The organism is Algoriphagus mannitolivorans DSM 15301 (genome assembly GCF_000429425.1).
Lineage (GTDB): Bacteria > Bacteroidota > Bacteroidia > Cytophagales > Cyclobacteriaceae > Algoriphagus > Algoriphagus mannitolivorans.
On the sequence record NZ_AUBV01000001.1, the window covers coordinates 461371 to 519041 of the forward strand.

General features: G+C 44.9%; 44 protein-coding genes and 1 tRNA gene (2 of these 45 only partly in view). 19 read left to right on the forward strand and 26 right to left on the reverse strand.

The window, feature by feature from the left end:
• The 6 genes from G458_RS0102140 to lepA all read right to left on the reverse strand — a co-directional run.
• A protein-coding gene (locus tag G458_RS0102140; protein WP_026950449.1) for an amidophosphoribosyltransferase crosses the window boundary here: on the reverse strand, positions 1 to 1407 show its 5' portion. Its footprint begins 477 nt before the window's first position; 1407 of the gene's 1884 nt are visible here — the first part of the coding sequence; its start codon is at positions 1405 to 1407; its stop codon lies off the left edge, out of view.
• Positions 1408 to 1563: 156 nt separating this feature from the next.
• Positions 1564 to 2106, reverse strand: a complete 543-nt coding sequence (locus tag G458_RS0102150; RefSeq protein WP_026950450.1) for a DsrE family protein — start codon at positions 2104 to 2106, stop codon at positions 1564 to 1566.
• A 151-nt stretch (positions 2107 to 2257) separates the two neighbouring features.
• Positions 2258 to 2341, reverse strand: a tRNA-Leu gene (locus G458_RS0102155).
• A 79-nt stretch (positions 2342 to 2420) separates the two neighbouring features.
• Positions 2421 to 3302 carry a bifunctional methylenetetrahydrofolate dehydrogenase/methenyltetrahydrofolate cyclohydrolase FolD gene (gene folD, locus G458_RS0102160; RefSeq protein WP_035467561.1) on the reverse strand — a complete coding sequence of 294 codons (882 nt, stop codon included), beginning with the start codon at positions 3300 to 3302 and terminating at the stop codon, positions 2421 to 2423.
• A gap of 54 nt (positions 3303 to 3356) precedes the next feature.
• Positions 3357 to 3710 carry a four helix bundle protein gene (locus G458_RS0102165; RefSeq protein ID WP_026950452.1) on the reverse strand — a complete coding sequence of 118 codons (354 nt, stop codon included), beginning with the start codon at positions 3708 to 3710 and terminating at the stop codon, positions 3357 to 3359.
• A 63-nt stretch (positions 3711 to 3773) separates the two neighbouring features.
• Positions 3774 to 5561: a translation elongation factor 4 gene (lepA, locus tag G458_RS0102170; RefSeq protein ID WP_026950453.1), complete on the reverse strand. Its 1788-nt coding sequence runs from the start codon at positions 5559 to 5561 to the stop codon at positions 3774 to 3776.
• Between the two features lie 243 nt (positions 5562 to 5804).
• On the opposite strand from lepA, the gene G458_RS0102175 reads away from it, so the two are divergent.
• From G458_RS0102175 to G458_RS0102195, 5 genes are all read left to right on the forward strand, one after another.
• Positions 5805 to 6341 carry a DUF4924 family protein gene (locus G458_RS0102175; RefSeq protein WP_026950454.1) on the forward strand — a complete coding sequence of 179 codons (537 nt, stop codon included), beginning with the start codon at positions 5805 to 5807 and terminating at the stop codon, positions 6339 to 6341.
• Positions 6342 to 6518: 177 nt separating this feature from the next.
• The gene (locus G458_RS0102180) at positions 6519 to 9092 is read left to right on the forward strand and encodes a cation-translocating P-type ATPase (RefSeq protein WP_026950455.1); all 2574 of its coding nucleotides are present in this window, start codon (positions 6519 to 6521) and stop codon (positions 9090 to 9092) included.
• 21 nt (positions 9093 to 9113) lie between these two features.
• Complete coding sequence (locus tag G458_RS0102185; protein WP_026950456.1) at positions 9114 to 9953, forward strand: metallophosphoesterase; 840 nt, start codon at positions 9114 to 9116, stop codon at positions 9951 to 9953.
• A gap of 75 nt (positions 9954 to 10028) precedes the next feature.
• On the forward strand, positions 10029 to 11339 hold the full coding sequence (locus tag G458_RS0102190; RefSeq protein WP_026950457.1) for an APC family permease: 1311 nt from the start codon (positions 10029 to 10031) through the stop codon (positions 11337 to 11339).
• A gap of 425 nt (positions 11340 to 11764) precedes the next feature.
• Complete coding sequence (locus G458_RS0102195) at positions 11765 to 12631, forward strand: cation diffusion facilitator family transporter (protein ID WP_026950458.1); 867 nt, start codon at positions 11765 to 11767, stop codon at positions 12629 to 12631.
• A gap of 207 nt (positions 12632 to 12838) precedes the next feature.
• On the opposite strand, the gene G458_RS0102200 is transcribed toward G458_RS0102195, so the two are convergent.
• Positions 12839 to 14041 carry an acetate/propionate family kinase gene (locus tag G458_RS0102200; RefSeq protein ID WP_026950459.1) on the reverse strand — a complete coding sequence of 401 codons (1203 nt, stop codon included), beginning with the start codon at positions 14039 to 14041 and terminating at the stop codon, positions 12839 to 12841.
• A gap of 224 nt (positions 14042 to 14265) precedes the next feature.
• Positions 14266 to 16362, reverse strand: coding sequence for a phosphate acetyltransferase (pta, locus tag G458_RS0102210; protein WP_026950461.1), 2097 nt, complete (start codon positions 16360 to 16362; stop codon positions 14266 to 14268).
• A gap of 171 nt (positions 16363 to 16533) precedes the next feature.
• Between pta and G458_RS0102220 the strand changes: the two genes are divergently transcribed.
• From G458_RS0102220 to G458_RS0102240, 5 genes are all read left to right on the forward strand, one after another.
• Positions 16534 to 18009, forward strand: a complete 1476-nt coding sequence (locus tag G458_RS0102220) for an APC family permease (protein ID WP_026950462.1) — start codon at positions 16534 to 16536, stop codon at positions 18007 to 18009.
• A gap of 1 nt (position 18010) precedes the next feature.
• Positions 18011 to 19465, forward strand: a complete 1455-nt coding sequence (locus G458_RS0102225; protein ID WP_026950463.1) for an aldo/keto reductase — start codon at positions 18011 to 18013, stop codon at positions 19463 to 19465.
• Positions 19466 to 19528: 63 nt separating this feature from the next.
• Entirely contained in the window at positions 19529 to 20068 is a 540-nt protein-coding gene (locus G458_RS0102230; protein ID WP_026950464.1) for a methylated-DNA--[protein]-cysteine S-methyltransferase, read from the forward strand.
• Positions 20069 to 20158: 90 nt separating this feature from the next.
• Positions 20159 to 20596 (forward strand): hypothetical protein, encoded by a 438-nt coding sequence (locus tag G458_RS0102235; RefSeq protein ID WP_026950465.1) that lies wholly within the window; start codon positions 20159 to 20161, stop codon positions 20594 to 20596.
• Between the two features lie 33 nt (positions 20597 to 20629).
• On the forward strand, positions 20630 to 21058 hold the full coding sequence (locus tag G458_RS0102240; RefSeq protein WP_026950466.1) for a nuclear transport factor 2 family protein: 429 nt from the start codon (positions 20630 to 20632) through the stop codon (positions 21056 to 21058).
• Between the two features lie 43 nt (positions 21059 to 21101).
• Here G458_RS0102240 and G458_RS0102245 read toward each other — a convergent pair whose 3' ends face one another.
• The 6 genes from G458_RS0102245 to G458_RS0102275 form a co-directional block, all read right to left on the reverse strand.
• Entirely contained in the window at positions 21102 to 22199 is a 1098-nt protein-coding gene (locus G458_RS0102245) for an alkaline phosphatase family protein (RefSeq protein ID WP_035467563.1), read from the reverse strand.
• Positions 22200 to 22275: 76 nt separating this feature from the next.
• Complete coding sequence (locus G458_RS20045; protein ID WP_051286969.1) at positions 22276 to 23418, reverse strand: efflux RND transporter periplasmic adaptor subunit; 1143 nt, start codon at positions 23416 to 23418, stop codon at positions 22276 to 22278.
• Positions 23415 to 27740 carry a CusA/CzcA family heavy metal efflux RND transporter gene (locus G458_RS0102255; protein WP_026950468.1) on the reverse strand — a complete coding sequence of 1442 codons (4326 nt, stop codon included), beginning with the start codon at positions 27738 to 27740 and terminating at the stop codon, positions 23415 to 23417. Before G458_RS0102255 ends, G458_RS20045 begins: the two co-directional genes overlap by 4 nt.
• Positions 27741 to 27811: 71 nt before the next feature.
• Complete coding sequence (locus G458_RS0102260; RefSeq protein WP_026950469.1) at positions 27812 to 29203, reverse strand: sensor histidine kinase; 1392 nt, start codon at positions 29201 to 29203, stop codon at positions 27812 to 27814.
• Positions 29200 to 29865, reverse strand: a complete 666-nt coding sequence (locus G458_RS0102265) for a response regulator transcription factor (RefSeq protein ID WP_026950470.1) — start codon at positions 29863 to 29865, stop codon at positions 29200 to 29202. The genes G458_RS0102260 and G458_RS0102265 overlap by 4 nt, the downstream gene beginning before the upstream one ends.
• Before the next feature lie 99 nt (positions 29866 to 29964).
• Positions 29965 to 31197: a PepSY-associated TM helix domain-containing protein gene (locus G458_RS0102275; protein ID WP_026950471.1), complete on the reverse strand. Its 1233-nt coding sequence runs from the start codon at positions 31195 to 31197 to the stop codon at positions 29965 to 29967.
• 177 nt (positions 31198 to 31374) lie between these two features.
• Here G458_RS0102275 and G458_RS0102285 point away from each other — a divergent pair, with 177 nt between their 5' ends.
• A complete protein-coding gene (locus G458_RS0102285) occupies positions 31375 to 32148 on the forward strand; it encodes a DUF6503 family protein (RefSeq protein WP_026950472.1) in 774 nt (257 codons plus the stop codon).
• Between the two features lie 2 nt (positions 32149 to 32150).
• On the opposite strand, the gene G458_RS0102290 is transcribed toward G458_RS0102285, so the two are convergent.
• Genes G458_RS0102290 through G458_RS0102305 form a run of 4 tightly spaced genes read right to left on the reverse strand, consistent with a single transcriptional unit; the run spans position 32151 to position 36175 of the window.
• Positions 32151 to 33014: a transglutaminase family protein gene (locus G458_RS0102290; RefSeq protein ID WP_026950473.1), complete on the reverse strand. Its 864-nt coding sequence runs from the start codon at positions 33012 to 33014 to the stop codon at positions 32151 to 32153.
• 2 nt (positions 33015 to 33016) lie between these two features.
• Positions 33017 to 33760, reverse strand: coding sequence for a peptidase (locus tag G458_RS0102295; RefSeq protein WP_026950474.1), 744 nt, complete (start codon positions 33758 to 33760; stop codon positions 33017 to 33019).
• A gap of 8 nt (positions 33761 to 33768) precedes the next feature.
• A complete protein-coding gene (locus G458_RS0102300; protein ID WP_026950475.1) occupies positions 33769 to 34737 on the reverse strand; it encodes an alpha-E domain-containing protein in 969 nt (322 codons plus the stop codon).
• A 10-nt stretch (positions 34738 to 34747) separates the two neighbouring features.
• Entirely contained in the window at positions 34748 to 36175 is a 1428-nt protein-coding gene (locus G458_RS0102305; protein ID WP_026950476.1) for a circularly permuted type 2 ATP-grasp protein, read from the reverse strand.
• 219 nt (positions 36176 to 36394) lie between these two features.
• Between G458_RS0102305 and G458_RS0102310 the strand changes: the two genes are divergently transcribed.
• Positions 36395 to 37297 (forward strand): YitT family protein, encoded by a 903-nt coding sequence (locus tag G458_RS0102310; protein ID WP_026950477.1) that lies wholly within the window; start codon positions 36395 to 36397, stop codon positions 37295 to 37297.
• A gap of 174 nt (positions 37298 to 37471) precedes the next feature.
• On the opposite strand, the gene metG is transcribed toward G458_RS0102310, so the two are convergent.
• From metG to G458_RS20050, 3 genes are all read right to left on the reverse strand, one after another.
• A complete protein-coding gene (gene metG, locus G458_RS0102315) occupies positions 37472 to 39532 on the reverse strand; it encodes a methionine--tRNA ligase (RefSeq protein ID WP_026950478.1) in 2061 nt (686 codons plus the stop codon).
• Positions 39533 to 39632: 100 nt separating this feature from the next.
• On the reverse strand, positions 39633 to 40265 hold the full coding sequence (locus tag G458_RS0102325; RefSeq protein WP_026950479.1) for a TetR/AcrR family transcriptional regulator: 633 nt from the start codon (positions 40263 to 40265) through the stop codon (positions 39633 to 39635).
• Positions 40266 to 40332: 67 nt separating this feature from the next.
• Positions 40333 to 41013 carry a GNAT family N-acetyltransferase gene (locus G458_RS20050; RefSeq protein WP_051286971.1) on the reverse strand — a complete coding sequence of 227 codons (681 nt, stop codon included), beginning with the start codon at positions 41011 to 41013 and terminating at the stop codon, positions 40333 to 40335.
• A 224-nt stretch (positions 41014 to 41237) separates the two neighbouring features.
• Here G458_RS20050 and ligA point away from each other — a divergent pair, with 224 nt between their 5' ends.
• From ligA to G458_RS21290, 6 genes are all read left to right on the forward strand, one after another.
• The gene (ligA, locus tag G458_RS0102335; protein ID WP_026950480.1) at positions 41238 to 43691 is read left to right on the forward strand and encodes an NAD-dependent DNA ligase LigA; all 2454 of its coding nucleotides are present in this window, start codon (positions 41238 to 41240) and stop codon (positions 43689 to 43691) included.
• Positions 43692 to 43811: 120 nt separating this feature from the next.
• Complete coding sequence (dapA, locus tag G458_RS0102340; protein WP_026950481.1) at positions 43812 to 44681, forward strand: 4-hydroxy-tetrahydrodipicolinate synthase; 870 nt, start codon at positions 43812 to 43814, stop codon at positions 44679 to 44681.
• Positions 44678 to 45988 carry an exodeoxyribonuclease VII large subunit gene (xseA, locus tag G458_RS0102345; RefSeq protein WP_026950482.1) on the forward strand — a complete coding sequence of 437 codons (1311 nt, stop codon included), beginning with the start codon at positions 44678 to 44680 and terminating at the stop codon, positions 45986 to 45988. The genes dapA and xseA overlap by 4 nt, the downstream gene beginning before the upstream one ends.
• Complete coding sequence (gene xseB, locus G458_RS0102350; protein ID WP_026950483.1) at positions 45981 to 46169, forward strand: exodeoxyribonuclease VII small subunit; 189 nt, start codon at positions 45981 to 45983, stop codon at positions 46167 to 46169. The genes xseA and xseB overlap by 8 nt, the downstream gene beginning before the upstream one ends.
• A 102-nt stretch (positions 46170 to 46271) precedes the next feature.
• Entirely contained in the window at positions 46272 to 46976 is a 705-nt protein-coding gene (locus G458_RS0102355) for a hypothetical protein (protein WP_035467565.1), read from the forward strand.
• Positions 46977 to 47080: 104 nt separating this feature from the next.
• The gene (locus G458_RS21290) at positions 47081 to 48757 is read left to right on the forward strand and encodes a toll/interleukin-1 receptor domain-containing protein (protein ID WP_051286973.1); all 1677 of its coding nucleotides are present in this window, start codon (positions 47081 to 47083) and stop codon (positions 48755 to 48757) included.
• A gap of 2 nt (positions 48758 to 48759) precedes the next feature.
• On the opposite strand, the gene G458_RS0102370 is transcribed toward G458_RS21290, so the two are convergent.
• From G458_RS0102370 to G458_RS0102390, 5 genes are all read right to left on the reverse strand, one after another.
• On the reverse strand, positions 48760 to 49275 hold the full coding sequence (locus tag G458_RS0102370) for a UpxY family transcription antiterminator (RefSeq protein ID WP_026950485.1): 516 nt from the start codon (positions 49273 to 49275) through the stop codon (positions 48760 to 48762).
• A gap of 127 nt (positions 49276 to 49402) precedes the next feature.
• Positions 49403 to 52807 (reverse strand): efflux RND transporter permease subunit, encoded by a 3405-nt coding sequence (locus G458_RS0102375; RefSeq protein WP_026950486.1) that lies wholly within the window; start codon positions 52805 to 52807, stop codon positions 49403 to 49405.
• A gap of 3 nt (positions 52808 to 52810) precedes the next feature.
• Positions 52811 to 53941: an efflux RND transporter periplasmic adaptor subunit gene (locus G458_RS21740; RefSeq protein ID WP_026950487.1), complete on the reverse strand. Its 1131-nt coding sequence runs from the start codon at positions 53939 to 53941 to the stop codon at positions 52811 to 52813.
• A gap of 28 nt (positions 53942 to 53969) precedes the next feature.
• Positions 53970 to 55331, reverse strand: a complete 1362-nt coding sequence (locus G458_RS0102385) for a TolC family protein (RefSeq protein WP_026950488.1) — start codon at positions 55329 to 55331, stop codon at positions 53970 to 53972.
• A gap of 12 nt (positions 55332 to 55343) precedes the next feature.
• Positions 55344 to 55931: a TetR/AcrR family transcriptional regulator gene (locus G458_RS0102390; RefSeq protein ID WP_245579219.1), complete on the reverse strand. Its 588-nt coding sequence runs from the start codon at positions 55929 to 55931 to the stop codon at positions 55344 to 55346.
• Between the two features lie 703 nt (positions 55932 to 56634).
• On the opposite strand from G458_RS0102390, the gene purL reads away from it, so the two are divergent.
• Positions 56635 to 57671: the 5' portion of a phosphoribosylformylglycinamidine synthase gene (gene purL, locus G458_RS0102400; protein ID WP_026950490.1), read on the forward strand. The gene runs 2641 nt beyond the window's last position; 1037 of the gene's 3678 nt are visible here — the first part of the coding sequence; the start codon lies at positions 56635 to 56637; its stop codon lies off the right edge, out of view.

Below are 57671 nucleotides of genomic sequence, written 5' to 3' on the forward strand. Positions count from 1 at the left end.
TTCCAAAGTCGTCCCGCGCACAATGCTGTCATCAATTACAACCAAAGTATCCACTCCTGGGCGAATCACTTCATAGGTGGTATCGTACACGCTGGACACCATAGTATCCCGATCCTCGTCGCTGGTAATGAATGTTCGAAGTTTGACATCCTTGCTGACCAGTTTTTCCACTCTTGGGCGGAAGCTCAGCAATTCATCCAACTCTCCCACATGGGGTTTTCCTTCCAAAAACACCTCTTTACGCTTGGAGACCAAATAGTCCTCCAAACCTTCGATCATGCCATAAAAGGCCGTCTCGGCAGTATTCGGGATATAGGAAAATACAGTGTTTTTCAGGTCGAAATCTATCGCCTTCAGGATCTGCGGGATCAAGGCTTTGCCCAGATTTTTTCTTTCCTGATAAATATTCGGATCCGTTCCTCTGGAGAAATAGATCCGTTCAAATGAACAGGATTTCTTTTCTCTAGCCGGTAAAATCTCCTCTTCTGCAAAGGAACCATCCTTATTGATCACGATGGCATGTCCGGGTTTGATCTCTTTAATAGCCTTGAAGTCAATATTAAATGCGGATTTAATCGCTGGCTTCTCGGAGGCGATGACGACCACCTCATCGTCTGCATAATAAAATGCAGGTCGGATACCGGAAGGATCCCTCACCACGAAGGCCGAGCCGTTACCGATCATTCCTGCCATGGCATAACCACCGTCAAAATCCCTGCATGATCTTCTCAGAATTCTGGCGACGTCCAATTCATCTTCAATCAGATGAGTGATCTGCTCATTGGAATATTGATGCTTGTATTTGTCGAAAAGACGCTGATTTTCTTCGTCCAAAAAGTGTCCGACCTTTTCCATCACCGTGACCGTGTCGGTTTTTTCTTTAGGATGCTGGCCTAGTTGAACCAACTTGCTAAAAAGTTCTTCATTATTCGTCATGTTGAAGTTACCCGCCATGACCAAATTTCTACTCCTCCAGTTGTTCTGCTTCAGAAACGGGTGGCAGGTTTCGATACTGTTTTCTCCGTGTGTACCATATCGCAGATGTCCAAGCCATACCTCACCGGAAAATGCGATATTCTCCTTTAGCCACTCTGCATCATACAAGGCGTCGTTCCCTCCGATTTTTTTTGCCTTTTTGAGTTTTTTGTTGATTTTCTCAAAGATATCATTCACCGCAGAGGGCTCGACCGAGCGATATCGACTGATGTAGCGTGTACCCGGAAGGGTGTTGATTTTGATATTTGCGACTCCAGCACCATCCTGACCTCGGTTTAGCTGCTTTTGCATGAGGACATACAATCTGCTTGCTGCGTAAGAAGCCGTCCCGTATTTATCAATGTAATATTGGGCTGGCTTGCGAAGGCGGATCATCGCTATTCCGCATTCATGTTTGATGGCATCACTCATCTAGGGGAAGGGAAGTTATATTGGAGTACAAACTTAATGACTTTTTAAAAGAAAATTTGGAATAAAAGTTCCAAATATCCCTCCTAAAAAGATAAAATTTGGCTTTTTTGATTTTCAATTCCCAAATCCAATCAAATTGAAAATCAGTCAATTCCTTCAAAACTTAAGCAAAACGTAACCCTGTGGCACATAGGTAGTGATCGTGGTCAAAGCAGAATGGGCAATTCTCACTCCAGGCCAAAGATCCTCTTGCTTCAAATTCCTGGCGATCAAAGATTGTCCACAAACCATGATATCGGCTCCTCCTTCTTTCAAAGCCTCCAAAACTTTGATATTCGGATTATCTACCTCATATCGCTTTTTATAATTCTCGTCTGTAAGTAAGGTGTAGATAGCTCCCCCATGGATAATAACTTTGACTTTCAGGTTTTCCTTGCTTACTCCAGCCAATCCATGAAGATTCATCATTCTAGCCACATTGTCCACCCATCTTGAAATCTGCTTATTGTCCTCGGCTGCACTGGTCAGGTCCACTATGATTTTATACTCTTTCGATGGATCAGGTCTCTCAGTAGCCTCAGGGATTTCATAAATCCCTCCATATCCTTTGACAATCGGAAACTGAGGGGTTTGGGAAAAAGACAAACTGGATACCACTAGGAAGAGGAGGAATACGCAGGTTTTGAATAGGGATTTCATAGGGATAGAATTGAAGCCAAAAGGTAAAAAAAATTCATCCTTGAAATTGTCCGTTCAAAGAAAAAGCAATGCCATTTCAATATCCTCTGCCCGAAAACGTACCCGATTAAAAACAAAAAAAGGCCAATACAAAACGTATTGGCCTTTTGAGTGCGCATGAGAAGATTCGAACTTCCACACCCGAACGGGCACCACCCCCTCAAAGTGGCGTGTCTACCAGTTTCACCACATGCGCGGGTAAGGGTCTGCAAAAGTAGAAATCCAAGCTATTGGAAGCAACAGCTCCTGAATCATTTCTCTACTTTTTTTCTGATTTAGCCAAAAACCTTCTTTTCGGCCGATTGAAGGGTATTATATAACAAAGCTGCGATGGTCATCGGCCCTACTCCGCCCGGAACTGGGGTGATTGCGGAAGCCAAAGGTGCTACCTCGTCAAACTTCACATCGCCAATTAAACGGAAACCGGACTTTTTGCTCGAGTCCTCAATTCTATGAATTCCCACGTCAATTACCACCGCTCCAGGCTTCACCATATCGGCAGTCACAAATTCAGGTTTACCGATCGCCACAATCAGAATATCCGCTGTTTTGGTGATCTCGGCCAGATTTTTTGTGCGACTATGAGTCAAGGTCACAGTAGCATTGCCCGGATAACCGTTTCTTGCCATCAAAATACTCATCGGGCTACCTACGATATGGCTTCTTCCAATGACTACGCAGTTTTTTCCGGAGGTTTCAATATTGTATCGTTTGAGCAATTTCACAATACCGTAAGGAGTAGCGGCCACATAAGCGGGCCAGTTGAGCGTCATTCGCCCTACATTGGCCGGAGTAAAACCATCCACATCCTTTTCTGGGCGGATTTTATTAGTAACCTTATCAACAGAAATATGCTTGGGCAAGGGAAGCTGCACAATCAATCCATCGATATCCAGATTGTTGTTGATGTCCTCCACCACTTGAAGCAATTCCTCTTCAGAAACCGTCTCTTCCAAGCGAACCAGGGTTGATTTAAACCCAACTTCTTCGCAAGCCTTTACCTTGGCTCCTACATAAGTTTGGCTAGCGCCATCATTTCCTACCAAAACAGCAGCCAAATGAGGAGTCTTTCCACCTTCCGCTTTGATTTCAGCTACACGAGTGGCGATTTCATTTTTGATTTCGGAGGAGGTTTTTTTTCCGTCGATTAATATCATTTTAATTACGAGTTACGAGTTACGAGTTACGAAGTCTACCTGAACCTCAATTTTTCAAGAAGTCCTTGCAGTCTTTAAACTAGAAACTACAATTGCTATAATCTCATTTATTTCCTTGATCAATCGCTCAATTTCAACAACCAATTCAGGATTAGAATTTACTTTTAAAATAAGCTCCAAGAAGAATTGACTTTCGTCAGCTTCTTCTTCGACTATTTTTAATTTATTGATAAAGTCAGCCCTCGATTTCGCTCTTCCAACTGCCCGGAAATTTGCACCAACCGAACTTGAACTCCGCAAAAGCTGATTGACATAATTAGTGTATTCTCGAGAATGAGGAATTTTTGAACAAAGTAACCAAACATCAATTGCGAACTGTTTTGTCCTCAAATTCATATCCTGTTTCATAGTGGAAATAATTTTTGAAGTTCAAAATCAGCTCGTAAATCGTAATTCGTAACTCGTAAACCCCTAATCTAGCTTCAGCACCGCCATAAACGCCTCCTGAGGCACCTCGACGTTGCCGACTTGTCTCATTCGCTTCTTGCCTTTTTTCTGCTTCTCGAGAAGTTTTCGCTTTCGGGAAATATCACCTCCGTAACACTTCGCCAATACGTTTTTCCTCAAAGCTTTGATGGTTTCTCTTGCAATGATCTTCTGTCCGATAGCAGCCTGAATGGCAATTTCAAACATTTGTCTTGGCACCAACTCGCGCAGTTTTTCGCAGAGTCTTTTTCCCCATTCGTAGGCTTTGTCCCGGTGAACTACTGCAGAAAGTGCATCGACTGGCTCCCCATTCAACATGATATCCAAGCGGACCATGTGGGATTGTTGGAAGCCTTTCAATTCATAATCCAAAGAGGCATAACCTCTGGAGATGGTTTTCAACTTATCGAAGAAATCAAATACGATCTCAGCCAATGGCATATCGAACTGGAGTTCGACGCGGTCAGCAGTCAGGTAAACCTGATTCTTGATCTGCCCTCGCTTTTCCATACAAAGCTGGATTACCGGCCCAACATAATCAGAGGCTGTAATGATGGAAGCTTTGACAAAAGGCTCCTCGATATACTCCATTTTAGTTGGATCTGGCATATCACTTGGCGCATTGATCAACTGGACCGAACCATTGGTCATGATCGCACGGAACTGTACCGATGGCACAGTGGTAATCACCGTCATGTCAAATTCTCGCTCCAAACGCTCCTGAACAATCTCCATGTGAAGCATGCCTAAGAAGCCACAACGGAAACCGAAGCCCAAAGCGGCTGAAGTCTCAGGCTCCCAAACCAAGGAAGCATCATTCAGCTGAAGCTTTTCCATGGAAGCCCGCAATTCCTCAAACTCGGTGGTATCCACAGGATAGATCCCCGCGAAAACCATCGGCTTAACGTTTTCGAAACCTTTGATGGCATCCTTGCATGGATTCTTGACGTGAGTGATCGTATCCCCGACCTTCACTTCCTTTGCCACCTTGATTCCGGAGATTAGGTAGCCCACATTTCCGGCTGCCATGGTCTGCTGAGGAATTTGATTAATGCCTAAGATACCGATTTCGTCGGCGTAGTATTCTTTGCCTGTATTGACAAATTTGATCTTATCACCTTTGTTAATGGTACCGTTGAAAACGCGGAAAATTACTTCCACGCCTCGGAATGAGTTGAACTGAGAATCAAAAATCATCGCCTGAAGCGGAGCTTCGGGATCGCCTTTTGGAGCCGGAATCCGCTCAATAACAGCATTTAGAATATCTTCAATACCGATTCCTTCTTTTCCGGAAGCCAAAATAATATCCTCACGGTCGCAACCGATCAAGTCAATGACTTCATCCGCTCTGCCTTCAGGATCAGCTCCGGGAAGGTCAATTTTATTCAATACCGGAATGATTTCCAGATCGTGTCCAAGGGCCAAATACAAGTTGGAAATCGTCTGGGCTTCAATGCCCTGGGAAGCGTCCACAATCAACAAAGCGCCTTCGCAGGCTGCAATGGATCGGGATACTTCATAGGAAAAATCCACGTGTCCCGGAGTATCGATCAGGTTGAGGGTATATTCCTCTCCCTTGTACATATACTTCATCTGAATCGCATGAGACTTGATCGTAATGCCTCGCTCACGCTCCAGATCCATATCGTCCAACACCTGATTCTGCATTTCCCGATCCGAGATCGTATTGGTAAACTGCAACAATCTATCCGCCAATGTACTCTTCCCATGATCGATATGGGCGATGATACAGAAATTTCTAATGTTTTTCATAAGCTCTTCGTGGCGCAAAAGTAGGAAAAAAGAAGTATTGATCGACAGGGAGTTTCAAATACATAGGGTAAAGAATCCATGTCAACTTGGATGAACTTAGTAAGATATGCTGCGCGAGATAGAAAAGATAGGCTTCGCAAGAAAGCTGAACCATACCCTATCTTTCTTTTATCTTAAATCTATCTCGGCTTTAGCCATATCTTCTTCTAGTATTACCTTTGCCACCTCATCAACCTCATTTCCATGCAATCTGTTGCCGAAAAGAAAAAATCCCAAAACATCGGGGAATATCTCATTTACATGTACCAAATGGAGGATTTGATCCGCTCCTTTCAGGGAAATATGGATGAAATCCGGCAGTATGTGGTTGCGCATTATCCGGTTTCGGATCAAGAAAAAGAAGAAATCACGGCTTGGTTTGAAAGGCTCCTGAAAAAAATGAAAAGTGAAGGAGTTCTGGAAAAAGGCCATTTGGAGGAATTAAACCAAATCGTCAAAAAACTCAGCCTACTCCATTACCAGTTTTTAAAATCGGATAAAATTTATTTTGAGGCTTTTCATCGCGCAAAGCCCTTTATCCTGGAAGCGATCGTCAACGCCAATGGAGAAAATCCAGGCTCTGAAATTCAAATCTGCATGAATGGGATCTACGGACTTTTGCTTTGCAGATTGCTTGGTAAGAAAGTAAGTGAGGAGCAGCTAAAAGCCTCAGAAGCATTTGGAGAAGTGTTGAGCCTATTGAATCTGGTTTATCAAAAAGAGATAATCTCCAATAACTAGTGAGGACTTCTAAAAAGCTTTCTCTTGTCAGACTGACTCCTCAACTTCTTGCCTAAAGGCAGACCCTCAAGGTCACAAACCGTAATTTTGAGCCGGCCTCATTTTTTAAACTCCACCGATTCCTTATTTCCGTTCCGTACTAATTTGTACTTTTAGGTAAAGTCAATCGGAACTTAAATGCTATTTTACCAAGCTACTTCAGAATCTATTTTTCAAGAATTCCAATCCAGTCCGAAAGGTTTGACGGATGAGTTGGTACACCAAAAACTCCGAGAATTTGGCCCCAATGCCCTGAAGGAAAAAAAGAAAAAACCTGCTTGGGCGCTTTTTTTAGGGCAGTTCATGGATTTCATGATTCTGATTCTTGCCGCGGCGGCTATCATTTCCGGTATCGTCGGGGATTTGACTGACACCATCATCATTCTGGTGATCATCCTGCTCAATGCCGCTTTGGGATTTATTCAGGAATATCGGGCTGAAAAGGCGATGGAGTCCCTCAAAAAGCTCACAGAAACTCAGAGCAAGGTCATCCGGAATGGAAAATCCATTTCTATCTCCTCTCAGGAAATTGTCCCTGGGGACCTAGTTCTTTTGGAAGCAGGAAAAATGGTCCCGGCGGATCTGCGTCTGGTAGAGGCTTATTCCTTGAAAATCGATGAATCCTCACTGACGGGAGAATCGGTAGCTATTGACAAAAACCCCTCGCCAATTGAAGCATCAGAGCTGTCCTTGGGAGACCAAATGAACATGGCCTTCAAAGGAACCTTGGTGACCAACGGAAGGGCATCCGGCATCGCAGTAGCTACGGGGATGAATACCGAGATCGGAAAAATCGCCAACCTGCTCCAGGAGGAAGCTCCAAAGACACCACTTCAACAACGGATGCTCCGTTTTGGCAAAATCATAAGTGTTATTATTCTTTTGATCTGTCTCCTGCTTTTTGTGGGTGGAATTGCCCGGGGTGAAGAAGTTTTTCAGGTTCTACTGCTCTCGGTCAGCTTGGCAGTTGCCGCGATTCCTGAAGCACTTCCTGCCTTGATTACCATTGCCCTATCCTTAGGGGCAGCAAGGTTGGCCAAGAAAAAAGCACTCATCCGAAAGCTACCAGCCGTAGAAAGCCTCGGGTCTGTCACTTACATCTGTACCGATAAAACCGGCACTTTGACCCAAAATAAAATGCGGGTAGTGTCGGAGCTACCCTTTGAAACGGAAAGAACAGAACCTTTTCTCCAAGATTCTCCCATATCCGTCTTTGATTTGGCTGTGGCTCTGAATCATGATGTCCAATTCAATTCTGAAGACCAGCTGGAAGGAGAAGCCACTGAATTGGCTTTGGTAGAATCGATTTTGAGTAAACACGATCGGTCTGCTTATCAAAAGATTCACGAAAACTACCCCCGAAAAAAAGAAATCCCTTTTGATTCTGAAAGAAAACGCATGACTACCCTTCATGCTTCCGGAGAGGAATACCTAATTCTATGCAAAGGAGCCTCAGAATCCATCGCCCAAATCCTTTCAGATGCCGCTGAAGCCGACTATTTGGAGAAAAAATCAGTGGAACTTGCGGCACTGGGGCAGCGGGTTTTGGCTTTTGCTGGGAAAAAATCCAATCAGACCCCTGATTCGGAGGAGTCCTTAGAATCGGAACTTCAGCTATTGGGGATTATCGGACTTATAGATCCGCCAAGAGAAGGCGTGCAGGATTCTATTCGAGAATGTCATACAGCAGGAATCAGAGTCGTCATGATCACCGGTGATCATCCGGAGACTGCAAGAGCCATCGCCAAGGAAGTGGGGATTTGGAAGCAGGGAGACTATACTTTTACAGGTCTGGAGTTGGCGTCCATTTCTCAGGAGGAGTTTGAGGAAAAGGTGGAAAAAGTCACCGTCTATGCCCGCGTAGCTCCCGAACAAAAACTGAAAATCGTCCAGGCTCTCCGCAAAAAAGGACACTTCGTCTCCATGACAGGAGACGGGGTCAACGATGCTCCTTCCCTAAAATCCTCCAACATCGGCGTGGCCATGGGAATTGCCGGGACAGATGTCAGCAAGGAAGCGGCAGACATGATTTTGCTGGACGATAATTTCTCCACCATTGTCAAAGCAGTCAAGGAAGGCCGGAGAATTTATGACAACATCGTCAAGTTTATCAAGTACATCATGACCTGCAACGGAGCGGAAATCTGGACCATAGGTCTGGCCCCGATTTTAGGGTTTCCGAATCCCCTTCTCCCCATTCATATTCTGTGGATCAATCTGGTCACGGATGGGCTTCCCGCCTTGGCCCTGGCAGGCGAACGATCGGAAAAAGACATCATGAAAAGAAGTCCGAGACCTCCCAAGCAAAGTCTCTTTGCTGAAGGCGTAGGAATTCACATCATTTGGGTGGGAATCCTAATGGCTGCAGTCACCCTTTTCTCCCAGTATTGGTCAATCAGGCAGGGATGGCATTGGCAGACCGTCGTATTCTCAGTTTTGTCCTTCTCTCAATTGGGGCATGTGATGGCGATTCGTAGCAGCCGGACCCTCCTTTTCCGCCAGGGATTATTTACTAATCGCGCCTTATTGCTGGCGGTTTTCTCTACTACCATCCTTCAATTGCTCGTAATCTACCTTCCTTTTTTCAACCGGGTTTTTCATACTCAGGCTTTGACACTCACCGAACTTCTTTTTTCAGTGGGTATGGCTTTGATTGTTTTCCATGCAGTAGAAATTGAGAAAATCGTCCGTGAAAAATTCACCAAACACTAAGGAAAAGAAAGACTTTACTCCATGAAACGAAGAACCTTTTTGAAAGCAGGACTTGGAATCGGCACGAGCCTAGGAATCGGGGGCTTGTATTCCTGGCAACTGGAGCCCTATTGGCTGGAATTTGTGCGCTTGGAGATGCCTGTCAAAAACCTTCCCCAAGAGCTGATCGGCAAAACCCTCATGCAAATCAGTGACATCCATGTGGGAAATCGCTTTCGGCATGAATACCTGACAGAATCCTTCGAAAAGGCAAAAGCCTTCCAGCCGGATTTTGTGATGTACACGGGAGATTACACCCACTACGAAGATGCGGAACAGTATTCCCAATTGTCAAAAGTGATGAAATCCGCAGTGCTTGGAAAGCTGGGAACCTTTGGGGTTTTAGGTAACCACGATTATGGCCATGGCTGGTCTATGCCAGGGGTGGCAGATACCACTACTGAAATCCTGGAAAAATCCGGAATCAAAGTTCTTCGTGACCAAAAAGCTGAAGCCGAGGGCTTGGTGATTTATGGATTTGAGGACTTATGGGGGATTAATTTTCATCCTGAAAAGGTAATGTCCACTTTGGATCCCAATCAGGCGAATTTGGTGCTTTGCCATAACCCTGATGCCTGCGATTTGCCTGTTTGGAATGGCTTTTCGGGTTGGATTCTGGCAGGCCATACCCATGGGGGGCAGGTTCGCCCTCCTTTTTTACCTGCCCCGATTCTCCCGGTGAAAAACAGGAAATATGATCAGGGAAAAATTGAACTGGACCAAGGTCGAACCCTTTACATCAATCGGGCTTTGGGCCATCTGATTCCTATCCGATTCAATGTGAGACCGGAAATCACCTTGTTTACCCTTACCCAAGCCTGACACCAGATTTCCATTTTCTTCTTTACACTTTCTAACTATCTTCCCCCAAACTCCAATCCAGTAAAACCTCACCCTATGACCTCAACCGGCAATTCGGAAGAAAAAACAGAAAAATTACCCAGAAACCTTGGCCTATGGGGAGTATGGATGCTGGTGGTGAATGGTTTGATCGGTGCGGGGATTTTTGGACTTCCCAGCGGGGCCTACGCCTTGGCGGGTGAATACAGTGTTTTAGTGTACATCTTCTGTGCCCTGCTGATGCTTCCGGTGATCCTGTCCTTTGCGGAAGTCGGGAGTTATTTCCGGGGCACCGGGGGACCGATCCGCTATGGAAAAGAAGCCTTTGGTTCCTTTATCGGTTTTCAGGGCGGTTGGCTGTATTACCTGGCCCGACTGATTTCCTTTTCCGCCAACACGGTGCTATTGACCGATAGCATTGCCTATTTTTTCCCGATGGCTGATTCAGGCACCGGGCGATTGATTTCTTTGGCTTTGACCATTGTTTTCCTTTCGGTGATCAATGTCCTCGGATCGGTGGAATCCATCCGCTCGATGACCCTGTTTACCATCATCAAGTTTGGAGTACTGATCGGCTTGGTCATCGGGGGATTTTCCATGTTGGGGATGGAAGTGCTCCCCAATTTCGAGACTGGGGCGCCCTCAGGATCTGATTTTGGAAAAGCAGCCCTGCTGCTGATTTATGCCTTTGTGGGTTTTGAAGGGGCAGTGGTCCCGGCGGGGGAAGCCAAAAGACCAGAAAGGGACATGCCTTTGGGACTCTTATTGGGACTGGGGGTCGTAGCCTTGATTTATATTTTAGTGCAAATGGTCGCTCAGGCTGCCGTGCCAAACCTTGCTGACTCAACAGCACCTCTCTTGGATGCCTCCTCCAACTTATTCGGGCAAACAGGTGCTGTGATTTTGATGGTTGGAGTAGCCACATCCGTTTTGGCCAATTTGGTCAGTTCCATGTTTTCTGCCACTAGAATTACTTATGCCCTTTCCCTAGAAAAATCCCTTCCTAAATGGTTCGGAGAAGTGCATCCCAAATTCCTGACTCCGGCGAACTCGGTGATCTTTTTCGGCCTGGCCGCCTTGCTTTTGGGCGCTATGGGCTCCTTTCGGTTTTTGGCAGCCATGACGGTTTTGTCCCGTTTGCTTTTGTTTATCATGACTTGCGCAGCTATTCCCAAACTCCGCCCCAAATACCAAAGTGCCGGAAGATTCATCCTCAAAGGCGGATACTTGATACCTGTCTTGGGAATTTTAGCCTGCTTGTGGTTGATGCTTCAGGTGAGTTGGACTTCCATTTGGCTAACCGCTATTTTGGTGGGAATCGGTACTGGGTTGTATTGGGTAGGGAAAAATGGGAAGGTAGAAGGCTGAAGTCAGAAATCAAAGTTAGAAGGCTGAAGTCAGAAATCTGAAAATTCGATATTGGTTATTGGTTAATCGATGTTCAACATTCGTTATTCGGAACTGGTTATTGGTTAATGGTTAATAGTTATTCGATGTTGGATATTGGATATTCGACATTCGACATTCGACATTCGATATTTTTAAACTATAAGCCTCAGCTTTTGACCCCTAACAATTACCCCAAAACCTCTATTTAAAAAAGGATCCTTTTGAAAATAGCTCCTGAGATTCCCCAGCCCCTCGTAAATCGTAACTCGTAATTTTCTAATGCCTTTAACTACCACCACATTTCCAATCAATAAGCCTTCCCATTTAAAATAGCCTCTGAAGTACCTCAGCCGCTCGTAATTCGTAAATCGTAACTCCTTACTCAGATTTCCTATTTTTACCGTATGCCTAATTCAAAGCTCGCCTTTAGGACAGTCATTTTTAGTTTACTGGGAAATGTATTTCTGGCAATTATCAAGTTTTTGGCGGGGATCTTTGGGCATTCCTATGCCTTGATCGCGGATGCCATTGAATCGACCGTGGACGTTTTTTCTTCCCTTTTGGTCCTCTTGGGCATGCGGTATGCCAACCGGCCCGCGGATGAAAACCATCCCTATGGGCACGGAAAGATCGAGCCCTTGCTCACGTTTATGGTCGTGGGATTTTTGATCTTCTCGGCTGTCACCATTGCCCGACAAGCGATCGAAAACATCCAAACTCCTCATGAATTACCCAAAACCTGGACCCTGTTTGTCTTAGCCGGAATTATCATATGGAAAGAAATATCCTATCAGGTCGTCCTGAAGAGAAGCAAAACTCTGGGAAGCTCTGCTCTAAAAGCCGAGGCTTGGCATCACCGCTCCGATGCGATCACTTCCGTGGCAGCATTTATCGGGATTTCCATTGCGCTCTATGGAGGGCCAGGATTTGAAGTGGCGGACGACTATGCCGCCTTGCTGGCATGTGGATTTATTCTGTACAACTGCTATGGGATTTTTAGACCTGCCTTGGGAGAAATGATGGACGAGAATAACCACGAGGAACTTGAAGGAGAAATCCGCAAAGTGGCTCTGACCGTCTCAGGGGTACAGGATACCGAGAAGTGTTTTATCCGAAAAGCAGGCATGAAATACCATGTGGACCTCCATGCCCATGTGGACGGAAACCTCAGCGTACGCGAAGGCCATAACATCGCCCACCAACTCAAAGACACCCTTCGAAAAGAAATTCCCCAGTTAGGACATGTGCTGATTCATATTGAGCCGAGCTAAAGAGAAGCAATTCTGAAAACCCAAGTCCTGCAAGATCTAAAACTTAACTAATTTAAAAACACCCCCACTGGGAGCAAAAGGAATATGATTAGGACTAGGTGTAGTTTGTAACTACCCCTTTCTATAAATACAAATTTGCAATTTGGATTCTCTAGTCAGAACAAGTTTTGAAATTGAATAAGCCTTGGACTGGCTTAGACCCCATCCTCAAACCATTCCCACCACCTCAAAACTCTGCCTGGCAATCTCCAATTCCTCATTGGTTGGGATAATCAGAATCTTGACTTTTGAATTAGCAGACTGGATTTCCCTTATTCCGGAACCACGGGTTTCATTGACCTTTTGATCCAGTTCTAGGCCCAGAAAGTCCATTTGCTTACAGACCAAGCTTCGGGTCAGGGCATCATTCTCCCCTACTCCACCGGTAAATACAATTGCTTCCAAGCCGTTCATTACTGCCGCGAAGGAACCAATGTATTTTTTGATTCTATAGGCATAGAGTTCATAGGCCAATTTGGCATTGGAATCTCCCTTATCCAGAAGTCCACGAATATCTCGCATATCACTGAATCCCGTGAGGCCAAGCATTCCGCTCTTTTTATTTAAGAGAATATTGACTTCCTCAAGGGAATATCCCAGCTCCTTCACCAAATGAAAAATAACCGACTGGTCGATATCTCCTGCTCGGGTTCCCATGATCAAACCATTCATCGGCCCTAAGCCCATGCTGGTATCCACGCATTTTCCATCCTGAATCACCGTCATACTGCAGCCATTGCCCAAGTGAATGGTGATGATTTTTGAATTCGGCTTTCCCAAATAGGCCACTGCTTGTTCGGAAACATATTTATGGCTGGTTCCATGAAATCCATAAGCCCTGATCCCATGCTCTTCATACAATTGATGGGGAATGGCCATTCGATAGGCCACTCCAGGCATGGTCTGATGAAAAGCCGTATCAAAAACCGCCACTTGCTTGGCTTGGGTAAAAATCTGCTCAGCTACCTCGATTCCCAAGAAATTGGCAGGGTTGTGCAGGGGAGCTAGGGGAAACAGTTCCTTGATTTTCTCTTTCACCTCCTCCGTGATCAACTGGGTCGTGGAAAATTTCTCTCCTCCATGGACCACTCGGTGCCCCACAATCTCCACCTGATCGGGATTGGAGATCACCCCAATTTCGGGATCGGTAAGAAGTTGAGCGACTGCCTTTAGCCCGGTAGCATGATCCGGAACCGGCATTTCCCTGGATTCCTTGATTTCTCCGGAGGAAAGAAAAGCCTTGTAATCCACCCTTGCTCTTTGCTGACCAATTCGATCTACTATGCCCGAACAAATCACTTTAGCTTCTGGCATGGAAATAAGTTGGTATTTGATGGAGCTACTGCCTGAGTTGATGACGAAGATGTTCATGGGGATTGAGTTTGAAGACGGGAGAGGGAAGACGGAAGTAATTTGTCAGACTGAGCACTTGAGAGACGAAAGTCTCGAAATCGAAGTCGGTTGTCTTTGTCGGTTGTGGGTTGTGGATTGTCGGTTGTCGGTTGTGGGTTTCTTCTTCATTCATCATTCGGTGTTCGACATTCGAAATTTTTTAAACTAATGAACATCGAAGATTCGAAACTATAAGTTCAAAATCAATTTGAGGTTTCCTGCGCTTGGATCGCCGTTATCACCACGGTATTGAACACGTCAATGACGGTGCAGCCCCGGCTCAGGTCATTGACCGGCTTATTGAGACCCTGAAGCATTGGCCCGATGGCAATGGCTCCGGTCTCCCGCTGAACCGCCTTGTAGGTATTGTTCCCGGTATTTAAATCCGGAAAAATCAACACGCTGGCTTGTCCGGCAACTTCCGAGTTAGGGAGTTTTTGCTTTCCTACAATGGGATCTACTGCAGCATCGTACTGAATCGGGCCCTCCACTTTTAGATCCGGCCTTTTGGTTTTGACCAGTTCAGTAGCCCTGCGGACTTTTTCCACATCCTCGCCTTCTCCAGAGGTACCCGAGGAATAGGAAAGCATGGCGATTTTGGGATCAATGCCAAACATCTGTGCTGACGCCGCTGCAGAAATGGCTATGTCTGCGAGTTGCTCCGAACTGGGATTTGGAACTACCGCGCAATCTCCGAAGACTGAGACCCGATTAGGCAAGCACATGAAAAACACAGAGGAAACCGTATTGACACCGGGTTTGGTTTTGACAAATTGCAGGGCTGGACGAATGGTGTGTTGGGTCGTATGAACTGCTCCTGAAACCATTCCGTCTGCCTCTCCCAAATAAACCATCATGGTTCCAAAGTAGGACACGTCCTGCATCAGATCCCGGGCCATTGCCAAGGTCAGCCCCTTGCTTTTGCGAAGCTCATGAAGTGCCATGGCATAGGATTCCAGCTTTGGAGAATTGGCTGGGTTTTCGATTTGAATCTGATCGAGCGTCAGGGAAAGGTTGAGTTTTTTGATCGCAACTTCTATTTCTTCCCGATCTCCCAACAGGGTCAAATTGACGACATTTTGTCGAATCAGCATATCTGCAGCCATCAAAATCCGCTCATCCTTGCCTTCTGGCAATACGATGTGCTTTTTCTGGCTTTTTGCCCGCTTGACAATCTGGTATTGAAACATCCGGGGAGTCATGGAATTGGAACTGAAATTCACAATGAGTTCCGAAAGGGCGTCCTCATCCACATGATCTTCAAACAGTTTGATAGCTAGGGCAATTTTATCCTTGTCTGCCGAGGAAATTCTGGCCCGGATCTGATTCACTTTGGTCACTACCATAAAAGTCCCCTCGTCCACTTGAAGAATGGGAACGATGGTCTCCAAGCCCTCCACCAGCTTGAGAATGGATGGCTCCGGATGCATCCCTCCGGTCAGGATAATACCTGAAACTTTTCCAAAATTCCTCGACACATTGGCCTGAAGCGAGCCAATAAGGATATCCCCCCGATCACCGGGAGTCACCACCAGAGTATTGTTGGAAAGGCGATCCAGAAAATTATGCAATTGCATCGCCCCAACTATGGAATGATCCACCCGATTGACCAAGAGATTGCCTCCAAAAAGCAATTTGGCTCCCAGAGATTCCTGGATTTCCCCGATGGTCGGATTGCTGAGTTCTTCATGCGTAGGAATCACAGTCACCAAAATCTCCTTGGGGAGCAAAAGAGTCAACCTGCGATGCACGTCTTCCAGCTTTTCCTTATCCACTTTATTGGCTACTACCGTCAGTACCTGAACACCTTTCACCAAGAAACCATTGACTGTAGCAACCGCCAAATCCATAATATCGGAAGTTGATCGCCCTGCACAGCTCAGAATGATGGCCGCTGGAATTCCAAGGTTTTTGGCAATGGTAATATTTCCGTCAAATTCCACATTGGTGTTCATTTGTGTGAAATCCGTCCCCTCGACCACCACAAAGTCCGAATTCTCCTGCAGGAATTTGAATTTTTCAATAATGGTATCAATCAGGTAAGCTTCATTGCGTCGGTTGATTTCCTTGAGGGCTCGCTTTCGGGTGAAAGAAAACATGTCCTCATACTTTTGATCGAGGTTAAAATGCTTCCCGATCAGCTCCAACCTGCGGTCCTTTTCTTTTTTCCCATCGGCGATAATGGGCTTGAAGTAGGTTAATTTTTCAGTTTTCGAAGCCAGAAAATTCATCAAGCCTAAGGCATAGATTGATTTTCCTGAAAAAGACTCCGTGGTAGTCAGATAGATGGCATTGGTCATGTAAAAAGCCAGTTTTTGTTTTTTGCTAGAGCAAAATAGGAGAATTAAAAATCGGAAAAGACTGATCAAAATCAGTTTTCAACCTAAAAGATATCCGTTAAAATCTCAAATTGAAGGAAAACACAAAGGCCTCTTGCAGGGAAAATCGCTTCTTTACATTTTTAGGAACAAATGAATAACACCTCCCTCACCCGACAGCTTGGTTTAGTAGGATTGGCTGCCACCGGAATATGCTCCATGATCGGAGCTTCGATCTACGTGGTGCCCTTTATGATCCAAAGAAATGTTCCCGGAATTGGTCCCTATGTGCTTCCTGCCTTTCTTTTTGCGGCCATTCCGGCAGTTTTCGCGGCTCTAGCCTACACCATTTTGGCTTCCGCCATGCCCCGGGCCGGGGGATCTTACCTCTATGCCAGCAGGGCGATCCATCCTTATTTCGGGTTTGCTGCCAGCTTTTCCCAGTGGTTTGGGCTTTCCATCGTAATCGGGGTAATTGCTTACGTGGTGGTTCCCTTTTTTCGGGATGTGGCCCAGGCTCTCCAATGGACGGGAATTGCAGAGGTTTTGGAAATCGGAAGTGTGCGGGTTTTGCTCTCACTTACCTTGCTTTGGGCCTTTGTAGGGATCAATATTCTGGGAGTTTCCTTTTATGAGAAGACCCTGATTCCCCTGATGCTACTCATGTTTGGCTTGGGGGCAATTGTGATTGTTTGTGGACTGGTTTACGATCAGAGCGATTTTATGCTGGCCTTACAGGCTAAGGAAAACAGGACCCTTGAGCTCTATTCCGGAGCTTTGGACTGGAAAACTTTTCTCTCTGCCGCGGCATTGTTGTTTTCCAGTTTTATCGGCTTTGATGCGATTGCCCAAGCAGGAGGAGAGGCCAAGAATCCTGAGAAAAATCTTCCCCGGGCTATCGGCTTGGCCATTTTTGGCGTAGGTCTCTTCTACTTCGCTTTCACTTATGCGATCTATAATACCGTTCCCTGGCAGTTTGTGGCCGAGGAGGCACTGAAAAAAGATTTGACAGCAGCAGGACTTCTGAGCTATGTTTTGCCCTCAAGTCTTGGCGTTTTGATTCTTTTGGGAGCCGCAATAGCCTTGTTGAATGACCTTCCTGCTATGATTCTTTCAGTTTCCCGACTGGTATTTTCCTGGGCAGAGGACGGCATTTTCCCTTCCAAATTAGCTGCAGTACATCCTAAATTTCACAGTCCCCACTTTGCCATTGTATTGAGTGGAGTGGTCTCCACCTTGGGGATTTTGGGAAGTCATTTTGCCGGAGATTTCTTTTTGGGCATCGATATCATGGTGACATCCATGCTGGTAAACTTCCTGCTGATGTGCCTTTCCTTGTTGCTTTTCCCAAAGGTAAATCCTCAGCTTTACACCAGAATCATTGTTTTCAAAAGTCGTCTGCTCCAAGTGCTGGTCGGCTTGGGAGGGGTGATTTTTCTGGGCGGCTTCCTAGTTATTCATATCCTAAAAGACCTTCAAAGTCAATTATCGAATTGGTATTTTCATTCCACTTGGATTTGGCTGCTGGTGATGGGACTTGCCTCTATCTATTTTCTTATCCGTTGGAAAACCAAAATTGCAGGCAATCCCGAGTTAAAAAATCAATTTTCTCAATTACCCTCTGAATAAAATGTCGATTAACCGAACCATAGAACTTGCTCCAGGACTTCATATTTCCCGTGCCCTTATCGGACTTTGGCAGATTGCCGACATGGAGCGGGATGGCAAAAAATTAGACCCCATACCCCTTGCACAGGCCATGAAATCCTATGTGGATGCCGGTTTTCATACTTTTGACATGGCTGATCATTATGGATCTGCGGAGGAGATCTCCGGAGTTTATAGAAAAACCTATGGGGAAAATACAGCCCAGCATTTCACCAAATGGGTGCCTTCTCCGGGAAATTTGACCAAGGAACAAGTCCGTGAGGCAGTCCAAACTGCCCTTCACCGAATGCAAACTGAGCGGATCGACCTGATGCAGTTTCATGCTTGGCAATATTCTCACCCTAGTTGGTTAGACGCTCTTTTTTGGCTTCAAGAGCTGAAGGAGGAAGGTCTGATCAGGCATTTGGGTTTGACAAATTTTGACACCGCCCATTTGAATATCGTGGTGAATTCAGGAATTGAAGTGGTGTCCAATCAGGTTTGCTATTCTCTTTTGGATCAAAGAGCTTCTGGGGAGATGACCGAATTCTGCCAGAAGCATGGGGTAAAACTACTTGCCTTTGGAACTATTGCCGGAGGATTTCTTTCAGAAAAGTGGCTCGGCAAGCCCGAACCCAAGTTGGATGAATCCCTGACTTGGTCTCAGATGAAGTATAAGCGATACATAGACACTGCTGGTGGTTGGGAAAATTTCCAAAACCTTCTAAAAGTCCTTCAACCGATAGCAAAGGCCCATGAAGTAAGTATTTCGACCTTGGCAAGTCACTACATCATGACCCGCCCAGCGGTGGGAGGAGTGATTATCGGGGCGAGATTGGGACAAAGCCAGCACTTGGTGGAGAACCAGCAGCTCTTTTCTTTTTCCTTAAGTGAAAAAGAAAAAACAGCCATTCAAACTGCCTTGTCCATGTTGGCGAAAATCCCTGGAGACTGTGGAGATGAATATCGAAAGCCGCCTTTCCTGACTGCTTCCGGGGATTTGAGTCATCATTTGGAAAATTTCCCTGCGCCTTATCCCACCCGTCCTGGAAGCGATGGTCGAACCAAAGCACTCAGCGGAACCATCTGGGAAGATATAGCAGGATTTAGTAGAGCTGTTCGAAAAGGCAACCGGATTTTGGTCTCTGGAACTACGGCTACTCATGGATCAAAAGCCATTGGTGGCAAAGACCCTGCTGCCCAGACGCACTACATTCTGGATAAAATCGAAGGAGCGATTCTTTCTCTGGGAGGGAAAATGGAAGATGTGGTCCGAACCCGGATTTTTATCCGGAATGTGGATCAATGGGAGCCTATTTCCAGAGCTCATGGAAAGCGGTTTGGGGAGATCCAGCCGGCCAACACGATGGTAAAAGCTGAATTGATCGGGGAAGAATATTTGGTAGAAATCGAGGCAGAAGCTGTCGTAGAATCTTAACTTTCACCCTGAAACGAGTCAAATTTGACCTAGTTTGGCCCGGAAATCCAACCCATCCTCCTTATGCAAAAGATCCTAGTTCAGTCTTATAAAAGTCCATGGGGAGAGCTTGTTCTCGGGGCATTCCAAGACCAGCTTTGTCTATGCGACTGGAAGTTTAGGAAAATGAGGCAGGCAGTAGATGCCCGGCTGGAAAAAGGCCTTCAAGCAGAAATGGAGGAAGGGACTCATCGGATATTGGAGCAGACTATTCAGCAATTGGAGGAATACTTCGACGGAAAGAGAAAGGAATTCACCTTGCCTTTGTTGACCGTTGGTTCGGATTTTCAAAAAAGCGTTTGGGAAGCCCTTCAAAGAATTCCTTTCGGAGAAACCCGCAGCTACCTCCAGCTTTCCGAGGACTTGGGAAATCCAGATGCGATACGGGCGGTAGCCTCCGCCAATGGAGCCAATGCGATATCCATTTTAATCCCCTGTCATAGAATCATTGGTTCGGATGGCAGCTTGGTCGGCTATGCCGGGGGACTGGATGCCAAGAAAAAGCTTCTCAAACTCGAGGGAGCCAAAGCATTTCAACCAAAGGGGCAAACCAGCTTGTTTTAATTCCCATGGGCCATGGGAAGAGTTCAAGTCTTAAGGGACACTCTTTTCAACTGATTTTTACTAACTTTTGGAAAACCCTCATCATCATTTATGCACCCAATTCTCAAAAACTTTATTGCAATCGTAGTAGGACTTCTGATCGGAGGAACCGTAAATATGGGCTTGATCATGATCAGCGGATCTATCATTCCTCCTCCTGAAGGTGCCAATCTAACTACCATGGAAGGCCTGATAGAGGCTATGCCACTCATGCAGCCCAAGCACTTCCTCTTCCCTTTTTTGGCTCATGCCCTCGGAACTTTGGTGGGAGCATTTATCACTGCAAAACTTGCCGTCAAGTTCAAATGGTATCTCGCTTTGTTTATCGGCTTTATGTTTTTTATCGGTGGAACAATCAACGTCATGAGCCTTCCCTCTCCACTTTGGTTTAATGTAGTAGATCTGCTTGGCGCCTATTTCCCAATGGCATGGATCGGAGCATCCTTGGCTGGAGTCAAAAAACCAGGACCAAAAACTCCAAAAATCTGAAAAATGTCCCTAGCCCATTCAACCTCCAAACCCATGAAGATCTTCCTAATGCTCGGCCTTTCTTTTTTGAGCCAAATTACATGGGCTCAATCCCGTGAGGAAGTCCTTACCGCCGCTGAAAAATTTCGCTTAGCCATGCTTTCAGAGGATCACGAAACCCTACGAACGCTCACCTCCAAAGACTTGAGCTACGGTCATTCCAGTGGTTTGATAGAAAATCAGGAAGAATTTCTAAAAGTCTTCGAAACCAAAAGTCAGGATTACCAGGTTTGGGATGTCAGTGACTTTTGGATGAATTTTCATGGAGAAAATCTGGCAATGGTCCGATACAATGTCCACGCTGAAATCGCCAACTCAACCAATGTCAGCAAGCTCGACTTGGGGCTACTGATGGTGTGGATTAAAGAAGATGGAAGTTGGAAACTATTGGCAAGGCAGGCATTTAGAAAACCCGGGACTTAAAAATCCGGCATCCCTATTTTTTCAAGAATCGCCGCCATGGTCCTTATTTGAACATCTCCTCAATTGACGGAGCGGCTTTGGAGTCCGGATATTCCAGTCCCAAAAGCTTAAAAATAGTTCTAGCTACCATGGCACTGCTCCATTGGCCTTTAGTCTTCAATTCTCCGGAGGCAGGCGTATCTGGTCCCATTGCCATCAGCCAGATCTGTCCAGCCTCCGGGATAGACTCCCCATGTCCCTTCCAACTGGATTTGGTAATACCTCTTCCGTGATCGACGCCGATGATAAGAGTGGTTTTATCCTTGTATTGAGGATCTGCTTGGATGGTTTCCCAGATTTCCCGGATATACTTGTCTGTTTGATGAGCAGACAAAAGGTATCGGTCATATTTCCCACCATGAGCCCAGTCATCCGTTTCCCCGTACGCGATGTAAACTACCCGAGGCTTATTTTTTTTGATCGCTTCCAAAGCATAATGATGTGTAAAAGGATCCAACCTCACCTCATCCCATGGTCCACGGATCTCCTGCTGTAACCTATTGATGGTTCTCTCCACTTCAGTAAGATTTTCACCTTCTGCCAAATCAAATCCCGCGTTGACAGGTATCCCACTCCTTTGCTCATTGATGATGTAGGGGAAAACATCCCAGCTTCCAAAAGCCATGACCTTGCCTCTGAATTCAGGCAATCTATTCAAGTGCTCCAAAAAAGTGACATTGGGATTGTTGATTTTGGAATTGCTGGTGATCCGCTCGTCATCGGCAAATCCACTCAAAATCTCGTTATAGCCCGGGTAGGAAAACCACATTTTATTGCTGTTGTCCACCTTGTTCCCATAGGCACGGTTGCCATAGATCTGGCCTTTTTGGGCGATGGTTCCCCAAAAAAAAGGAAACAGCATCTCTCTTCGAACTTTGGGGTCCGTATTCCAAAAATCTCCCAATAAAGTCCCCGGAGAATGAATCATGCCAGTATCATCCACCAACAAAGAATCCGCCCCTTTGAAAAGCTCCTGCCAGCGCAACCCGTCTAAGGTGATCAAAATGACATTTTCAGTTTTAGTGGTCTTTTGGGAAAAACCCTGGGCAATGCCGATGAAAAACAAGAGAAGGACAATTTGAAACCTAGCGATTTTGGCCATAGCAGACTTAATTTTTTATTGAAGAAAGCGAGATTTTCGGGAATAATCCAAAAGTAAAGTAATTACCTATAAGCACTTACAAAAGGTAAAATGCGCCTTTGGCCAAAATCACCAACTCCTCTTCCATCCCTTGAGGAAGCTGAATGGCGGTATTTTCACCATTGGATTCCAAAACCTCCACCTTCACCTTTTTCAGCATAAAACCCTTTTCGTCCTCAGAAGCTTTCAAGAGAATAAAAGACTCTCCGTCCAAGTCCACGATAGCCCGGGTCGGCACAGCCCAGCGTTCTGTCGGCTCCAGCTGAAGCCTTCCCTCCAGATACATTCCAGGCACCAATTTTTCCTCCAACTTTTCGTCCAATAGATGACTATGAACCATGACTTGCCTGCTTTCATTGATCACTTGCCCAATCATATAAACCTGGGCTTCAAAGACATTCTCACTAATATCAAGGGAATTAAGTTTTACCTTTTGCCCTACCTTGACCTTGGTCACATCCTTCTCAAACACCATTAATTCGACATGAAGATGCTCCCTGCTAATCAAGGTGACAGCCTTTCCTGCCACGGGAAGAAAAGTACCCGGAACTACAAAAACATTCTCCACGAATCCATTGACCGGAGAAAAAACGGGGATTTTGGACCGGATATTCTCCGGAGTAAGTTGCTCAGCTTGGATATGAATCAGAGCAAGTTGCTTTTTCAGGCTATTGGCTTTTGCCAGAGTGCTTTGGTAATCGGCCTCGGCTTTCAGGTAATTTTTCTGAGAAGCGATCTGCTCTCCATAGAGCGTTTTTTGGCGCTCAAACTCTGATTTGAGGTAATTCAATTGAGAGTTTGCCTGAAGGTAATCCTGCTGAATTTGGATGAAATCCGGGTTTTCGAGGTAGAAAAGAATTTCTCCTTTCCGCACAGGCTGTCCTTCCACCAGCTTAAGTCCGCTGACGTATCCTCCAAAATAAGCGGAAATTTCCACCATTCCCTCCACTGGCACTTTGACCATGGCTTGTACATTGACCTCCTTGGAGAAGGTCGCTTTTTCAGTTTTCCCCCAATCCATTTTCATTGCTTCAAACTGGGCTTTGGTCAGTCTGACCTCATCGCCACCTTGATCGGCCTGACCGACTTCGATTGAGTTTTCACCGGAGGAATCTCCTGAACCACAGGAGAAAAACAGGGCTGAGAACATCAAAACTGAGAAAAAAACAATGGGCTTCATGGTAAGGTGAGGTAATTGATTTCAAGAAGATTTAATTGGTATTCGAGCTTGCTCTGCAAATATTGGAGCGTAAGACTGCTGGAATTCTCCAGGAGCTGGACATATTGGAGAAAATCTATTTCTCCCTCTTTGTAAGATTTGGATGCATTGTCCAAAAGCTGCTCGCTGAGTGTTTTCCCTTCATTTTCATAAAACTCGATCACTTGGCGATTCTGAACCAGTGACTTTTGAATGCTTGCTCTGCGAGTTTCCAATTCCTGAGAAAAAGCTTGGGACTCCAGACTGATTTGCTCTTGGTATATTTTTCCAGCTTTGATTTTAGCACTTTGGGAGCCGAAAAAAAGAGGAATGCCAATTCCAGCCTGAAAAGCAGGATACACACTGGCATTGGGACTTGGATTGGTTCCTTGAGAAAAATCTAAAATCAAGTCAGGCAATAACGATCGCCTATCCAGCTTAACTTGATTTTCCGCCAGATCCTGATTTGCCTGATACCAAGCTAAGCTTGGATGCGTCCCGGGGCTTTCTTGGGAAAGGTTCAACTCACCGGGCTGCAAAACCAATGGCCCGGACCAGTTTAACAGGAGCCTAAGCTGATTCAAAGCAATCTCCCTGTTTTGGGTTGCTTCAAGCCTTTTCAGTGAAATTTCCTTTTGCTTGCTCTCACCGGTAAGTTTTTCCAGTAGATTGGTCTCTCCGGTTTCAAACTTTCGTCTGGAAGCTCTAGCGAACTCTCCATACAAGCTATCCAAATGGCTGTAGATCTTTTCCAAATCTCCCCAATAAACCGCTTTTACAAAGCTCTGAGAAACCTCCTTCTTCAGTTCTAATTCCCTGATTTCCACCTCGGCCATTCGGGCAGAAGTCGTAGCAGACAAAGCCCCTTTCTGCGCCGCATAGAGGCTTGGGAAGTCAAACCTTTGCCTCAAGCCAATTCTTCGGTTGTAATCTCCGTTTTCGGCAATATCATTTCGATCAGCCCCATAGTAAACCTCCGTCTTATCCACTGTCCAGGCGGATTTGCCTCGGGCCTCTGCCACGTCTATACTTTTTCGGGCTGCCTGAATGGAAACATTCTGTTGCAAGGCCCTATCCATGGCCATTTCCAAAGTCAAAGAAGAAGGAAGCTCCTGAGCTTGTAGCTCCTGAATCCCCATCAATCCAAGAAGAACTGCTAAAATTCCCAGTGGCTTTCCAAAGCTTGGAATCTCTTTTTTCTGATGAAAAAGAACATACAAAACCGGCAATACGACCAAAGTCAGCAGCGTAGCAGAAATCAATCCTCCGACGACCACTGAAGCCAAAGGACGCTGCACTTCAGCTCCTGCAGATTGGCTGATCGCCATCGGCAAAAATCCCAAAGCAGCAGCCGAAGCCGTCAGGAGTACTGGACGCATTCGGTCCTTTGCACCAATCAATACCAGTTGACGGATGTCTTTGTATTTGTCTTTCATGGATTTAAAATGTTCAATCATCACGATTCCATTGAGTACTGCAATTCCAAACAAAGCGATAAAGCCTACACCAGCGGAAATACTGAAGGGCATGTCTCTAATCCAAAGCACAGCCACCCCGCCGATGGCGGACAGTGGAATTGCAGAATAGATCATCAAGGCATCCCGGGTGGATGAGAAAGCGAAATACAGCAAGATAAAAATCAGGATCAACGCAATCGGCACTGCAATCATCAATCGATTTCTGGCGTTTTGGAGATTTTCAAATTGCCCCCCATAGTCCACCCGATAACCTTCCGGAATAGTAATCTGATCACGGACGATTGCCTGGACGTCATCCACTACAGATTGCAAATCCCTGTTTCGGACATTGACCCCGATGACTACCCTTCGCTGGGTATTATCTCTGGAGATTTTTGCAGGACCTTTGGTGTAAGAGATTTTGGCCAATTGGGAGAGTGGCACCGTCCCACCTCTAGGAAGCTGAATAGCAGCATTTTCAAGATTGGAAATATCTTTTCGATAGGGAAGATCAAAGCGAACCACCAAGTCAAACTGTTTTTCTCCTTCAAAGACTGTCCCGGCCACTTTTCCTGCAAAGCCAGTTTCCACAATTTCATTCAGATCGGATACATTCAGCCCAAACTGGGCTATTTTCTTCCGGTCAAATTCGATTTTCATCTGGGGAAGACCATCCACTTTTTCCAGAATGATATCTGCTGCTCCTTCCACACCTTGGATTGCTGCTTCGATTTCTTGGGCAGTCTTGAGCAGCACTTCCAAATCCTCTCCAAAAACCTTGATCGCCAAATCTGCTCTCACGCCTGTGATCAGTTCATTGAAGCGCATTTCTATAGGCTGGGTAAATTCAAAGTCCAAACCTGGAATCACCTCCAAAGCCTCCTTGAATTTATCTGCTAATTCGTCCTTGGTTTCTACCGTGGTCCATTCTGAAGGCGGATGCAAGGTCACGATCACATCACTTTCCTCCATAGACATCGGGTCGGTTGGAATTTCTGCTGCACCTATCCGCGTCACCACTTGTTTGACTTCAGGGAATTCCTTGAGGATTTTTTCTACCTGAGTAATGGTCTCCACGGTATTGCTCAGGGTAGTGCCGGTTTTCAGAACCGGCTGAATCACAAAATCCCCTTCGTCCAAAGTAGGCACAAACTCCGCCCCCATCCTGGAGAATAGCAACGCCGCACTGAGCAATAATGCCGCCGCAACCGATAAAATGGTTTTAGGGTGAACTAGGGCAAATTTTAGAACTGGTTCATAAACCTTGTTGAGCGATCGGATGATTCTGACTGAAACATTTTTGGGACCGGGGGCCTCAGACTTCAGGAAAAGCGAAGAAACCGCAGGTACATAGGTCAGGCCCAAAATCATCGCCCCGATCAAAGCGAAACTGAAAACCTCCGCCATGGGACGGAACATTTTTCCCTCAACTCCGGAAAGTGAAAGGATGGGAATAAACACAATGATGATGATGATCTGTCCAAAAATGGCTGAATGCATCATTTTGGAGGCTCCCTGAAATGAAATCTTATCCCTCTCGATCCGTCTTTCTTCCTTACTAAGCCCAGCAAACAAAGCTCCGGATTCTGCAAATCGAAAGGCGATGAACTCGACAATAATCACTGCTCCATCGATGATGATCCCAAAATCGATCGCTCCCAAACTCATCAGATTGGCATCCACCCCAAAAAGAAACATCATGGATAGGGCGAAAAGTAAACTCAAAGGAATCACGGACGCGACTACGAGTCCTGAGCGGAAATTGCCCAACAACAATACCACCACAAATATCACAATCAGACATCCCAGAATAAGATTCTCAGCAATGGTATGGGTAGTTTTATCGATCAATTCGGAGCGATCCAAAAAGCCATTGATCACAATCCCTTCAGGAAGTGTGGTCTCCATCTCAGCAATTCTTTCTTTTACCGCGTCGATGGTTCTTTTTCCATCTGCGCCTTTGAGCATCATAATCTGTCCTAGGACTTTTTCTCCTTCTCCATTGGCGGTAATTGCTCCGAATCGACTCGCTGCCCCGAATTTGACTTCTGCGATATCCTTGATGTATAGAGGGGTCCCATCCCTTACTTCCAATACAATATTTCCGATGTCCTCCAGATTCTTGACTTGCCCTTCTCCTCGGATAAAAAAACTTTCATTGGTCTTTTCAATATAGCTTCCTCCAGCGATGGAATTATTGGTCTCCAGAGCAGTGAAAATCTGATGCAAGGACACTCCCATTCCTTTCAGCCTTTCCGGATTGACTGCCACTTCGTATTGCTTTAGGAATCCACCCCAGGTATTGATTTCGACCACTCCGGGAATTCCCGCCAGCTGCCGCCTTACCACCCAGTCCTGGATTGTTCTCAAGTCCGTGATGCTATATTGATCTTCATAGCCAGGCTCGACATCGATGATGTATTGGTAAATCTCTCCTAGACCCGTGGATATCGGCCCCATAAACGGTGTCCCAAAGCCGGCTGGAATCTGAGCTTCCGCAATCTTGAGCCGCTCTGCGATCAGCTGTCTGGGCAGATAGGTTCCAAGATCTTCCTCAAAAACAATGGTCACCACCGAAAGACCAAACTTAGAAATGGAGCGGATTTCTACCACACCGGGGAGGTTGGCCATTTCCAGTTCCACCGGATAGGTGAGGTATTTTTCCACATCCTCTGTAGCGAGATTTCGGGAAGTGGTGATGATCTGCACCTGATTGTTGGTGACATCGGGAACAGCTCCTATGGGAAGTTGGCTCAGGGAATATACCCCAAATCCAATCCATAGAGCGATAAAAATACCGATGATCAGCTTGTTGGAAATACTCCAATGGATAATCTTATCGAGCATTGAGCGGAAGAATTTTTCTCAAAGATGCTCACCAAGCCTTAGGTCTATCTTAATCAATTCTTAAGATTTGCTTAAGAAACGGGTTTGGAGGGAACCCAGAGGGTAAATTTTGAGCCCTTCCCTACCTCACTTTTCCAGGAAATGCGGAGATGGATTTCTTCTGCTAGTTTTTTGACCAAAGCTAAACCCAGGCCCATTCCCGGAATTCCTTTTCGGTCTTCCGAAGTTTCCCTAAAAAACGGATCAAAGATTTTTTCCTGAACCTCTTCTGAGATCCCCAACCCAAAATCTTCCACCGCAATGAAAGCTTCATTGTCTTTCTTACCGGTGGAAAGAATTACCTCCTGCCCATCCTGAGAATATTTCAGGGCATTATCTAGCAGGTTGGAAAGGATTATCCTCAGGGATTTTTCACTGCTCATCACATAAATCGGGGCACCGGAATCAGTATCAAACCTAACTTTCCTGCCCGATTCTTTGGTTTTTTCATCCGCAATCTCCTCCAAAAATGTAATCAACTCAATCTCTTCAAACACCAGGCTACTTCCGTTTTCTACCCTTGCCAAGGTGAGCAATTGTTCGATCAAAGAGGACATCCGGTCGATACTTCCCAAGGCAGTTCGGATTTTTTGTTCGTACTCCTCTTGGGTTCTGGGTTTGCGAATCAGCACTTCCAATGTTCCTCGAAGCACAGAAAGGGGTGTTCTCAGCTCATGGGAGGCATCAGAGGTAAATTGCTTTTCCCTTTTCAAAGCTTTTTCCAGCCTTTCCAGAAGTTGATTGATGGAGTGTGTAAGAGCGATTATTTCTTGATTGGTTTCTCTGGCGCTGACACGTTCATTCAGATTACTTTGGGAGATTTGATTGGTCTGTAGGATGATTTCCCGGATGGGTTGAATGCTCCTTCCTGCCAAAAAACGCATCGTAAAAAAAAGAACCATCAAAGTCAGCGGGTAAAGCAAAAGAAGAATATTCCTGAGATTATCCAGCAGGTTTCTCGCATCTTCAAAAGACTGAGCTACCAGTAAATACCCTTCATTATTTCCTCCATTGGTCAGTAAAATCTGCATTTGCCTCACTTCTTCAGCTCCCAATTTCAGGGTCCAACCCGTTCCGGAATTCGCCCGTTCCGGATAAAAACCCAAATGGTTTTCCCGAAGATTCGGGGATCGGTCCATGGATTTGCCCTGCATATCGACGATTTCGATAAATATCGGCTTGAGCTGAATCTGGGTGTGCTCTTCCTCTTCCCATTCGTCCTTATGAAGGAACCGGATTTGTCCATTGACCAAAAAAATCTGCCCCTTGTGCTTGGCGAGTTCCAGCTCGAGTTCCTGATCAATCCTACGTGTGACCGTTATATTTACCACCAAATAGATCAATCCAAAAACCAGCAATACCAGCAAAGCTGTAACGGCTGTCAGTCTGCGTGCCAAAATGATTTTAAAGGAGCGCTGATTCATTCTTTTGCCATATAACCCACACCCCGAATGGTATGGATAAAATCATCTTCCTTGGTCAAATCAAGCTTCTTCCGCAAGGAATTGATGAATACATCAATCACTCCGGTATTGTATTCAAAATGAATATCCCAAACGCTTTCGATAATTCGGGTGCGCCGACAAACCTGGTTTTTATTTCTCAGCAAATACTCCAGCAAGGCAAATTCTTTCTGAGTAAGCTGTATCTCTTTTTCTCCTTTGAATACCTGAAATTTCTCCGGAAACATGGTAATCTCACCGAGTGTAAGCTTTTGTTCCGGGTTTTTACGTGCTCTCAGCTGCACTTGAATCCGGGCTAATAGCTCCTCAAACTGGAAAGGTTTTTTGATGTAATCATTGGCGCCACTTTGGAGTCCAAAAACGGTCTCATCCAAAGTGTCCTTTGCCGTGAGAAATATAATAGGGGTCTGCGAAAATCCCTTTCGGAACTGACGGGTAAGCTCAATTCCACTGATTCCCGGCAACATCCAATCCAGCAAAAGTAGATCATAATCTCCGGAGAGCGCGAGGTCAAGCCCGGTTTTACCATTGTCTGCCACGTCCACGGCAAAGTTTTCCTCCTCAAGACCTTGTTTGAGAAAACTGGAAATTCCGGGTTCGTCTTCGACTATTAGGATGCGCATCTAAAAGCAAATGAACGGGATTCTATCCTTTTCTGAAAAAGTGTATTCTTATTTTTTTCTTAAAAAAATAGCCTCCCGATCATTCGGAAGGCCAGATTTTTATGCCAATTGAGCTTCTTTCGATTTGGAGGAAGCTTTTCGTGAGGACTTCTTTTTCTTTCGCTTGTTCCACCAGATCAATGTTCCTGTGATAGGAAGTGAGGTTGCAATCAAACAGCCCAAAAACCAAAGGAATTTGGTGAACTGCCCAAAAATCTCCCCAGTATGAAGTGCCTTGACAGAGCGCCCGATCTGCTGCCGAACCGGCAAATCCGAAAACAACTTGGCTTCTTTGACATTTAACATGAGCGGTTCCAAGGTCAGCTGATCTGAACCTGCTCTGGCAAAAAAGCCAGTTCTGGACTTACTAACGCCGATATCTCCTCCCGGCTCAGCGGGTAAAGAAATTCGGGTATTACCGGGATAATTCAATTCCAAATTGCTGAAGGCCAAGACCTGATCCAGAGAAATCGGACGGGAAGGCATAGGAATCGGCTCATTTTCAACCTCTTCTTCGATTTTATTCCCTTCCTTTTCGGTTTTATTTCCCTCCGCAACAGGAGCTTGGTAAATATCCCAGGTCTTCTGCCAGCCTTCCCGGTACCATTGGTAGGACCAAAACGGGCCTGTCGCTGCCATGATGAATAAGGCAATCAGAGAATAAAATGCAAGCGTATTGTGGAGGTCATGGTTGACTCGCTTCCAGTTGCCGGACCATTTTATTTTCAGTCCCTGCTTCCAGTTTTTGACCTTTTGAGGAAACCAAATCACCAATCCGGTGATGACTCCCAAAAGGAAAAGTAAGGTAGCCACACCATTGATAAATCTTCCCAAATCGCGATTGCCCATACTATCCAATATCGGCTCTTCGATTTTGTCCAAGAGTAGCCATCTGTGCAGGGAAAACATATAGCCCATAAACTCCTCCGTGGACGTCTTTTCGGAATTATTTGCGAGGATCTCTGAGGTGTAAGGATTGACAAAATAAGTCACGGGTCTCTCTTCCCCCTCTTTCTTGATATTAAATTGGACTGTTCGGTCAGCGCCTTGGTACACCGACACCCCGACAACCTCGCCCTGAAGGCTTGCTTCCACACTCGACTTCAACTCGTCCAAAGACTTTCTTTCGCCTGAAGGTGTCACAAAATATCGCTCCGAATCCGCTGCTTCACGGATTTCAGTATTGTACACGTAGATCGTACCACTGAGACATACGGCGATCACAATCAAGCCGCTGATCAGGCCAGCGTAAAGGTGAATGTCATTAAAAAACTTTCTTACGGACTTCCACATAGTCTAATTAGGTTTTTGGAATGAGGAAGAGCAAAAGTAGGAATCAAATTCTTTATTTGGAATTAGTCTAAAAAAAAATTTAAAATAAATACACCTGCTTTTGGAAGAACTGATCAATCAAATTCTTTTCAGAAGGAAAAATTCTTCCTTACTTACCTTTTCATTCCAAATTCCCATATGAAATCCTTCCCCTATTTATTGGCTTTTTCGCTTCTGATTTTATTTTCCTGCACTACCAAAAACTCCGAGCCAGATCCGAGATTGAATCAACCGGAAGAATTCAAAAAACTTTTGGATGCCCATGGACACTGGAAAAAATGGGTGGATGCCAAATCCTTTACATTCAATATGGTTCATGAGACCAATTTGGCTTGGGAAAATCACTACATCGATCTGGTCGGTAGAAAAGTAAGGATTGATGCGGACAACTGGCAGATCGGGAATGACGGTGAAAAAGTCTGGATCAGCCCTAACAGACAGGCTTTTGAAGGGCAGTCGGTCAGATTTTACCACAACCTCTATTTTTACTTTTACAGCATTCCTTACATTTTCACCGACCCGGGAGTGAATGTTCAGAAAACTGAACCTAAAATGCTGAATGGGATTTCTTATGAAGCCTTTGAGGTGAGTTTTGACGCTGGCGTCGGAGATAGCTCAGGAGATAAGTATGTTATGCTGGTAGATCCAGAATCAGGAAGACTTGCCTGGGTACTGTACTCAGTGACTTTTTTCAATAAGGAAAACACCAAAATGAATGCTCTGAAATACGAGGATTACCGAGATGCTGATGGATTGGTCTTTCCACGAGTGATGACAGGATACGCATTGGAAAATGACTCCACACAAAACATCCGATATCAGGTAAGCTTTACCGGCCCTCTTTTAGTCAATGAAGAAATGGATCAAAAACTCTTCGAAATGCCCAAAGAAAAGGCCGTGGTAGCAAATTAAGCTTAGTGCTTTTTGTGCAAAAGCTTGATATCCACCCTTGCCTGAAGTTGGGACTCGGCGTGACCTGAAAAGGTCCCCTGAACAGGCAAGGTCTTATGAGGCTCCGGATGAACAGCTAACGGAATATGCAGATGATCCGTGAAAAGCCCCAAGCTCGGATCCAAACCTATCCACCCTGCACCCGGAAGGAATACCTCTATCCAGCCATGCAACTCATGCCCTTCCTCCAATTCGGGGTTGAAGGCGTAGCCACTGACAAACCGCGTGGCCAGGCCGAGATCTCGAAGCATCTGCATCTGCATAAAAGCTAAATCCCTGCAAGAGCCTGTTTTTGCCTGAAAAGTATGCTGAGGCTCCCAGAAGTTCTCCTCATTCCTAACCTGATGAGACCAGCCCTTGTGGATGTCCCGCGTAAGATTGACCAGAAAATCCACCAGCCCTTTAGATTCCTTTTTGATATCCAGGAGGAAATCCATGAACTGAAAATCTTCAGAATCGGTCAAAAAGGGAATTAGAAACGATGTATTTTCCTCATAGGAAAACTGGAAAAAAGGATCGTTCCAGCCCCGATCTTCAAATCCCTTGTCTAGGATAAATCCAAATGGATTGAACTCTCTGAGTTTGAAAATCCACTCCGAGGAGATTTCCAGAGACTCGGAATCCCCTTCAAACCAGCATTGGCAATACCAATTTCCAGCAAGATCCTGTCGGAAATTCTGCCCCACAGGGAACGGTAAAATATCAAACTTCTGATGCTCCACCCGAAAGTAAGGCCGGTGCTGGGGCTGAAGATACAGCTTGTGCACCCCGATATTCACGGGGCTAGAATAGGAATATAGAGTATGATGCCTGACCTGAATTAGCATAATCAGGTATTTTCCATCAAAGTCTCCAAGTCTTCAAAAGCACTGCTGAGTACTTGGGAAGGCAATTCTGCGATGGCATTTTTGAGACGGTTGTTCCAGAAATTCGAGATGTGCTCTAGCTCCTTTTGCTCAAACCTTTTCTCTTTGGTAAAATATTCTCCATCCTTCAATACTACCGTATCAATGGGGAAATCCACATCATTGGCAGAAATCCGCGTGGCATCAAAGGCCAAAAAGGCACATTTCAGCGCATAATCCAGGGAATCATCATAATGCAGAGATCTTTTCAACACCGGATGTCCGAAACCGGTATTGCCGATGATCACAAAAGGGGTTCCTTTTCGGATTTCGATCCAGTTGCCCTGGGGATAGAGCAAATACAATTTAGGCTCTGCATCATCTTCCAACTGGCCTCCGATGATGGAAAACAAATTGAATTGAAATCCTGCTTCCTCCAAAAAGACCTTATCTTCCTTGGCTACTACTTTTACCTGATTGCCAAACTCATTGACAGCCTGGTACATTTTGGTAAACTTATCATCCTTCTGGTCGATCACTTCTGAAAAATAGGTGATCGCTTTGTCCCGGACGGATCTGAGTCCAGAGGTCATGATGAAAAAGGAATGCTTTTTCTTGTTGACGGTGAATACTTTTTTGGAGGAAGTAGTCTCATTTCCGGAGGTGATCCGGGTGTCTGAGAGGCCTACCAATCCGCTTTTGGTTTTGATGCCGAGGCAAAAGGTCATGATTTTACTTATGATTTGACAATAACATTTTCCTTGAGTCGGAAGAAGTTACTGTCGATGAGGTCCGAAATATGGTTGATTTTTAATTGGAGTGCATCCAAATATTCATGAAGACCGGTAGAAATTATATCATTGACCTCTGAAAACTCCAGGCGGGACTTGAGCTCACCCATGGATTTTTCTGCTGAGTTTTTGAATCCACCGGTAATATTTTCCGAAATCAAATGGAGGTATTTTTCAGCTTCTTTGAGACAATAATAAATGGATCTGGGGAAATACTTGTTGAGCACCAGGAATTCAACCACCCCGGAAGGATCAATGGTTCCATATAGCCTGCGATAGGTATTAAATCCGGTCACCGACTTCAGCAGCGCTGTCCAATGGAGAAAATCCAGAGGAGTACCCACTTCCATGTGCGAAGGCAAAAGAATATGGTATTTCACGTCCAAGATCCTGGATGTCTTATCAGCGCGCTCGAGCATTTGGCCCAATTGACGAAATAACCAGCCCTCTGTTCTTGCTACAGTGGCATCTGCAAGACCGTAAATGAGGAGAATCTGATTTTTTACATTTTCGAAAAACTTTCGCGGATCCTCTTTCTTCCACATCTTTTTTTCACAGCCTTCCTGAAGCATGTAATACAGCTCATTGATTTTTTCCCAGGTTTCCTTACTCAGGTTTTCCCGGATGATTCTGGCATTTTCCCGGGCTCTGGTCACTGCAGAAATCATGGAGTTGGGATTATCCAGATCAAAAGCCAAAAAATGCATTACCTCACTCCGATCAAAGGATTCGTGCTTTTGCTTATATAATTCCAAGTCCCCGGTAGCGGCTACCAAGGGCTGCCATTGCTCCTTGAGGTCCATGGGAAGGTCCTGCATCAGGTTAAAATTCACATCAATAAATCGGGCATAATTCTCGGCTCTTTCCAGATATCTTCCCAGCCAATAAATATGATTTGCGACTCTACTCAGCATAGTCTCTTAATTATTTGTATAAAACCCAAGTATCCTTACTACCTCCACCTTGGGAGCTGTTCACTACCAATGAACCTTTTTTCAAAGCGACTCGGGTCAGGGAACCCGGAATTACTTCAATCTCATCCCCATAGAGAATGTACGGCCTCAAATCCACATGCCTGCCTTCAATTCCTTCCTCTGTCAAGCATGGAACCGTCGAGAGAGAAAGCGTAGGCTGGGCAATGTAATGCTTGGGGTTTTCCCGGATCAGCTTTCTGAATTTCTCATGCTCCTCAGGACCTGCTTTTGGTCCGATCAACATTCCATATCCTCCGGCAGCATCCGTCTCTTTGACGACCAAAGACTCGATATTATCCAATACATACTGTCGATCCTTTTCCTCCCTACAGAGGTAAGTAGGCACATTGTTCAAGATAGGCTCCTCGTCGAGGTAGTATTTGATAATTCTAGGGACGTAGGCATAGACAGCTTTATCATCCGCTACACCTGTACCGGGAGCATTTGCAAAGGCAATATTCCCTTCCTTGTAGGCTTCAAAAATCCCTGGGATCCCAAGCATAGAGTCCGGATTGAAGGTCAAAGGATCCAAAAAGGAGTCGTCAATTCTTCGATATAGCACATCGATCTGCTCCAAGCCTTTAGTGGTCTGCATATAGACCTTTTTATCCTTGACCGTTAGGTCCATTCCAGTTACCAATTCTACACCCATTTGCAAGGCAAGGTAGGAATGCTCAAAATAGGCCGAATTGTAAATTCCCGGAGTCAATACTCCTACCACCGGCTTTGGCTTATCCGATAGAAAACGAAGCATTTTCAGGAGCTTGGTAGGATAATCAGAGACGGGCATTACGCCCTCGTCATTGAAGAGCTGTGGGTATGCCCGCTTAATAATTTCCCTGCTCTCTAGCATGTAAGACACCCCAGATGGGCAGCGAAGATTATCCTCTAGGATGTAATATTCTCCGTCCTTATCCTTGACCAAATCTGTCCCGGTAATATGACACCAAATGCCTTTGGGAGGAGTAAGTCCTATGCACGGCTTAAGGTAATCTTTAGAACCTAAGATCAAATCCGCAGGCACAATGCCATCTTTGATGATGTTTTGCTCATTGTAAATGTCCTGGAGGAAAAGATTCAGAGCATGCACCCGTTGTTTAAGGCCAGCTTCCAGTTTTCTCCATTCTGAATTGGGAATGATTCTCGGGATTATATCCAAATGAAGGATCTTCTCCAAACCCTGATTGTCATGGTACACATTAAAGGTCATTCCCATGGCTTTCTGGGTCTTATTGGCTGAAAACTGCAACTGGTGCATCTTTTTCGATGAGGCTTTTTTCAAAAAATTTGCGAATTCAAGGTAATGAGGCCTAATCTGGCCTGTAGAGTCAAACATCTCGTCGTAATGTTCCCCACAGGAATATCCTTCTGTTTTCATAGGTAGATTTAATCATTTCTCTTCCATAAGTTAAGGAAGAAACCGGAAAATCAAATATTTTCAAATATTTCATTAAATACTAATCATTATTTTACCAAAAATTGATTTTCATTCAATTATTTTCATTTATCAAAGCCATTTTCAAACTATAAATAAAAAATCCAGAATTCTCAACTTCCTAAAATTGATTCTATTTTTACGCTCACATCTTAAGTAACCATGCCGAAGCGACTTTTAAAAATTCAAGATGCCCAATGGGTAAAACGTGTGACAATCTGGAGACAGGTCAAGGATGTGATTTTCATAGGGATCGGGGTAGTGATGGCGGCCATTGGCTTGAAGGGGTTCTTATTGCCTAATGGTTTTTTTGACGGCGGGGCAATGGGGGTCTCCTTGTTGCTTCAGATTTTGACACCCTTAAACCTCTCCATTTTGATCATTTTGGTCAATCTGCCTTTTATCTACCTCGGATATAGACAGGTGTCGTTAAGATTTGCTCTAAAGAGTACGCTAGCTATTTTCGCCCTTGCTCTTTTAGTGCATTACATCGAGCTCCCCACCATCACTGCGGATAAATTATTGATTGCGGTATTCGGAGGTTTTTTCTTGGGAAGCGGGATAGGTTTTGCGATTCGAGGAGGAGCTGTGATCGATGGGACGGAAGTTTTGGCGATTCAGGTATCCAGAAAGTCCAGTCTGACTGTCGGCGATTTTATCACCGTTTTCAATGTCTGTCTGTTCCTGGTGGCCGCATTGATGGTGGATTTAGAAACCGCCATGTATTCCATGCTTACATATTTCTCAGCATCCCGAACTGTTGATTTTCTAATTAATGGGGTAGAGGAATATCTTGGGGTGATGATCATCTCTGAATATAACGAGGACATCAAAACCAAAATCACTTATGATCTGGGCCGAGGTGTAACCGCATTTAAAGCCGATGGGGGCTTTGGGGAAAAAGCCAAAAATCCAGACCGAAACGTGCTATTCTGCGTGGTCACCCGACTGGAAGTAACCCGCGTATTAACCGAAATCGAAAAAATCGACCCTAAAGCTTTTGTGATTCAATATCCGATCAAGGACACCAAGGGAGGGATGATCAAGAAAAGGCCGCTGCATTGATTGGAAGACGCAAGAGACAAGACGCAAGAGACAAGACAATAGACTTTGGAATTACAGTAAAAAAGAAAGCCATTGGCAGGTATCCAATGGCTTTCCTCTTTAAATAGTCTATTGATTCTTGTCTCTTGTCTCTCGCTTCTTATCTCTTGATACTTGGTACTTTGTACTTGCTACTTAAGAAATCGTCGATCCACTCGCAGTTCCCTCATGAGGCACCAGCAGCTTCAGCTTTCCGTCTTTATCCTCGGCCATCAAGATCATTCCTTCAGAATCGATCCCCATCATTTTTCTTGGAGCCAAGTTGATTAACATGGTCACCTGTTTACCCACCAAAAACTCCGGTGCAAAATGCTCCGCTACTCCGCTCAAAACGGTTCTATGACCTAAGCCTGTATCTACCTTCAGCTTCAGCAATTTCTTGGATTTAGGCATAGGCTCCGCTTCCAAAACGGTCACCACTCTCATGTCCAATTTGGCAAAATCATCATACGTAATAATCTCCTTCATCGGAGTCACAGGGGCATTAGCAGCTTCGTTCATTTTCTTGGCATCCAGTAGTTTTTGCACTTGTTTTTCGACGGTTTCGTCTTCGATTTTTTCAAATAAAAGGCCCATCTGACCTAAAGCTCGGTTGGCACGGATCAGTTCACCATTTCCGGCATCTGCCCAATTCCCTTTCTCCATTCCGAAAAGATCAAACAGCTTTTTGGCGGTAAAAGGAAGGAATGGTTCAGACACTATCGCCAAGTTAGCAGCAATGTTCAGCGCGATATTCAGGATGGTTTTGGTACGGGCCTCATCGGTTTTGATTTCTTTCCATGGCTCGGTATCAGCCAAGTATTTATTTCCCAATCGGGCCAAATCCATGACTAAGCTCAAAGCCTCTCGGAACCGGTATCGCTCGATGGAGGCTTCAATTTTGGCAGGAAACTCAGCCAATTCCTTCAGCACTTCCTGATCGATCCCTCTCAATTCTCCCCTTTCCGGTACGATTCCCTGGAAAAACTTCTGATTCAGGACTACCGCCCGATTCACAAAATTGCCGTAGATGGCAACCAACTCGCTATTGTTTCTTCCCTGAAAATCCTTCCAGGTAAAGTCATTGTCTTTCGTTTCCGGAGCATTTGCCGTCAAAACATAGCGAAGGACATCCTGCTTACCGGGAAACTCCTCCAAATATTCGTGCAGCCAAACAGCCCAATTGCGGGAAGTAGAGATTTTATCCCCTTCCAGATTCAAAAACTCATTGGCAGGGACATTATCCGGAAGGACATAACCTCCATGCGTTTTCAAAATCGCAGGGAAAATGATGCAGTGGAACACAATATTATCCTTGCCGATAAAGTGAACCAGCTTGGTATCCTGATCTTTCCAATAAGGCTCCCAATCGATTCCTTTCTCAGCCGCCCATTCCTTGGTCGAAGAGATGTATCCAATCGGTGCATCAAACCAAACATAAAGGACTTTGCCCTCTGCATCCTGCAAGGGAACTTTAATCCCCCAGTCCAAATCCCGGGTCATGGATCTGGCCTGAAGGCCATCCCCTGCTTCTAACCAAGATCGGCATTGACCGAGGACATTGTTTTTCCAGTCATTGGCATGCTCTTCCAATATCCATTTTTTCAAAAAGCCTTGGTACCTGGCCAAATCTAAAAACCAATGCTTGGTTTCTTTAAGAACCGGAGTATTTCCACTCAACTTGCTTTTGGGGTTGATCAGGTCAGTTGGTGATAAGGAAGTTCCGCATTTTTCACACTGATCCCCATAGGCATTCGGATTTCCGCATTTAGGGCAAGTACCCTCGATGTATCGGTCAGCCAAAAACTGCTTGGCTTCTTCATCATAATACTGCTCAGTAGTCTGTTCCAAAAACTCACCCTTTGCATAAAGATCTTTGAAAAAGCCTTGGGCTGTTTCATGATGAATTTGAGCAGAAGTCCGGGAATAATGATCGAAGCTGATTCCAAAGTCCTGGAAGCTTTTTTTCATCATCGCATGGTAGTGATCTACCACTTGCTGGGGAGTTTTCCCTTCTTTTTGGGCTTTGATGGTGATAGCTACCCCATGCTCATCAGACCCACAGATATAGGTTACTTCCCTACCTTGGGAACGTAAGTAGCGGACATATATATCTGAGGGAACATAACATCCCGCCAGGTGGCCTATATGTAAAGGCCCATTGGCATAAGGCAAAGCCGAGGTAATGGTGTATCGTTTGAATTGTTTATTGCTCATGGGTGAAATAGATGGAAGACAGAAGACCGAAGACCGGAGTGGACTTCGCTAAGCCCTCTAAAATCGTGGTCAAAGATATAAAAATCATATGAAGGTGACCTTAGGCATTTTGAAATTCACTACGGGCTTCTTCTGTCAAAATCCCACTGTAAATGATACTGATCGCCTGATCATAAATGTCGGAAGGAGGCATTTTGAGTCCTTTCTGAAGGGGTTCGGGAAACTGGCTTGCAAATTTGGGATCCAAAAGACTTTGAACAGCAGCAGCATACAACATAACGACTAAGCTGATATTCGTCCGAGGATTCACCAGCCCCTGCTCCACACCTTGTTGGATCAATTTGGCAAATCTCAGGTAAGCAGATTCATTGATGTACTGAGTCAACTCTTCCCAGATTTCGGGGGCATATTCTCTCAAATCTTCGAAAAGTTCGGGATTGATCGGTGCCAAATAGGTCGCTACAACGGTCAGGGAAGATTTTAGCTTCAATGGAAAAGAGATGTATCTGTTATCCAAAATTCCCTCCACTTTCGCTGTCATTTTTGTCTTGAGAACTTCAAAAGAGGCGGCCAAAAGTTCCAGTTTACCCGGATAGTATTTGTAAAGCGTCTTTTTGCTCATGCCCAAATCCTGGGCAATATCGTCCATGGTAGTCTGTCGATACCCTTTTCCCAAAAATAGGCGATAAGCCGAATCCAGGATTTTCCCCTCTATATTGATCTTCTTCGTCATAAGTGATTTCTGGCTCAAATATAGGCAAAGGACAGCCCTTTCATCTTGTGGTTTTTAGACAGGAGTTTTAGATTTTCTCCAAAAGGTAAACCCTTAAGGTCGTACGGGGACGGAAGCCCAGCCTTTCATACACCCGAACTGCCGGAACATTATCCGGATAGACATGCAGGAAAGGAATCTTACCCTCTTCCAAGACCCCTTTCATCACTTGAGTCATGACCTGAGCAGAAAGGCCTTTCCCCAAATAATCCGGATGGGTACAAACTGCACTGATTTCCACATAGGGATCCGGGCTGAGACGCCTACCGGCCATGGAAATCAATATTTCCCCGTCAAAGGCCCCGACGTAACCTCCAAAGTCCAGCGTGCGGTTGAGAAAAGGTCCCGGTTTGGTCAATTCAGTCAAGGCCAGCATGGATGGAACATGTTTCTCATTTAGATTTTTCAAATTTCCTCCTTGTAGAGAGAGTGGAAATTCTTTCGAATAAACCATTTGCAAAAGGGGACGATCGTTCAACACCTTCCAACCCTCCGTAGTCGGAAGATGATCCGAAGGGAAAAGAATTACTCGCTGGCCCTTTTCACAGACCTGCTGGAGCAACTGCATCCCGTCAGAAGAATATTCTGGAAGTCCAGCAAAAAAGCCCATTTCCCGGTCAATAAAACGGCAACTATCCGTTCCGTGAGAAAATTGGGCACTTCCGGAAGTCAATGCAGACCAGATGGGATTATCTAATGGATGAGACATAAGTAAATAAAACTTAAGGCAAACTTACCGATTTCGCGATTTGATCCTATGACTTTGTACCTGGTACAAAGTACCAAGTCTTGGAACTTGAGAATTAATTCCAGTATGTCGGGTTAAGTTCATTTTCAAACACGAAATCCGCAGTCCGAAATCCAAATTCCAAAACTCTCAACTTTCATCTTGAAACATTCCTCGTAATTTTACCCTGCTTAATTTTTGAATCCATGACTCACGAAGAAGCTGCCAAGCGAATTGCCCATCTCACCCAAGAGATCAACCATCACAACCACCTGTATTACCAGGAGAGCCGAACGGAGATTTCGGATTTTGAATTTGACAAGCTTTTAGAGGAATTGATTCGGCTTGAGAATCAGTTTCCCGATTTGCTTTTTGCAGACAGTCCAAGTCAGCGAGTGGGTGGCGCGATCACCAAGGAATTCCAAACCGTCGCCCATGAATACCGCATGCTTTCTTTGGGAAATACATACACCCTCGAAGAGCTGCAAGCATTCGACGAGCGTGTGATCAAGGGATTGGGTCATACAGATTTCGAGTACTTCTGCGAGATGAAGTTTGACGGCGTGGCTATCTCTTTGGTCTATGAAAAAGGAAATTTGGTGCGAGCCGTCACGCGCGGTGATGGCACCAAGGGGGATGATGTCACCGCCAATGTCAAAACCATCCGAAACATCCCTTTGACAGTGAAAGGAGAAAATATCCCCGATAAATTCGAGGTAAGAGGAGAAATCTTTTTACCGAGAAGGGAATTTGAAAAAATCAATACGGAGCGGGAGAAAAACGGGGAAGCTTTACTCGCCAATCCTCGAAACGCAGCCTCCGGAACGATCAAAATGCAGGATAGCGGAGTAGTGGCCAAACGAAGGCTCAATTGTTACTTTTATCAGCTTTTGGGAGAAAATATAGGCATCTCAAAGCACGACGAGGCGATTCATTTGATTGAAAAGTGGGGATTCAATGTCTCCCCTACCTACCGTAAAGTCAGCAAGTTGGAAGAAGTCCTGGATTACATTGAATCCTGGCGAGAAAAGCGCTTCACCCTCCCTCTGGATACCGATGGAGTAGTGCTAAAAATCAACGATTACGACCAGCGGGAAGAATTGGGCTTTACTGCTAAAATCCCTCGCTGGGCGATTGCCTACAAATATCAGGCAGAAAGTGCTGAGACAGAGTTGCTTTCCATTACATACCAAGTAGGTAGAACCGGGGCAATCACCCCCGTGGCTAACTTATCCCCAGTCCATCTGGCCGGAACCACCGTCAAAAGAGCTTCTCTCCACAACGCCAATGAAATCGAGCGTCTAGACATTCACGAAGGAGATTTTGTCTTTGTAGAAAAGGGAGGTGAAATCATCCCCAAAATCACAGCGGTAAATCCTGAGAAAAGAAAGCCTTTGGCTCAGCCTATCTCCTATATCCAAACTTGTCCTGAGTGTGGAACAACACTTATTCGGAAGGAAGGTGAGGCCAAGCATTATTGCCCCAATGCTGCAAGCTGTCCTCCACAGGTTTTAGGAAGAATCGAGCATTTCGTCAGCAAAAGAGCCATGGACATTGACTCCTTGGGTACTGAGCGGATCCGGGCTTTGATTGATCAGGGATTTATCCGGAATTACGCAGACATCTATGACCTGGAGGAAAAGCAATCCGACCTTTTAGGCCTGGAAATGAGTCAGGATCAGTATGAAAAAGAATCCGGTGGCTTGCTTTATATCACAGTTCAAAAGGCCCTTTTCGCCCTGACAGAATCCATTTCATCCAAACAGATTCAGGATTTTTTGGATGAAAAAGCTGAGTTACCCCTTCTTGAGACCTTGAAGGCTTTTCAGGAGCAGATCAGAATTTGGAAAAAGAAAGTACCCGCCAATGTGGGAATGGTGGATCGCTTGATTCATCAACTCAAAGACCACCCCGAACTTCCGAAAATGGAGGATTTTGTGCCTGTCGCCTTGGTTTTAGATTTGTTTTTGGGTAGAAAAGTGGAATGGAGCCAATTACTCGAATCCAGCCAAAAGCATGGAACCGTCCACCGGATTCTCCTGGATCTCAACCTTGAGCTTTCCCCAGAGCTCACTGAAAGAATCAAGAAGCTAAAAGCCAACACTTTCCAAGAAGGGGTAATCTCCAATATGATGGAGGGAATCAAGGCATCGAAGGCACAACCTTTTGAAAAGGTACTTTTCGCTTTGGGAATTCGGAATATTGGGGAAAATACCGCCCAGCTTTTGGCCCGGCATTTTGGAAGTCTCGAAAAACTCCGGGAAGCTAGCTCCGAACAGCTGTTGGAAATCAATGGTGTGGGAGAAACGCTTGTCCATAGTCTTCAGGAATTTTTCCTCCAGCCCGAAAACCTGGAAATCATCCAGAGGCTGAAGGACCAGGGATTGAAATTTGAAATCGAGCAAAGAGAAGATGCTGTTTTGGGCTCAGCATTGGCAGGAAAGCGGATTTTAGCATCCGGAAAACTCAAAAACTTCAAGCGGGATGAAATCGTGGATTTTGTCCAAGCTCATGGAGGTCAGTACCTATCTTCTGTTTCCAAAAATCTGGATTTTATCATTGAAGGAGAAGATATGGGCCCAAGCAAGAAAGAGAAAGCCCAGAAGCTTGGCGTTCCCCTGATTTCGGAAGAGGAGTTTTTGAGGATGGTGAATTCATAAGATTAAGACCTTTGAACGTTTAGAAAATGGGTTTAAACAGTTTAAACCCTATTTTTTCTATAAACGGACCTGAATAACGATTCAAGACTGTATCTTTGCAGCCCTAACAAATCTGAAACAATGAACGCATTCAAAGGCACCGGCGTAGCTTTAGTCACTCCTTTTCTCGACGATCAATCCATTGATTTTGACGGTCTGGGAAAAGTTATTGACCACGTGATCTCGGGAGGAGTGGATTATCTGGTAGTCTTGGGCACTACCGGGGAGGCTACGACTCTTACCACAGAGGAGAAAAAAGAGGTGCTAAAAGCTTGTCTCAACTTCAACAATGGACGCGTTCCGGTCATGCTGGGAATCGGAGGCAACAATACCCAAGCTGTCTTGAATGAAATCCAAAATACAGACTTTTATGGAGTTGCTTCCATTCTATCGGTAAGCCCCTATTACAACAAGCCCAGTCAAGAAGGCATCGTAGCCCATTATACTGCCATCGCAGATGTTTCCCCCGTTCCGGTGGTCCTCTACAACATCCCTGGTCGCACGATGTCAAACATGACGGCTGCAACCACCTTGAAACTTTCCCATCATCCCAACATCATCGGAATGAAAGAAGCTTCAGGAAATTTGGAGCAATGCATCCAAATTGCTGCTGGTATGCCAAAGGATTTTTTACTCCTCTCAGGAGATGATCTGATGACCAAAGCCATTCAAAGCATCGGTGGCTCTGGAGTGATTTCAGTTTTGGCAAATGCCTTCCCTGACACATTCAAGAAACTTACTCATGGGGATCATGAGGCCGCTTTACAAGCGACTTATTCCCTTCTTAGCCTAAACTCTCTGATGTATCTGGAAGGAAATCCTGTTGGCATCAAAAATCTTTTGTACCACATGGGAATTATTTCCAGTGATCAGGTGAGACTTCCTATGCTTCGCGCGAGCTATGAACTGAGCAACCAGATCAAAACCGCCTTTCAAAAACACAGCAAATGAACCCACTTTCTGTCTCCCAACTGACCGAGCAAATCCGTCTTGTCCTTGAGACAGAATTGGAGCCGGTTTATTGGGTGATCGGGGAACTGGCAGACTTCAGGCAGGCTCCCCAGGGCCATGTCTATTTTGAATTGGTAGAAAAGCAGGGGAATCAGGTTCTTGCTAAGATCCGAGCCAATCTGTGGCAATTCACCTACAGGAGCGTGGCAGCAAAATTTGAATCCGTGACAGGAAGTAGCCTGAAAAACGGCATGAAAGTCCTCGCACAGGTGGCCGTTAATTACCACCCTGTCTATGGACTTAGCATCAATGTTAAGGACATTGACCCTTCTTATTCCCTGGGTGAACGGGCGAGAGTTCGCCAAGAGACCATTGACCGCTTGACTCGGGAAGGCTTGCTTCGATTGAACGGGAGATATGAATTGCCTCAAGTCATTCAAAAAATCGCTGTGATTTCCAGTCCTACTGCCGCTGGCTATGGGGATTTTGTAAACCAACTGGAGAACAACGGCTACGGATACCAGATCTATCATCGACTTTTCCCATCCATGATGCAGGGAAATGAGGCTGTCAACAGCTTGATTTCAGCTTTGGAAAAAGTAGAGCTTTCAGCCGAATCCCTAGAATTGGATGCAGTGATCCTAATCAGAGGAGGAGGAGCGCAGTTGGACTTGGACTGCTTTGACGATTATCGATTGGCAGCCAAAATCGCAAATTGTCCATTGCCTGTCTTTACAGGAATTGGCCATGAAAGAGATGAAACAGTGGCAGATTTGGTAGCCCATACCCGACTGAAAACTCCCACCGCAGTCGCTGAATTCTTACTGGCAGGATTCCGGGAGTTTGAAGAAAACCTCGGATTGAATCTTCAAAGACTGGAAAGATCAGTTCGCTTAAAGCTTAAAGAAGAAGATCAAAAAATCCATCAATTGGCTTTAAGAGCAAGATTTTTGAGTGGAAACAAGCTTTCGATGGAGTCAGAGAAAATCAAAGCGATTGGAAGCAGACTGGGATTTTCTTCCAAAAACGTATTGAAGCTGCAGAGCAGTACTTTGGATAGTATTGCCAGAGAACTCAAAAAAACGAGTCTGGCCTATTTTCAAAAAGAGAAAGAAAAAATCAACCACCGGGAATTGCTTCTAAAACAATTGGATCCCACCAAGCTTTTGGAGAAAGGCTACACCCGGACAGAATCCGGAGGTAAACCCATCAACCTGGTTAAAATCAAGCCGGGGGATGAGTTATTGACCATTTCCAAATACCAAAAGATATTAAGTACCGTTACTGAGATAAAAGAAAATGAGTGATTTGAACTACACTGAGGCAATGCAAAGGCTGGAGACTATCCTTACCCAGCTGGAAGAAGGCAACAAAACCGTGGATGAACTATCGGCTTTGGTTCAGGAAGCTTCTGAGTTGATCAAACTTTGCAGAAGCAAGTTGAGAAGCACTGAAGAATCAATCCAGAAAGCATTTGAGGGTATCTAGATCCCTCCTTTTGAATAAGTTAGGAGCATTAGATCAAGGCTTGGCATGTTTGTTGGGCCAATAATAAGGCTTCCTTTTTCTATTATATCTGTAAGAATCCCTATGAACCCCCTTTTGAGACATATTTTAGTTTTGGCGTTTTGTTTGTCGATAGGCAGCTCCTACAGTCAAAATTTTTACAAAGAGCGCATTTCCAGAGACAATATTCTAACGCTAGGCATAGGACCTTCCTTTGCTTACATAGACAATGGAGGCCAATACCGGGATTATAATTTTGCAATTAAACCCGCATTTTCAATAGCTCTGACCAGAAAGCTAAATCCTATGGTAGAATTAAGAACTACCACTGGAGTTCAATGGATCAGTAGCGGAGGAAATCCTCCCATTGCCCTAAGGGATAAATGGTATTTCAACAATGCCTCTTTCACTGCAAAAGGCCCTGCTTACTATTTTGACATAATTCCTAGCTTTTATTTGATCCCTTTCTCTAACCATATGAATAGGTCTACGGTGAATCTATACGGTGGAGCAGGTTTGGGCGTGATGCACGTGGTGACAGAACAGACCAAATCGTTTAGCCCTGAAGAAAGGCCCAGCAAAAATTCCATTACTACCGGTTATGTGCCGATAAGAGCTGGATTAAGTCTCCGGGTTGGCCCGTATTCTGATATCGCCGGAGAAGGCACTATGTTGTGGACCTTTACCGACAATCTTGACGGAAATGTAGGTTTCAATAGGTTTGGTGATCATCTTTTCCAGGCACAGATTGTATTTAGAAGATACTTCGTGCCGAAGGGAATGGATTAAAGATTTGCAATTCGAAAAGTGAAGGCAGTTCCGGGAACTGCCTTTTTTTTGGTTTTGGACTTGAATGAAAAGTGGTTTATCTTGACTATCAAGACTTTTAGCACATGAGTTCAAAACAAGTTTTTATCTCCTATGCTTGGGGAGGATTAAGTGAGGAAGTAGCCAAAGAGCTGGAATCACTTTTGACCCAGCATAAAATAGACCTGACCCGGGACAAGACAGATCTTGGATTCAAGGGCCTTATCCGAGAGTTTATGCAGCAAATCGGGAAAGGAGACGTAGTCATTCTCATTATTTCTGACAAGTACCTCAAGTCCAAAAACTGCATGTTTGAACTCCTGGAGGCGGAAAAAAAGGGAGAATTTTACAAACGCATTTTTCCAATTGTCCTACCCGACGCAGATATCTATGATTCTTTGGGCATGGTCAATTATTTGAAGTATTGGGATCAAAAAATAAAAGAGCTCAATCAAAGCGTCAAAGAACTTGAAAATCTTGCTGATACCCGGAAAATCCAAGAAGACATCAATCTCTACACAGACATCCGGGGGGCCTTTGATGACTTGGCTTCCAGGCTAAGCAATATGAACACGCTTACCCTGGAGCTCATGAGGTCCAAGGAATATCAACCTTTGTTATCAGCTCTTAAAGAAGGAATAAATCCTCCTCCTGCCCCTACTCCCAGCAAAAAAGAAGGTAAAGTTCTCTACCATATCCCCGGGATGATGCAGGTAGATACTTGGACGAGATGTACGGTAAGGCTAGCCTGGGATGAGATTTTACTGCAGGAAAACCTCAAAATCCCAGAAGAAGAGAGATCGATCGAGTCGATCAGATTGGGAGAAATCATGCAAGTTTCTTTGATCCAGGGAAAAGGTGGGAGCAATTTCGAAATCCATGCTTTAAACAACGAGGAACAATTCATTTCAGAAGATGACTTTACCGAGTGGCTTTTTGAGGTAAAACCGTTGATTGCCGGTAAATTCAGTCTGATTTTAAGAATTTCGCTGATTCAGATCATTGAAGGAAAAGAGCGGAAAAAAGATTTGGTTCTGGAAAGGGAAGTCACTGCAGAAGCAGTGGTTCCCCAAGCCTTACCCAAATTCGAAACCGCAGAATCCGGACTTTCTATTTCCAAAAAGCCCGCAGAACAAGACACTAAATCACCAGCTGAAGCCATTTTTAAGAATGAAAAGAGGAGTTTGAAGGAACGCCTGCCCGCAGATTTTCCAGAAATTCCGGAGGCTCCTCCTCACCCCTCGGCGAAAGCTCCGACCCCCAAATCCTTGAAAAAAACTTCCATTTTAAGAAAGATCCTTCCCTATGCGGCTTCCATCACGGTAATCTTTCTCGCTGCCATTATACTGTTCCCTTCCAATTCTTCCATGGAAAATTCTCCTATTTCCCAAGCTCCGGACGAATATTATTACACAGATTCTACCAGTGGTATATCCATTCCTTTGGGGGGAGAAGTGTTGATTGCCATGAGCTTGGATCCTACAAACCCAAACGAATCCAGTTCTTCCAAGATTCTTGTCTTCTCTATGGAGGCGGAAGAATTCCTTGCTTTGCAGGAGGAAAACATGGCAGGGGTCAGCATTTACAGTCTCGATAAAGAAGACACCATAGCACTTAATCTAGGACCGCTTAGGACAATAAGCCTCCAAGAGGTCAAAGACTCTGTGCAGGTGACCAGAAGAACTCCCGTAGATTCGAGAAAAGTTAACCCTGAGCTACAAAAACTTAAAACCAGACCCAGAATCGATCATTTTGAGTTCTGATCTCAGCTTGCATTGGCTTCTTCGATCACTTGAAGGAATTTCCTCTCAATGGTAATCAGCATGTTCTGATAGATTCCCGGAATTCGAATCAGGAAGTAGTCCTTGTTTCCTTTTTCCACACACTCTCCAATCATGTTTTGAAGAGGACCACCCATAACCTTGACTTTTTCTCCGGGTTCGATTTCCGAGCCGTCTGTCTCCACAGCCACTCCGGTCTCCACGATCCTTTGAATAATTTCAATTTCCTCCTCACGGATGGTGGCGTGCTGTCCGGAAAAGTGTACAAATTTTACCGCTCCCGGAACCTGCAGGCATTCCCAAAGTTGGTTTCGGTTGGTTTTCACAAAAACATATCCATTAAAAAGGGCGCGTTGAACCTTCTTTTTCCGGTCAGACCATTGCCTTAACTCTTCAACAATCGGCAAGTAAACTTCCCAACCCCTTTCCCGAAGGCGCTCGGCCACTTTTTTCTCCGACCGGGAGGTGGTGTACATTACATACCATTTCAATTCCTGCATCTCACAAAGTTTTTTTGGGAGATCAAAATTACAAAAAGGAACCTAGAATGTCCCCCTTAAAAAATTAAAAACCCCCGAGACATTGTCTCGGAGGTTTTGTCAAAAAAAACCACCAACCTTAAATCAATCATGCTTTTAGGTTCCGCAGTCTCATGACGAGTTTATCTGCAAGCAAATACATGACTGGTACGATGACTAACGTAATGAGGGTTGCAAAGGTTAACCCAAATATCACAGTCCAAGCCATTGGACCCCAGAAGGCAGCATTGTCTCCACCCACGTAGAACTGTGGATCAAACTCGCTCAAAAGGGTGCTGAAATTGATATTCATCCCGATAGCTAAAGGGATCAATCCAAGTACTGTCGTGATTGCTGTCAGCAAAACCGGTCTCAAACGAGTCTTTCCGGATTCGATGATACTACCCAGCAAATCTTCATATTCCAGAAACTCCCCATCGGCAATTCCTTTTTCTTTTCGCTTTCTTTCGCGTACCAGATTGGTATAATCAATTAGTACGATGGCATTGTTAACTACTACCCCCGCGAGGGATATGATTCCGATACCCGTCATGATCACCACGAAATCCATATTGAAAATCACCAAACCCAAGAATACCCCAATGGTACTGAAGAGCACTGAAGTCATGATGATGAATGGGCTAACTACAGAATTGAATTGGGCTACGATGATCAGGAAGATTAGGGAAACGGCAATTGCCAATGCTCTCATCAAGAAAGCCTGAGATTTGGCCTGCTCCTCCTGCTCTCCAGTAAACTTCACCGTGATTCCATCAGGAGCTTCAAAACTAGCCATCAAGTTCTGAATCTGGGCGTTGATTTCGGTCGGGTTATATCCATCCAAAACATTGGAATACATGGAGATCGCCTTTTCCAAATCCTTTCTCTTCACAGATCCATAAGTAGAGCTGTATTCGATATTTGCCACTGCAGAAATTGGTACCTCGCGCTTGTCTCCAAACTTGTCTCTGAATCCGATTTTCTTGTTGACTAGGGTATTGATGTCATATCGGTAATTCTCATCCATTCTAAGCTGGATAGGAAAATCTTCCTCTCCTTCTTTAAACTTGGATACTTCCAGACCAAATAGGGAAGTTCTAAGCTCATTGGCGATGGTCGAAGTAGAAAGCCCGAATCTTCTGGCTTTATCCCGATCGATATGAACAATCAACTCTGGATTACCGGTGGACAAATCGGTCTTTAGTTCTTCCAATCCCGGAATATTGTTGGACTCCAGGTACTCCTTGGTCTTATTGACAAAGGCGATTAATTCCTCATAGTTCTCCCCAACAAATTCAATATTTACCGCTTTCCCTACTGGAGGTCCATTTCGCTGCTTGTCAACAGTGATCAGTACTCCAGGGTATTTCTCCACCAAGTCCCTGATGACTTCCATAGCCTCATTGGTATTGATCCCCTGACGATCGATGTAATCCACAAAACCAATCGTAATTTTCGCCTTGTGCGGTGTCGACTGTTGGCTTGGACCCTCGGTAGGATCGCCAGTTCCTTCTCCAACCTGAGAAATTACTGACTCCAGAATGGCATGATAGGGTTCCAAAGCATCCATCATTTCATCTTCCATTTTATCCACAAAAGTATTGGTCGCCTCTATGTCCGTTCCGATTGGAAACTCTACAAAGACATTAACCAATTGTGGCTGATTATCTGGAAAGAAAAGAACTTTTGGAGCACGAATCCCAAGCAATACCAAGGACAAGATCAACAAACCGAAAGTACCGCCAAAGACTGCGTAAGGCATTTTTCCATGCAAAGCTTTGTTGAGAGTAGCCTCATACGCATTCTCCAGTCTGACCAAAAAGACAGTCTGGAACCATCGGATGGCTTTTCTCAAAAGAAACACATTGAAAAGCGTCAGGAGGCATGCCACTAAGGCCAAGGAACCCATGGCAGTAAAGCCCACCAAATAGAAGATGGTGGATAAAATCAGGAATGAACCTGCTACCAATATTGATTTTTGCTTAGGCTTATCCTTGCTCACATCCTCCACTTTCATAAATAAGGAGGTCATCACCGGATTGATCACCAAAGCCACAAACAGAGAAGAGGACAAGACAATAATCAGGGTAATCGGAAGGTATTTCATAAACTCCCCTACCAAATCATCCCAAAAAGCCAAAGGTAAAAAGGCAGCCAAAGTCGTTGCCGTAGAGGTAATAATCGGCCAAGCCACTTCTCCTACGCCCTCTTTTGCAGCTCTTTGGATAGGTTTACCTTCCTGCATCAATCGGTAAATATTTTCCACGACCACAATCCCGTTATCCACCAACATACCCAAAGCCAAGATCAATGAAAACAAGACCATCAAGTTGAGGGTGATTCCGAAGGCATTCAGGATCAAGAAGGAAATAAACATGGAAAGCGGAATCGCCGAACCTACAAACAAGGCATTTCGGAATCCCATAAAGAACATCAAAACCAACACGACCAGAATAATCCCGAAGATGATCGAGTTTTCGAGGTCACTTACCTGAGTCCGCGTTTGCTTACTTTGGTCATTGGTAATGGATATCTCCAAATCCTTTGGAAACCTGTTTTTCTGGGTGTTTTGGATAATTATTTTGATTTTATCCGCTGCGTCAAGAAGGTTTTCCCCGCTTCTCTTCGTCACATTGATGGTGACTACCGGAAGGTTTTTGCTTCGGGCGTAAGAAGTTCTGTCTTTATAGGTATCCTTTACTTCTGCAACATCACGCAGGTAAACGATTTTTTGCTGGTCTGTCTTGACAATGATATCCAACAATTCATTCGGACTGGTAAATTCTCCGTCCACCCTTACCGTACGTTCAAAATCTCCACTGCGGATGGCTCCTCCTGAAATGGTAAGGTTTTCGGATTGAATCGCTCCGGAGATATCTCCGAAACTCACACCCGTTGCCTCCATTTTATAGGGATCCACATTGATCTGAATTTCCCGCTCCACAGTTCCGGCAAGATCAGCTTTGGAAATTTCAGGAAGCTTTTCAATGGCATCCTCTAGGTATTCCCCGAATTTCTTCAACTCTTGCTCGGAATATGGCCCGGAAATATTCACGTTCATGATCGGAAAGTCCGAAGTATTCACTTCTATCACGTTGGGATCTTGATCCAGATCTGAAGGCAGTTCGGACTTGGACTTGTCCACCGCATCCTTGACATCCTGAATAGCCTTGGAGATTTCTACTCCGGGGTTAAACTCCACCACAATGGAGGAAAAATCCTGTACAGAGGTAGATCGGATATCTTTAACGTTATTGAGAGACTTGAGCTCTTTTTCAATAGGCCTGGTAATCAGGTTTTCCATATCCACGGGCGAGTTGCCGGGATAAGGCGTACCGATATATACCGTAGGAATGACGATTTCGGGAAAGCTCTCCTTGGGCATGGTTCGGTATGCCCCCAAGCCCAGCACCGTGATAATCAAGGTCAAAATGACCACGGAAGTAGCATTGTCCACACTAAAGCTGGACAGGCCAAATTCCCTGATGATGGATTTATTATTAGAATCTGTCATGACTTATAGCTGGGCAATGTTTACGCTGAAGTTATCGCCTACTTCACGGAAGCCTTTATCCACCAATATTTCAGTACCTACAAGGCCATCCTTAATTTCTGTTTCGTTGCCAGTACTCATGCCACGCACGATGTATTTCTTTTTGGCTGTGTCATTCTCTACTACAAAAACATAATCGCCTCGATTATCAGATAGAATCAAATGGGATGGCACTACTACACTGCTAGGATTTTTGTAATCCTGAATCTTCAGCACGGATATCATATTCGGCTTAAGCCCACCGATTTGGGGAAGGAATACTTCCACTTTGAAAGTCCGGTTGTTGGGATTGATAATGGCTCCTACAGCAGATACCTTGGTATTAAAAGTTTTTCCCAAAGAGGGGAAGGCCACTTCTACAGAATCTCCTTTTTGTAGTACTCCCACGTAGCTTTCAGAAATATCTGCTTCGATAAAAAGATCACTTTCACCTACGAACTGAAACATAGGAACTCCAGGCTGAACCAATTCACCCAGTCTAGCCTGCACGGTTTCCACAGTTCCATTGAATGGCGCTCTGATATAGGCTTTGGATAGCTGCGTTTTCAAAGAGGCAAGGCTTTTTTCCAAACCTTCTTTTCTGTTTTTGGCTTCCAGGTATTGGATTTCGGTTCCGATTTGCTGTTTCCAAAGTCTCTCCTGTTTTTCAAAGATTGTTTTGGCCAAGGAAAGGGAGTTTTCCATTTCCTCGATATTTCTCTGGATCCCTTCGGAATCAATCACTGCCAATACCTGCCCTTTGGCCATTCGCATACCTTCCACTGCACTTACTTGCAGAATCCTTCCGGAAATTTCAGAGCTGATGCTGACGTTCTTTTTGGACAACACCGAACCGGTGACTTCCACAAAATGAGTAAACTCCCCTTTTCGGACAGCTGCTGTGGTGATCAAAATCGGTTTTTTGTTTTGCGCAGCAAATTCAGGATCCAAGTCGGAAAGCTCCTTTTCCAGCTCACGGATCTCGGTACTGATGGAAGCCAAGTTGCTTTTCAAGGTCTCCAGCTTTTCTTTTTTAGCTGCCAAATCATCCTTTTTACAGGAAATCATCAACACAGACAAAGCCAGTAGGGGCAAATATTTAAAGATAGGTTTCATAAATTTCTTGTTAGAGGTAGGTGTTGGTTTAGTTGTTCAAATCGGCCTTCAAAAGGCCTAGGGCTTTTTCAAGATTTACTTTGGAAACCAAGCCGTCATACAAGGCTCCGAGGTAGTTGATTTCTGCCTGAATCAAGTCGGCATCCGCTTCCACCACCTCCAAGTTGGAGCCCACTCCTTCTCGGTATTTGATGGTGGCAATGTCATAGACTTCCTTGGCTAGGCTTAGATTTTCTTCCTGAACTTCCAGAATACTCAAGTCATTTTGAAGATTTGCTTTTGCAGAGTATATCTCATTTTTAATACTTTCCGTGAGGAAGTTCCGCTGATTTTCCAGCTGATTGATCTGAACCCGATTTCTTTGGATTCTGGCGCTTTTGCTCAGTCCGTCAAAAATCGGAATCTGCATGCTCACACCAAGCAAGGAACTGCTGAACCAATTGTCAGAGCTGAAAACTGTCTCCATGGTATTTCCGGCACCTTGTCTTCTGAAGTTGGCATTGAAGTCAATGGAAGGCATGTACTGCACGGTATTGTTTTTCAAATCCAGTCTGGACATTTCAAGCTGGGTGTTGATCTGGTTCAATTCTACCCGGGTAGTCCCCTCGATGGACAGGAGTTCCGGCAGTTGATCCTTCGGGTTTAATTCAATCAGAGATTCTGAGATAAGGATATCAACATCCAAAGGCATCCCCATCTGCAGTTTTAGCAACTCTTTGCTGACCTCCCAAGCTGTAAGGCTTCTTTGATATTGGGTCAATGTATTGTTTCGCTGCACCTGAACTCTCGAAACATCAATTTTCTCCACAAAACCGGCTTCATAAAGGGCCTTGGTTTCTTTCACCAAAGAATCGATTCGAGCCAAATTTGCCTGAGCCAGACGAATTCTCTCCTGATTGACCAAAACTCCGAAGTAGGCCTTTTTCACACTTTCGATAACATCGTTTTCAGCTTTGCCCAGATCGTACTGAGTCAATTCCTGAAGTGTCTTGGCTGCACGGAGGCCTACAAAGAAGGATCCGTCGAAAATCATCTGCGAAAGATTAATCCCAAGACCAGAGGAGTAGCTCACGCCAAAACGCGCCGGAATTACATCACTGGGATTGGTTGGATCGCCAAATGGTGGCTGGTTAGGCAAAAACACCACTGGGATTTTTGGATTGTAGTCCAAATTATAAGACCCGGTAATCTGAGGTAAGCCCGGAGCGGTATATTCTTTTTGCGTCGCTTTGGATACAAAGACCTCCAATCGGGCATTTTTGGTTTGTGGATTGTTTTCGATTGCATATTCAACGGCTTCTCTAAGCGTCAATTCGGCAGTTTGCTGCGCAAAATTGGGCGAAGAAAACGCAACCAGGAATAGCAGTAGGGCTGGAATAAATTTATTCATACTAAGTTGGTTTCAGATTTTACTGTTCTTTTTGGACTGGTAAGCCTCTCTTCCTTTTTCGGTGAAGATTCCATGAAGAAAATGGTCTATCAAGACCAAATTCTCTTCTACAAAATTGAAATTCGGGTTATTGAAATTATTCGGGTCGAATGCACTGGTGATCTGATTGATTCTTACTTTGGCCATAATCTTGGAATCAATCTCGGCACGGAAATAGCCCAGTTCAATTCCACGATCCAGCACCTTCACTAAATCTTCCTGGAGGCGATTGGTTTTAAATTCTTCAAACATTTTCCAAGCCTCCGGAAAATATTTCTGCACCTCTACGATCACTAAAGGATTGATAGAGGTAAGGCGCTCACTCATCAGCTGAGACATTTTTACCAAATGCTCGATCACTTTATCTTCACCTTCTTGGATTTTGATGATCTTGTTATGGTCTTCTTCCAGAATTTTTGCAAATACCTCTTTTACTAAATCCTTTTTGTCCGCAAACTCCTGGTAAATCGTCTTCTTGGAAATCCCTGCTGCACGAGCCAAATCCTCCATGGTTACCGTTCTTGCGCCAAACTTGGAGAATTGCTCCTTTGCGATGTCCAAAATTTTCTCTCTAGTCTCCAATTACTTTCCCCTTTTTGAAACAGAGTGCAAAACTACGGAAACTATTGCGTCGCGCAAAGTTTCCTGAGTTTTTATAAAATATTATGTGGATTTCCGCAATTGCTCCACAATCCTTAACTCCTTTGGTTGGCCCGTCGGAAGACCGAAGCCCGAAGTCCGAAGTCCGAAGCTAGCTAAAACTGAACCTCAAGCGGGATTTTATTCATTGTGTATGGCATACTGGTTAGAAAGCGGATTTACATAAAATATTATTTGCCTAATAAGCTCTGATCTTCCACAAAACCCTACCACCAAGTGTAATTATTCCAAGAAATCAGAATTTTAATTGCCTGGCAAATCCCAAAGCCTAAACGAATTTTATTCAATTTAGCGCCTCAAAAGCTTGAAATTCAGTGAATATCCAACCCTGACAAGAAATAAAAAGCACGTTCCTATTGGACATTCTTAAGAATACCCGAGCTTGACAGAATGAAAAAGGGAGATGGTTGATTGAAAAACACAATACCACACGTTTTTGCCCCAGATAGGTTTTCTATTTCAGGCAATTGGTTCGATTTTTCAAAAAACCTTCCGTTCAAATCCACAATAGGCAGCATTTCAGCAGGAAGTCATGAATTTTCATTTTCCTGCTTTTCAACCTTCCCCCCAATTCCTTACCTTTGCGACTTACCAGCCCAAGGACATGATTTTCTTCTTTGAATCCCCTCAGAAACTCATCTACGGAGTTCAAGTATCTCACCCTCTCAGCACGGAAGACCTAGACAAACTTACTTGGCTATTTGGCCAGGCAAAGCAGATTCCAGGTGAAAAAGTGGCCGGAAAATTCTCCGGTCCCCGAAAAGAAATGATCACTCCCTGGTCCACCAATGCAGTAGAAATCACTGTCAATATGGGGATCCAGGGTATTCAGCGAATTGAGGAATTCTTCCCAATGGCCGAAGGTGATCAGATTGACCCCATGCTCCAAAAGGCCTACGATGGTTTGGATCAGGAGATTTTTGACATCCACCTGCAGCCGGAGCCAATCAAGCCGGTAACTGACATCGCCTCCTACAACAAATCCGAAGGTCTGGCTTTGAGCCAGGAAGAAGTGGATTATTTGGAAAATGTATCCAAGCAGCTGGGCCGTCCTTTGACTGATTCGGAAGTCTTCGGGTTTTCCCAAGTCAACTCCGAACATTGCCGACACAAGATTTTCAATGGATCTTTTGTGATTGACGGAGAAGAAAAGCCGATGACGCTTTTCCAACTGATCAAGGAAACATCCAAAAAACATCCTAACAGAATTGCTTCTGCTTATAAGGACAATGTGGCCTTTATCCAAGGGCCAAAAATCCAGCAGTTTGCCCCAAAAACTCAGCATCAGGCAGACTTTTTCGAAACCCGGGAAATTGACTCCGTAATTTCGCTAAAAGCTGAAACCCATAACTTTCCAACCACTGTTGAACCTTTCAACGGAGCGGCCACAGGTTCTGGAGGAGAAATCCGAGACCGATTGGCGGGAGGAACGGCTTCCATTCCTTTGGCTGGAACAGCCGTGTACATGACTTCCTATTCCAGATCCGAAAAAGGAAGAAGCTGGGAAAAGAACCTCGCCGAGCGCCCTTGGCTGTACCAAACTCCCATGGACATCTTGATCAAAGCATCCAACGGAGCTTCTGATTTTGGGAACAAATTTGGTCAACCCCTTATCGCGGGCTCATTGCTCACTTTTGAGCA

Coding starts and splice junctions, on each gene's coding strand:
- G458_RS0102265 (WP_026950470.1), bottom strand. CDS start 29,865: ATGCGCATCCTAATAGTCGAAGACGAACCCGGAATTTCCAGTTTTCTC.
- G458_RS0102370 (WP_026950485.1), bottom strand. CDS start 49,275: ATGCAGGAATTGAAATGGTATGTAATGTACACCACCTCCCGGTCGGAG.
- G458_RS0102255 (WP_026950468.1), bottom strand. CDS start 27,740: ATGCTCGATAAGATTATCCATTGGAGTATTTCCAACAAGCTGATCATC.
- G458_RS0102190 (WP_026950457.1), top strand. CDS start 10,029: ATGACCTCAACCGGCAATTCGGAAGAAAAAACAGAAAAATTACCCAGA.
- G458_RS0102235 (WP_026950465.1), top strand. CDS start 20,159: ATGCACCCAATTCTCAAAAACTTTATTGCAATCGTAGTAGGACTTCTG.
- G458_RS0102355 (WP_035467565.1), top strand. CDS start 46,272: ATGAACCCCCTTTTGAGACATATTTTAGTTTTGGCGTTTTGTTTGTCG.
- G458_RS0102300 (WP_026950475.1), bottom strand. CDS start 34,737: ATGCTGAGTAGAGTCGCAAATCATATTTATTGGCTGGGAAGATATCTG.
- G458_RS0102225 (WP_026950463.1), top strand. CDS start 18,011: ATGTCGATTAACCGAACCATAGAACTTGCTCCAGGACTTCATATTTCC.
- G458_RS0102165 (WP_026950452.1), bottom strand. CDS start 3,710: ATGAAACAGGATATGAATTTGAGGACAAAACAGTTCGCAATTGATGTT.
- G458_RS0102310 (WP_026950477.1), top strand. CDS start 36,395: ATGCCGAAGCGACTTTTAAAAATTCAAGATGCCCAATGGGTAAAACGT.
- G458_RS0102285 (WP_026950472.1), top strand. CDS start 31,375: ATGAAATCCTTCCCCTATTTATTGGCTTTTTCGCTTCTGATTTTATTT.
- G458_RS0102375 (WP_026950486.1), bottom strand. CDS start 52,807: ATGACAGATTCTAATAATAAATCCATCATCAGGGAATTTGGCCTGTCC.
- G458_RS0102295 (WP_026950474.1), bottom strand. CDS start 33,760: ATGACCTTTTGCCTCGGCATCAAAACCAAAAGCGGATTGGTAGGCCTC.
- folD (WP_035467561.1), bottom strand. CDS start 3,302: ATGATATTAATCGACGGAAAAAAAACCTCCTCCGAAATCAAAAATGAA.
- G458_RS0102305 (WP_026950476.1), bottom strand. CDS start 36,175: ATGAAAACAGAAGGATATTCCTGTGGGGAACATTACGACGAGATGTTT.
- G458_RS0102175 (WP_026950454.1), top strand. CDS start 5,805: ATGCAATCTGTTGCCGAAAAGAAAAAATCCCAAAACATCGGGGAATAT.
- G458_RS0102150 (WP_026950450.1), bottom strand. CDS start 2,106: ATGAAATCCCTATTCAAAACCTGCGTATTCCTCCTCTTCCTAGTGGTA.
- dapA (WP_026950481.1), top strand. CDS start 43,812: ATGAACGCATTCAAAGGCACCGGCGTAGCTTTAGTCACTCCTTTTCTC.
- G458_RS20045 (WP_051286969.1), bottom strand. CDS start 23,418: ATGAAGCCCATTGTTTTTTTCTCAGTTTTGATGTTCTCAGCCCTGTTT.
- G458_RS0102220 (WP_026950462.1), top strand. CDS start 16,534: ATGAATAACACCTCCCTCACCCGACAGCTTGGTTTAGTAGGATTGGCT.
- G458_RS0102275 (WP_026950471.1), bottom strand. CDS start 31,197: ATGTGGAAGTCCGTAAGAAAGTTTTTTAATGACATTCACCTTTACGCT.
- G458_RS0102230 (WP_026950464.1), top strand. CDS start 19,529: ATGCAAAAGATCCTAGTTCAGTCTTATAAAAGTCCATGGGGAGAGCTT.
- G458_RS0102180 (WP_026950455.1), top strand. CDS start 6,519: ATGCTATTTTACCAAGCTACTTCAGAATCTATTTTTCAAGAATTCCAA.
- G458_RS0102245 (WP_035467563.1), bottom strand. CDS start 22,199: ATGGCCAAAATCGCTAGGTTTCAAATTGTCCTTCTCTTGTTTTTCATC.
- G458_RS0102385 (WP_026950488.1), bottom strand. CDS start 55,331: ATGAATAAATTTATTCCAGCCCTACTGCTATTCCTGGTTGCGTTTTCT.
- xseB (WP_026950483.1), top strand. CDS start 45,981: ATGAGTGATTTGAACTACACTGAGGCAATGCAAAGGCTGGAGACTATC.
- lepA (WP_026950453.1), bottom strand. CDS start 5,561: ATGAAAAACATTAGAAATTTCTGTATCATCGCCCATATCGATCATGGG.
- xseA (WP_026950482.1), top strand. CDS start 44,678: ATGAACCCACTTTCTGTCTCCCAACTGACCGAGCAAATCCGTCTTGTC.
- G458_RS21740 (WP_026950487.1), bottom strand. CDS start 53,941: ATGAAACCTATCTTTAAATATTTGCCCCTACTGGCTTTGTCTGTGTTG.
- G458_RS0102290 (WP_026950473.1), bottom strand. CDS start 33,014: ATGCTAATTCAGGTCAGGCATCATACTCTATATTCCTATTCTAGCCCC.
- pta (WP_026950461.1), bottom strand. CDS start 16,362: ATGACCAATGCCATCTATCTGACTACCACGGAGTCTTTTTCAGGAAAA.
- ligA (WP_026950480.1), top strand. CDS start 41,238: ATGACTCACGAAGAAGCTGCCAAGCGAATTGCCCATCTCACCCAAGAG.
- G458_RS0102325 (WP_026950479.1), bottom strand. CDS start 40,265: ATGACGAAGAAGATCAATATAGAGGGGAAAATCCTGGATTCGGCTTAT.
- G458_RS0102240 (WP_026950466.1), top strand. CDS start 20,630: ATGAAGATCTTCCTAATGCTCGGCCTTTCTTTTTTGAGCCAAATTACA.
- G458_RS0102185 (WP_026950456.1), top strand. CDS start 9,114: ATGAAACGAAGAACCTTTTTGAAAGCAGGACTTGGAATCGGCACGAGC.
- metG (WP_026950478.1), bottom strand. CDS start 39,532: ATGAGCAATAAACAATTCAAACGATACACCATTACCTCGGCTTTGCCT.
- G458_RS21290 (WP_051286973.1), top strand. CDS start 47,081: ATGAGTTCAAAACAAGTTTTTATCTCCTATGCTTGGGGAGGATTAAGT.
- G458_RS20050 (WP_051286971.1), bottom strand. CDS start 41,013: ATGTCTCATCCATTAGATAATCCCATCTGGTCTGCATTGACTTCCGGA.
- G458_RS0102200 (WP_026950459.1), bottom strand. CDS start 14,041: ATGAACATCTTCGTCATCAACTCAGGCAGTAGCTCCATCAAATACCAA.
- G458_RS0102260 (WP_026950469.1), bottom strand. CDS start 29,203: ATGAATCAGCGCTCCTTTAAAATCATTTTGGCACGCAGACTGACAGCC.
- G458_RS0102195 (WP_026950458.1), top strand. CDS start 11,765: ATGCCTAATTCAAAGCTCGCCTTTAGGACAGTCATTTTTAGTTTACTG.